Source organism: Curtobacterium oceanosedimentum (assembly GCF_020297365.1).
Classification (GTDB): Bacteria; Actinomycetota; Actinomycetes; order Actinomycetales; family Microbacteriaceae; genus Curtobacterium.
On the sequence record NZ_JAIXIG010000010.1, the window covers coordinates 1 to 55,583 of the forward strand.

Sequence of the window (55,583 nt, forward strand, 5' to 3'; positions counted from 1 at the left end):
TCACGACACGTCGCGGCTCGCCCGCCGATCGGTCAGGAACCGTCGGTCGGCGACGCCGCAGGCGACGACGTGTGACCGCTCGCTGCCGGCGGGCGGTGTGTCGCGACCGGTGCAACGGCCCCGGCCGGCGGGGCGTCGCGACCGCTGCGGGCCCTGGGCGCGCCACGCGACGGACGGGAGGCACGGGACACGCCGTCCCGCGCCTCCCGTCCGTCGTCCGGTCGCCCCGCGTCGCGTGGCCGCCCCGCGACGGCCGGCCACGACACGTCGCGGCTCGCCCGCCGACCGGTCACGGACCGTCGGCGAGCGGCGCCGCAGGCGACGACCTGTGACCGCTCGCCGACGGCGGGCGGGGCGTCGCGACCGGCGGGACGACCCGCGGACCCGGGCGGTACGATGGACGCCGTTCAGAACACGCAGTGTGTATCTACCGGCCGCCGGCACCCCGGCGGACAGCGGCGGCACCCGATGGGTCCGCCCCCGCCGAACCGGGCCGGGCCGAGAAGGCACACCCCCATGCTCCACGACCGTCCTACCCGCGACGCCTCGCTCCTGTCCCTCGCCGGACGCTGGTACTTCCCCGTTGCGTTCATCGCCCGGCTGCCGTTCGCCATGATGGTCGTCGGCGTCCTGACCCTCGTCGTCGCGGCCCGTGACTCCGTCGCCCTCGGTGGTGTCAACTCCGCCGCCGTCGGCATCGGCTCCGCGATCTTCGGCCCGATGGTCGGCGCCGCGGCGGACCGCTTCGGCCAGCGGGCGGTGCTCGTCCCCGTCGGCCTGGTGAACGCGGCGCTGCTCGGGTTCTTCCCGTTCGTCGTCAGCGGCACCGCGCCCGACCTCGCGGTCCTCGCGGTCGCCTTCTGCATCGGCGCCTCGGCCCCCCAGGTCGCCCCGATGTCCCGCACGCGGCTCGTCGCGATCATCCAGCAGCGCATGGCTCCGGCGCGGCGGGAGAAGACCCTCAGCGGCACCATGGCCTACGAGTCCGCCGCCGACGAGACCGTGTTCATCATCGGCCCGTTCCTGGTCGGCATCCTGGCCAGCGCGATCGCCCCGTGGGTGGCCGTCGCCGGCGCCTCGGTCCTGACGTTCGTGTTCGTCACGGCGTTCGCGCTGCACCCGACCGGCAAGCTCGTGGTCGGCCAGCACGCGGAGCTGACGCAGGCACCCGCCCGGCAGCTCCTGCGCCCGCGGCTCGTCGTCGTGGTGATCGGCATCCTCGGCATCGGCCTGTTCTTCGGCTCGACGCTCACCTCGCTGACCGCCTTCATGGAGACCCACGGCGAGGCGTCGCAGGCCGGCCTGCTCTACGGCCTGATGGGCATCGGCTCGGCCGGGCTCGCGCTCGGCTCGGCGGCGTTCCCGCGTTCCTTCGGCCTCGGCTGGCGCTGGCTGGTCTTCGGGGTCGTGCTGCTCGGCGGCGCGATCGCGTTCGCCCGTGCCGACTCCGTCGTCGCCGCGGGCATCGTCCTCGCGATCATGGGCATCGGGATCGGCCCCACCCTGGTCGCCCAGTACAGCCTCGGCTCGGACCGCTCACCCGTCGGCCGGTCCGCCACCACCATGACGATCCTCGGGTCCGCCGTCATCGTCGGCCAGTCGATCGCCTCCGCCGTCACGGGGGACGTCGCCGAGCACCACGGCACGGCAGCAGCGATGCTGCTGCCGGCGGTCTCCGCCGCCGTCGTCGTGATCGCCGCGGTGTGCAACCTGCTGCTGCCCCGCCGGGTCGCGACCGCCTGACCGCGAACGTGACCACCTGACGGACGGGAGGCCCGTGGCGGCGTCGCCACGGGCCTCCCGTCCGCACCGGGGTCGGGTCAGGACTCGGTGTCGTCGACCAGCAGGTCCTCGTGCCGGTAGTCACCGGCGCGCAGGCCGGCGCGGGCGATCATGTGCGTCGACACCGGCACCAGGAACAGCTGGAACACGAGGATGGGCAGGACGACCCACAGCGCCGTCCACGTCCAGACGGCCACGACGACGGCCGCCAGCGCCAGGGCGAGCCCGAGCACCTGCGGCTTCGCCATCGCGTGCAGGCGCACGAGCGGGTCGGGGAACCGGACGATGCCGACCCCGGCACCGAGGGACAGCAGCGAGCCGACGAGCAGCAGTCCGATCGCGATCCACGCGCGGACACCCGCCCCCTCGACGAAGGTCTCGATGATCTCGATCACGACTGCTCCTCCTCGTCGACCCGGTGTTCCGGGGTGGTCGCGGTCAGCCCCTCGTCGGACGGGTCCGACGACGGGGTGACGGCCCGCGCCACGGCGATGGTGGCGAACACGCTCGTCGCGGCGATGACCACGAGCACGGGGATGCCCGTCAGGTCGCGACGGAGCACCATGGCCGCGGCGATCACCACGAGCACGGTGGTCAGCACCATGTCGGAGCCGATCATCCGGTCCAGGATGGTCGGCCCGCGCACGATGCGGAACACCGCGAGGGCCAACGACGCCCCCAGGAGCGCCAGGACCAGCACGACGGCGATCCCCATGACGACGACCGCGGGGCTCACCGGGTCACCTCCGGCAGCGGTTCGGACAGCTCGGAGACGTCCTGCTCCGATCCGAGCGCCCGGATCACCATGGCCTCGATCGTCAGTGCCTCGCGCACGGCGGCGTCCACCTGCTCGGACCGCTCGGTGTCGAGCACGTGCAGCAGCAGGCGGCGTCGACGCAGGTCCACGTCGCCCACGTACGAGCCGGGCACCAGCGAGATCGCCAGGGTCGCCAGGGTGAAGGTCATCTCGGACGTGGTGTGCAGCTGCACGACCTTGATCGAGCTGCGCTGCACCCCCCTGGGTCGGAGGGCGACCCACGCGACCCGGAACGACGCCACCACGACGAGCCCGGACCACACGACCAGGAACCGCAGGGCGTGGAGCACCGAGAACCGCGTCGACAGCGGCACCGGCGGGAGCGGCAGCGCCTGGGTGACGAGGAGTGCGACGACCACGCCGCACAGCAGCGTGAGCGGGCTCCACGACCCCCAGAGCAGCGCCCACAGGACGGTGAGCCCGGCGGCGAGCGGCACGTCGTAGCGCCACGCCACGACGATGCGTCGGGCGTTCGAGATGCGGCGGACGTCGGTCATCGCTCACCTCCGAGCACGGCCTGCACGTAGCGGTCGGGGGACTCCAGGGACTCCGCTGCGCGGGTCGCGTAGCCGTAGAGCGGCCCGGCGACGACGGTCAGGGCGACGGAGCCGAGCACGGCGACCGTCGTCACGCCGACGAGCATGCGCGGCAGGCGCGCCCGCTCGGGAGCCTCGCCGACCGTCTCGGTCGCGCCCGTCGCCGGGCTGGAGGCACTGCTCGCGTGCGGTGCGTCGGTGACGGTGGTCGAGCCTCCCGGGTGGTACGCCTCGCCCGTCTCCTCGGAGACGGTGAGCGGCGCCGGTTCCGGCGACCGCAGGTGCGCGTGCGGCTCGGCGGTGGTCGCGTGCGGTGCGGCGGCCTCGGCCGCCGGCTTCGGCCGCCAGAAGGCGGCGTCCCACACCCGCATCAGCGCGTACAGCGTGAGCAGCGAGGTGACCACCCCGGCACCGATCGTGACGTAGGCCATCGGGGAGCCGTCCTCGGCGGCGGCGCGGAACAGGCCGAGCTTGCCGATGAAGCCGGAGAACGGCGGGATGCCACCGAGGTTGAACGCGGGGACCAGGTACAGCGCCGCCAGCAGTGGGGCGGCCTTCAGCAACCCGCCGAGCGACCGGGTCGACGTCGTCCCGCCCACGCGCTCCATCAGGCCGGACACCAGGAACAGCGTCGTCTGCACGACGATGTGGTGCACCGTGTAGAACACCGCGGCCGCCGTGCCCGCGACGGTGCCGAGGCCCACACCCATCACCATGAAGCCGATGTGGCTGATGAGCGTGAAGGACAGCAACCGCTTCACGTCGGTCTGCGACACCGCGCCGAGCACCCCGACCACCATCGTCAGGGCGGCGACGACGAGCAGGACCTCGTTGAGCTGCGGGCGGGGGAAGATCACCGTTTCGAGGCGGATGATCGCGTAGATGCCGACCTTCGTGAGCAGGCCCGCGAAGACCGCGGTGACCGGTGCGGGGGCCGTCGGGTACGAGTCCGGCAGCCAGAACGCCAGCGGGAACACGGCCGCCTTGATGCCGAACCCGATGAGCAGCATCGTGTGCAGGAGCAGCTGGACGTGCTCCGGCAGGTCGGCGACGCGCTCGCTGATCTGGGCGATGTTCACCGTGCCGGTCGCGCCGTACACCAGGCCGATCGCGGCGAGGAAGATCGCCGACGCGATCAGGCTCGTCACGATGTACGTCGTGCCGGCGCGCACGCGTTGCTCGCTGCCGCCCAGGGTGATGAGCACGTAGCTCGCCACGAGCAGCATCTCGAACGCGACGTACAGGTTGAACAGGTCGCCGGCGATGAACGAGTCGAGCACGCCCGCGGCGAGCACCAGGTAGGTCGGGTAGAAGATCGTGACCGGGGCGTCCTCGTCGTCGGCGGCCAGGTTCTGCCCGACCGAGAACAGCAGGACGAGCAGCAGCACGCTCGCGCTCACGGTCAGCAGCAGGGCGCTCAGCCGGTCGACCACGAGCGAGATGCCGTACGGGGCGTCCCAGCCGCCGACCTGCACCACGATCGTGCCGTGCCGGTCGACGAGCACCATGAGCGTCGCGGCGACGGCCAGGGCGACGACGAGCACCGCGATGGTGATCGCCCGCTGGAGCTTCTGGTGGCGGAGGAGTCCGAGCGCGACCGCGGCGCCGAGCAGCGGGACGAGGACGAGGAGCGGGGCGAGCCAGGTCATCGGGTCGCCTCCTGTTCTGCGTCGGTGGTGGTCTCCGGGTCCTCGTCGGCCGGCTCGTCGCGGTCACGGCCGATGGCGGCGTCGGCCTCGTCGACCTCGACCTCGTCGGCGCGGGACAGCTGCCACGACCGGTGGATCAGGGCGAGCAGGAACGCGCTGACGGCGAAGGTGATGACGATCGCGGTCAGGGCGAACGCCTGGGGGAGCGGGTCGGTGATGCCGTCCGCGCTCTTGCCGATGGGCGGGTCGCCCGCGGCGCCGGACATCACCAGCAGGAGCAGGTTGAGCGAGTTGCCGAGCAGCAGGAAGCCGAGCAGCATCCGGGTCAGGGAGCGTTCGAGCAGCAGGTAGACGCCGCACGAGAACAGGACGGCCATCGCGATCACGAGGACGAGGGTGACGGTCACGTCGCGCTCCCTTCCGGGATGGGGGCATCGAGGGTGTCGGGGACGGACCCCTCCGTGGTGTCACGGGACGGCGAGGCGTCCTCCAGGCGCTGCCGGTCGACCTCGGCGCCGAGGCTGCGCAGGACGTCGAGCACCAGGCCGACGACGACCAGGTACACGCCGATGTCGAAGAACGTCGCGGTGACGAACTCGACGTGCCCGAGGACCGGGACGGTGGCCTCGAAGAACTCGGAGTACAGGGCCTCGCGGCCGAAGAACAGCGGCACGATCGCCGTGATGGCGGCGGTGGCGACGCCGAGGCCGAGCAGGCGGCCGGCACGGACCGGGGCGGCGGCGCCGAGTTCCGCCGGGCCACCGGCCAGGTACCGCGCCGCGAGGGCGATGCCGGCGACCAGGCCGCCGGCGAACCCGCCACCGGCAGCGTTGTGTCCGGCGAACAGCAGGTACAGCGACAACACGATCAGGCCGTGGAACAGCAGCCGGACGACCACGTCGAGCAGGGCCGAGCGGCCGGTGGGGATCGCGGCGCTCGTCGGCAGCCAGGCGCGGGGTTCGCCGTCGGTGCGCTCGCCGTTCGCGGTCAGGGTCTCCGGCAGGTCACGCAGTCGGGGCAGGGTGTCCTCGCGCGAGTTCACGAAGATCAGGCTCGCGACGCCGGTGGCCGCGGCGACCACGACCGTCAGTTCGCCGAGCGTGTCCCAGCCGCGCAGGTCGACGAGCGCGACGTTCACGACGTTCAGGCCGTGCCCGAACGAGCTGGTGAGTGCCGGCAGGTCGGGCCAGAGCGGTCGCGCTGTGCGGGCGGACGCGGCCACGACGACGACGATCGCCAGCGTGAGTCCGGCCAGTCCGGCGAACAGCGCCCGCACCACCCGGAACCGCGACGGGTTCGTCGTGGCGATGCGCGGGGGCAGCCGACGGAGCACCAGGACGAACGCGATGAGGGTGACCGTCTCGACGACGAGCTGGGTCAGCGCGAGGTCGACGGCGCCGTGCAGGACGAACAGGACGGACAACCCGTACCCGGTGACGCCGACCAGGACCGCCGCGGCGAAGCGGGTCTTCGCGGTCAGCACGGCGATCGCGGCGATCGACATCACGATCATCACCGGGACCTGGCCCCACGAGTCGGCGAACCGGACGTGGAACTCCCACGGTCCACCGAGCACCAGGTTCGCGATCGCCCCGGCGACGAAGACCGACAGGATGACCGTCAGGTAGTAGGGGAGCGAGCCGCGCTGCAGGCTGGCGGTGAGCCAGGTGGCGGCCCGGTCGAGCCCCCGCATGCCGCGACGGTAGGTGCCGGCGGCGCTCGGTGACCCGGCGAGCCGGTGCTGCAGCGCCTCGACCGGACGGCGCAGGGCGAACAGCGTGACACCGCCCACCAGGGTGAGGGCGGAGAGTCCGAGCGCGGGCTCCAGGCCGTGCCAGAGCTCGAGGTGCGGGACCTCCTGGCCGGCGAGGGCGGCCGTCGCCGCCGCGGGCTCGATGCCGTGCGCGACCACGGGGGTCAGGAGTCCCAGCGCGAGCCCGGTCAGCGCGAGCACGGACGGCACGACACCCAGGCCGTGCAGGGCGTGCGGCTCGGTCGTCGCGACCCCGGGCTTCCGGGCGAAGGCGCCCCAGAAGAAGCGCAGCGAGTACGCCACGGTGAGTACGGAACCGATCGTCACGCCGATCAGCGCGAACCAGGCCCAGCCGGCGTCCGGACCGTGCAGCGACTCGGTGAAGCCGGTGAGCACGGCCTCCTTGGCGACGAACCCGACGGTCGGCGGGATGCCGGCCATCGACAGCAGGGCCAGCGCGGCGACGACCGCGAGCCACGGACGGGACCGGCCGAGTCCGCTGAGCCGGGCGAGGTCGCGGGTGCCGGTCACGTGGTCGATCGCGCCGACGACCAGGAAGAGCGTGGACTTGAAGGCCGCGTGCGCCACGAGCAGCGCGACGCCGCCGAGCGCGACGGCCGGGGCACCCCACCCGGCCGCGAGCACGAGGAACCCGAGCTGCGCCACCGTGCCGTACGCGAGCAGCAGCTTCAGGTCGGTCTGCCGCAGGGCGCGGTAGCCACCGACGAGCATGCCGAGCACACCGAGCACGGTGATGGTCTCGCGCCACCCCTCGAGCAACGCGAAGGCGGGTGCGAGCCGGGCCACCAGGTAGATGCCGGCCTTCACCATCGCGGCGGCGTGCAGGTAGGCGCTGACCGGCGTCGGGGCCGCCATCGCCGCCGGCAGCCAGAAGTGGAACGGCACGATGGCGGACTTCGTGAGCGCGCCGAGCAGGACCAGCACGACCGACACCGAGACCACGGTGCCGCTCGGCGGGTCGGCGACGATCCCGGACAACGAGGTCGTGCCCGCTGCGACGGAGAGCATGACGAGGCCGGCCAGCATCGCCAGGCCGCCCGCGGTGGTGACGACGAGTGCCTGCATCGCGGCGGCCCGGCTCGCCCGCTTGTCGGCGTCGTGCCCGATGAGCAGGTACGAGAAGACCGTCGTGGCCTCCCACAGCACGAACAGCACGATCACGTCGTCGGCGATCACGAGCCCGTACATCGACCCGGCGAACGCCGTCAGGACACCCGCGAACCGTCCCGTCCCCGGTTCGTCGCGACCGAAGTACGACGCGCAGTAGACGAGCACGAGCGCACCGACCACCGACACCACGAGGGCGAGCACCCACGACAGGGCGTCCATCCGCAGCGTGACGTCGAGGTCGAGCTGCGGGACCCACTGGTGCCGTTCGACCACGCTGCCGTGCAGGGCTCGGTCGGTCTGCGCGATCGTCAGCACGGCCGCCGCGGCGGGAGCGAGGGCGGCGACGTAGTACACACGGCGTCCGAGGACGGGCGTCAGGGCGGGGACGATCAGGGCGACGATCGCGAACGCGACGAGGACGAGGACCATCGGGCACCTCCTCGGGGTCGGGCTGCAGTCCGGCTCACTGGGCACTCACAGACTACGGATCGAGCCATGTGGAGAACCTGTGCGGGCGGACAGCCGACCGCTCAGGTCCGGCCGTGCGCGCGGGCGGGGATCTGGGTCGCGAGCTTGCCGCCGGAGACGTCGAGCAGGGTGCCGGTGATGTAGGCCGCGGCGTCGCTCGCGACGAAGACGAGCAGGTCGGCGACGTCGTCGGCCGTCTCCCACCGGCGCAGCGACAGCGTGTCGAGCAACCGGTCCTGCGCCTCGGCCGACATGGTCGCGAAGCCGTTCATCGCGGTCGGCACCATGCCGGGCGCGTAGGCGTTCACGGTGATGCCCCACGGCCCGAGCTCGGACGCGAGCACCCGGGTGAACGAGACGACGGCGGCCTTCGACGCCGCGTAGGCCGCGCTCCCGACGCTGGGCACGATCGCCGCGAACGAGGCCGCGTTGATGATCCGACCGCGTCCGGCCGCCTGCATCACGGGTGCGACGGCCTGGCTCATCAGGAAGGTGCCGCCCAGGTTGACGTCCATGCAGCGGCGCCAGGCGTCCCACTCCAGCTCGGCGACGGTGCCCTCGACGTTGATCCCGGCGTTGTTCACGAGCACGTCGATCCTGCCGTGTCGCTCGACGACGTCGTCCACGGCGTCGCGCACCGACCGCGGATCGGCGACGTTGCACACGACGTGGTCGAGCGGGAACCCCGGCTCGAAGGCCAGGTCGAGCGCGACGACGCGGCAGCCCTCGGCGGCGAACCGTTCGGCGAGCGTGCGACCGATGCCGCGCGCCGCTCCGGTGACGACCACCACGCGGTCGGTCAGGTCCAGGTGCATCGTCGCTCCCGTCGTCGGTGGTGGGACGCCGCCCTGGAGTCCCGCGGACGGCTGGCGGGCGCCGGTGCCTGCAATGGTCATACTATTCGAGCATGACGGCGAAGGTGCTCTGGATCACGGGTGGCGGCAGTGGCATGGGGGCGGCGACCGCGGTCGCCGCGGCCCGCGACGGATGGGCGGTGGTGCTGAGCGGTCGGCGCGCGGACCGGCTCGAGCAGGTCGCCGCCGCGGTCCGGGCGGAAGGCGGGACGGTGACGGTGGAGCCGCTCGACGTCACCGACGCCGCCGCGGTCGCCGACACCCGAGACCGTGTGCTCGAGCAGTACGGACGGATCGACGGCCTCGTCCTGGCCGCCGGCCTGAACACGCCGGCGCGACGGTGGGCCGACCAGTCGCTCGCCGACGTCCGTGCGGTGCTCGACACGAACACCACCGCCGTCGTGACGGTCGTCGACGCCGCCCTCCCGGCCCTCCGCGCCTCCGGTGGAGTGGTCGTCGTGGTGTCGTCCTACGCCGGCTGGTCCTTCCAACCGGCTGCGGGTGTCGCGTACTCGGCGAGCAAGACGGCGCTCGGGTCGATCGTCCGGACGCTCAACCAGCAGGAGGCCGAGCACGGCGTCCGCGCCACGCACCTGTGCCCGGGCGACGTCGCCACCGACTTCCTCGACCAGCGCCCGGAGGTCCCCGACGCGGCCGCGCGGCGCCGCATGCTCCAGCCGGAGGACGTCGCCGGGACGGTCGCCTTCGTGCTCGGCGCCCCGGCGCACGTGCGGGTCGACGAGCTCGTGCTCTCGCCGGTCGCCCAGCGGTGACGAGCGCCTTCGACCGCGTCCTCGACCAGATCGGCGCCGCGGTCGTCTCCGGCGCGTTCGCGGCCGGCAGCCGCCGGAGCACCGACGACCTGGTGGTCCGGACGGGGGCCAGTCGCAGCATCGTCCGCGAGGCCGTCCGCGTCCTCGTCGCCCTCGGCCTGCTCAGTGCGCGACCCCGCGTCGGCGTCACCGTCCTCGGGGTGCGCGACTGGGACGTCCTGGACCCGCGCGTGGTGCGGTGGCGCCTGCAGGGGCCTGACGGTGAGCAGGTGGCCGCCGAGCTCCGTGCGCTGCGCGCCGCCGTCGAACCCGCCGCAGCGGCCGCAGCGGCCCTGCGGGCGCGGCTCGACGAGTGCGCCGACCGACGGGAGGCACTGCGCACCACCGCGGACGAGCTCGCCGCCGCTGCGGCGCGCGACCACCGCCCCGACTTCGTGGCAGCGGACGTGCGGCTCCACCAGCTCGTGCTCGACCTGTCCGGCAACGCGCTGTACCGACGGCTGCACCGGGTCGTGGGTCAGGTCCTGCTGGAGCGCGGGAGCATCCGCCCCGACCGGCACGACGTCGGGCTCCACCGCGCGCTCGCACAGGCCGTCGTCGACGGTCGCGCGGACGACGCAGCCGAGGCGATGCGGGCGATCGTCGACCGGACGTGACCGGTGCGCCGCCGACCTGGGATGATGGGGGCGGTGCGTCGCCCGGACGCCCGTGGAGGGTGAGTCGTGGACGCAGCACAGGACCTCGTGGTCCAGCTCGTCGGCACCCCGTGGGCGTTCCTCGTCGTCGGTCTCGTGCTCGCCGTCGGCAGCGTCGCGGTGTTCCTGCCCAGCCAGGCGCTGGTCGTCGCGATCGGCACGCTGCTGGTGGGCGGTGACGGCGGGCTCCTGCCGGTGCTGCTCCTCGTCGTCGCGGCGACGGTCGGCATGGTCCTCGGCGACCTCGGGCTCTACCACCTCGCACGCTCGGTCGACCTCGGCTCCCGGTCGTGGTTCTCGCGTCCGAAGGTCCGTAAGGCCCGGGACGCCATCGACGGTCGCTACCGCGCCGCCCCCGGACGCATCGCGGTGCTCGGACGCTTCATCCCGATGGGCCGTCTGACCACGAACCTGGTCGGCGCGGACAGCGGACTCGACCTCCGGCGGTTCCTGGTCAGCTGTGCGCTCGCCGACGTCGTGTGGGCCGCGTACTGCGTCGGCATCGCCGCGGCGACCGGGCACTGGAGCCGCGAGCAGCCCTTCCTCGTGACGGCGCTCGCGGTGGTCGCGTCGATCCTGCTCGGCTTCGTGATCTCGGCGATCGAGAAGGCCGTGCGACGACGCGGCGAGGCGACGGCCGCCGCCTGACGTCGTAGCGTGGGCACCCCGTTCGAAGGAGAACCCGTGCAGCTGGACGACCTGGTGCCCGACGCCGACGCGCTCGAGCGCATCGCCACCGGCAGCACCTGGGCCGAGGGGCCCTGCTGGATCCCGTCGACCCGGACGCTCCGTTGGTCCGACATCCCGGGCGACCGGATCCTGCAGTGGCACGCCGGGTCCGGGGAGACCTCGGTGTACGCGGACGGTGTCGAGTTCACGAACGGCCGCACGCTCGACCGGGACGGCAGCGTCGTCCAGTGCTCGCACGGGACGCGCCGCGTCGAGCGGGACCGCGACGGGGTCGTCACGCCCATCGTCGACACGTGGAACGGCGTGCGGTTCAACTCGCCGAACGACGTCGTGGTCGCGCGGGACGGTGGTGTCTGGTTCACCGACCCCGCCTACGGCATCACGCAGCCGCGCGAGGGGCACCCGGGTGTCCGGGAGTACGGCGACCACTGGGTGTTCCGGTGCGGACCCGAGGGCGAGGACCTGCGTCCGGTGGCCACCGACCTGGACGAGCCGAACGGGTTGGCGTTCGACCCGGACGAACGGGTGCTGTACGTCGCGAGCTCCTCGGGCGACGAACCCGTCATCCGTGCCTACGACCGGCGGGGTGACCTGCTGAAGAACGGCCGGGTGTTCGCTCGTCTCGAGTCCGGTGAGGGGGCGCCGGACGGCATCCGGGTCGACGTGCACGGCAACGTGTGGTCGTCCTCGCACCGTGGTGTCGTCGTGTTCGCGCCCACGGGCGGACGGATCGGCACGGTCGCCGTCCCCGAGGTCGTGTCGAACCTGTGCTTCGGCGGTGACGACGGCACGACGCTCTTCCTCACCGCGACGACCTCGGTGTACCGCATCGCCACGACGACCCGGGACGCTGCCGTATCCTGACCCGGCCATGCAGTGCGACTACTTCGACCGCGGGGTGTGCCGGTCGTGCACGCTCATGGGTCAGCCCTACGCCGACCAGGTGCTCGACAAGGAGCTCCGGACGCGCGAGCTCCTGCACGACGCCGTCGAGGCAGCCGGTGGACCCGGGGCCGTGGCCTGGGAGCCGGCCGTCACGAGCCCCGAGTCCGGCTACCGCAACAAGGCGAAGATGGTCGTCGGCGGGTCCGTCCAGCACCCCACCGTCGGCATCCTCGACCACCGGCAGCGCGGGGTGGACCTGCGGCACTGCGGCATCTGCACGCCGGGGATCCGGCGGGCGCTCCCCGTCCTGGCCGACTTCGTGTCGTCCGCCGGGCTCATCCCGTACGACGTCGCCGCACGTCGTGGTGAGCTGAAGTTCGTCCTGGTCACCGAGTCGCCCGACGGCGAGCTGATGATCCGGTTCGTGCTGCGGTCCGAGGGGCAGCTGCCGCGGCTCCGACAGCACCTCGACGCCCTGCGCGCCGTGCTGCCCGACGCGGTGGTGGTCACGGCGAACCTGCTGCCCGAGCACAAGGCCGTCACCGAGGGCGACCGCGAGATCGTGCTCACCGAGCAGGAGACGCTGCCGATGCGGCTCGGCGGCATCACCATGCACCTGCGGCCGCAGAGCTTCTTCCAGACGAACACCGGCGTCGCCGCCGAGCTGTACGCGCAGGCGACGGCGTGGATCGATGAGCTGGACCCGGCGTCGATGTGGGACCTGTACTGCGGCGTCGGCGGCTTCGCGCTGCACGCGGCACGGCCCGGCCGAGCCGTGACGGGGATCGAGACGAGTGCCGAGGCGATCCGGTCGGCCAAGCAGTCCGCTCGTGAGGCCGGCCTCGAGGGGCTCCGGTTCGCGGCCGACGACGCCACCGAGCACGCGATCCGGGCACGCCCGGACGCGGTGCCGGAGCTCGTGCTGGTCAACCCGCCGCGACGGGGGATCGGAGTGACCCTGTCGACCTGGCTCGAGGAGTCCGACGTGCAGCACGTCGTGTACTCGAGCTGCAACCCGGTCACCCTGGCGAAGGACCTGGCGCGGATGCCGAGCTTCCGCCTGCGTCGCGCGCGGGTGCTCGACATGTTCCCGCAGACCGGTCACCTGGAGGCCGTGACGCTGCTCTCCAGGGTCTGATCTGGGCGGATCCATCAGCATTGCCAGGGAATTGCCAAGGTCCTGTACCCGGGTACGGCGGATGACCATGGGCATGGGGATCGGGACGTTCAGGTCGCAGGAGGGGTACATAGCACGAACGGGTAGAACCGACGGTCTCGGTTTGATAACGGTGACGAGACACCTATGGTTGCCGACCGAGGTGCCGCCGGCCCGATGACCACTGCCCCCGGTGGCGCACCCCACAACTGACCGCGATCGGTCGGGGTGGGCAGTGGATCCCGCAGCAGATGCGGCTCGTGACCCCGGTGGAGCAATCACATGAAGAAGCTTTCCCGTACCCGCACCATCGTCGGCGGGCTCGCGTTCGCCGGCATCGCCGCGACCGGTGTCGGCCTCGCGGCGTCCCCCGCGAACGCCGCGTCCGGTTCGACCTGGGACCAGCTCGCGCAGTGCGAGTCCGGCGGTAACTGGGCCATCAACACCGGTAACGGCTACTACGGCGGCCTGCAGTTCAACCTCGGCACCTGGCAGGCGAATGGTGGCACGGGCAACCCCGCCGCTGCCAGCCGCGAGGCACAGATCGCCGTCGCCGAGCGCGTCCTCGCCTCGCAGGGCTGGGGTGCCTGGCCCGCCTGCTCCGCCCAGCTCGGGCTGAGCGGCACGAGTGGTGCGGCCCCGGCCCCCGCTGCTCCCGCGCCGGCACCGGCTCCCGCGCCCGCCGAGCAGGCCGCACCGCAGCCCGCCGCCCCGGCTGCTCCCGCCCCCGCCGAGCAGGCGGCGCCGCAGCCGGCCGCGCCGAGCACCACCGAGTCGGCCCCGGCTGCGCCGAGCAAGCCCGCACCGGTGAAGACGAGCGGCCAGACGTACACGATCGCCTCGGGTGACACGCTCGACACGATCGCGACGAAGCTGCAGATCGAGGGCGGCTGGAAGCAGCTGTGGGCCGCGAACACGTCGACCATCGACGACGCGAACCTGATCTACGCCGGCCAGGAGCTCCAGCTCCCCGCCTGATCGCTCCGGAGATCGACCACGACGACGCCCCACGACCTCGAGTCGTGGGGCGTCGTCGTGCGTCCGAGCCGGGCGGGCCTACTGCGGGTGGTCGGCGAGCCAGGCGGCGACGTCGTCGGAGCGGAGCGCCTGGGACAGCGACGTGATCTCCAGGTCGTTCAGCGTGACGATCGACTGTCCGTCCGGCGAGGTGCCCGACCCCGCGGTGGGCACGGTGAAGGTGACGAGGTCGTCGGCCCGCACGTTCCGCAGCGACCAGCCCAGCTCGACGAGTCGTGCGAACGACAGACCGGCATCGACCGACAGGTACTCGCTCGTCGCCGCGACGAAGTCCTGGATGCGCCCGGGGTCCGTGGTCGTGCCGCGGGACAGCAGCCCGTCCACGACGCCGTGCATGAACGCCTGCTGGTTGCGCACGCGGGTGTGGTCAGCGTCGGCGAAGGCGTACCGCTCCCGCACGAACGCGAGCGCCGCGTCGCCGTCCAGCCGGTTGGCGCCGGCCGCGAACTCGTGGCCCCGGGCGGAGAACGCCTGCGACGAGTCGACGGTGACGCCGCCGAGGGCGTTCGTCATGTCGCGGAACCCCGCGAAGTCGATCTCGGCCACGTGGTCGACGCGCACGTCCAGCAGGCGTTCGACCGTCTGCACGGTCAGGGGGACGCCGCCCCACGAGTACGCGGCGTTGATCTTGGCGCGGCCGTGCCCGGGGACGTCGACCCAAGAATCTCGCATGATCGACATGAGGTAGACCGCCCGGTGGTCCGCGGGGACGTGCGCCAGCATCAGGGTGTCGGAGCGCCCGTCGGTCCTGGTCGGGCCGCCGTCGGGATCGCCCTGCGCGCGGGAGTCCGAGCCGATGAGCAGGATGTTCTCGCCGTCGGAGTCGACGGGACGGGTACCGGCGGGGAACGGCTCGCGGATGACCTGCCGCCCGGCGTCGAAGCTGCGGGCGAGGCCACCGACGAACACGCTCGCCACGACGGCGATGACGGTGGCGATGCCGACCAGGGAGCCGAGCGTCGCGACCAGGGCGACGAGGAACGGACGGCGTCGACGCAGCGGCGGGCGGGCGGCTCGTTCGGCCTGTTCGGCGGCGGCGCGTGCCGCCCGACGTTCGGACATGCGGGGCTCCAGCTGGTTCCGGGTCGGCGTACGTCCGACTCCACCAGCCTACCGCATGTGGTATTTCAGATCGAAACGGTCATGTACCAGGGGGTCCGGCCAGCACCGCGCGCAGGGCCGAGCGGAGCGCTGCGTCCTCGGGCAGGACCTCGCGCTCGATGTGCCGCGCGGTTTCCCAGGCCGCCCGCCCGGTCGCCGTCACGGTGACGATGCGGCGGCGTCGGTCGGCCGGGTGCGGTGATCGTTCGACCAGACCGTCCCGCTCCATCCGCTCCAGGGTGCGCGACATCGTCTGCGGTTGGACGCGCGCCGTCCGTGCCAGGGTGTCGGCGCCCGTCGGGCCCGTCCGGATCAGGATGTCCACCGCGACGACGGCGGCGTGGGACAACCCGACGGCTCGGAGTCGTTCGTCCCAGTCGCGTTCGACCGAGCGGGCCGCGGCCGCGAGCAGCCGACCGAGGGGCCACTGGTCGGTCGTGTCCTGCATGGTGCGATCCTACGGTCGCCACCTCGGCCGTCCCGTCAAGTAGTCAGCATGCTGACGACCGGTGTACGCTCGCCGACGTGTCCCGCTTCCTCCGCTCCGTCCTGCCGGCACTGGTCATCGTGGTCTGGCTCGCCGTCGCCGCCGTCGGCGGTCCGTTCTTCGGCAAGATCTCCGAGGTCTCCACGAACGACCAGACCTCGTTCCTGCCGGCCTCCGCCGACGCCACGAAGGTGCAGGAGCGGTCCGCCGAGTTCCGAGAGGAGTCCGGCGCCCCGGCGATCATCGTGGTCGAGCGCGACGGCGGGCTGACGTCGGCCAACCTCGGCGACGCGGAGGCGCTCGCCGCGACCCTGTCCGACCGCGCCGACGTCCAGGCAGTGAGCCCCGTGATCCCGAGCGAGGACGGCGACGCGGCAGAGATCGTCGCCACCCTCACGCAGGACGCCGAGACCGGGGACGCGGTCGAGGCCATCCGGGCGGACGTCGCCGATGCGCTCCCGTCGGGTGTGCGCGGCTTCGTCACCGGTCCCGCCGGGTTCACCGCGGACCTGACCGAGGCCTTCGCCGGCATCGACGGACTGCTGCTCGGGGTGGCGCTCGCCGCGGTGTTCGTGATCCTGATCGTCGTCTACCGGTCGCCACTCCTGCCGGTCCTGGTGCTCGGCACCGCCACCTTCGCCCTGTGCGCCTCGATCCTCGTGGTGTGGTGGCTCGCGAAGGCCGACGTCGTGACGGTCAACGGCCAGGTGCAGGGCATCCTGTCCATCCTCGTCATCGGCGCCGCGACCGACTACGCGCTCCTCTACACGTCCCGGTACCGCGAGGCGCTGCGCGACCACCGCACCGGATGGGACGCGACGAAGGCTGCGCTGCGGGGGAGTCTCGAGCCGGTCCTGGCCTCCGGCGGCACGGTCGTCGTCGGTGTCCTCTGCCTGCTGCTCTCCGACCTCAACTCGAACAAGGCCCTCGGCCCCGTGGCGGCGATCGGCATCGTGTTCAGTGTCCTCGCCGCGCTGACGCTCCTGCCCGCCCTGCTCCTGGCGTTCCGCCGTGCGGCGTTCTGGCCGTTGCGCCCCGCCTTCGGCAGCGCCCATCCCGTGCTCACCGGCCCGGACGCCCGCGGCACCTGGGCGCGCGTCGGTCGGCTCGTCGCGCGTCGCTCCCGGGTCGTGTGGATCGTCTGCACGGTCGGCCTGCTCGCGATGGGGGCCGGCCTGGTCGGGCTCGAGGCCGACGGCGTGCCGCAGAGCGACCTGGTCCTCGGGTCGTCGCAGGCCCGTGACGGACAGGAGGTGCTGGCCGACCACTTCCCGGGCGGCTCCGGCAGCCCGGCGCAGGTCATCGGCGCGGAGCGCGACCTCGACCAGCTCGTCGACGCGGTCACCGCGGTGGACGGCGTCGACGGTGTGGTCGCCGCAGCGAAGGACAGCCCCGCCGGGACCGTCCCGGTGACCGGGGATGCCGGTGGCAGTGGCGCGCCGACCGTCTCCCGCGGTGACGTCCTGCTCGAGGCGACGCTGTCCGACCCCGCCGACTCGGACGCCGCCGAGCAGACCGTGCGCGACCTCCGCACCGCCGTCGAGCGGGTCGACCCGGGAGCCATCGTCGGTGGGGTCACCGCGACGGCGGTCGACACGAACGACACCGGGATCCGGGACCGCACGCTCATCATCCCCGTGGTGCTCGTCGTCATCCTGCTGATCCTGATGCTCCTGCTGCGCAGCGTCGTCGCGCCGCTCGTGCTCATCGGGAGCGTGATCGTGTCGTTCGCGGCGGCCCTCGGCGTCGGCGCGCTCGTCTTCGACCACGTGTTCCACTTCCCCGGCGCCGACCCGAGCGTCCCGCTCTACTCGTTCGTGTTCCTGGTCGCACTCGGCGTCGACTACAACATCTTCCTCATGACCCGGGTGCGCGAGGAAGCGCTGCGGCACGGTCCGCGCGAGGGCGTCCTGCGCGGCCTCGGGGTGACCGGCGGAGTGATCACGTCGGCCGGGATCGTGCTCGCAGCGACCTTCGCGGCCCTCGGCGTGATCCCGATCCTGTTCCTGGCGCAGATCGCCTTCGTCGTCGCGTTCGGCGTGCTGCTCGACACGATCGTGGTGCGTTCGCTGCTCGTGCCGGCGCTCGTGTACGACCTCGACCGTCGGGCCTGGTGGCCGTCGCGCCTGTCGCGCTCGCGCCCTGACATGTGACACGCTGGCTCCATGCCAGTTCCCTCGACGCAGCCGGCCGCGGAGCGCAAGCTCCTCCGCGACACGGTGCAGGACAAGATCCGCGACGCCATCATGGACGGCACGCTCGAGCCGGGGGAGCGGCTGAACGACGACGACCTGATCGCGTGGCTCGGGGTCTCCCGCACGCCGATCCGCGAAGCCCTCGCCGAGCTGGCCCGGGCCGGCCTCATCGAGATGGCACCGAACCGCTACACCCGGGTCGCGTCCCCGACCAAGGACGAGCTCCTCGACGCCTACCGCACCTTGGGCGTCATCTACGGCGGTGTGGTGCGGCTCGCGGTGCCCCGGTTCACGGACGCGCAGCGCAAGAAGATCGTGAAGATGCTCGACGACGTCGTGGCGCGCATCGGTTCGGACGGCCAGGACCAGGTCGCCCGCGAAGGCTCCGACATCTACGCGCAGTGGGCCGACGCCTGCGGGAACCCCTCGCTCGTCCAGCTGTGCCGCTCCACCACCGACGGACTGTCCTTCAAGCTCCGGGTGCCCGAACTCGCCGAACTCGTGCCGGCGGACGTCGTCCTGCCCGAGCTCGCGAAGCTCAAGGACGCCGTCCTGGCGAAGGACCCCATCGCGGCTGAGCTCGCGATGGAGGCGATCCACCTGCTCCCGACGCGCGACTGACGCGACGAGCGCGACCCCGCGACGGACGGGAAGCCCGTGGCGGCGCCGCCACGGGCCTCCGGTCCGACCGGGTGACGGCGAGTACGGGGTGACCTTCCAGGCGCATCCCATGTCCGTTCCGCGCGTGCCGGTTATGGTTTCCCGGTGAGCAACGAACCCGAGCAGACGACCGAGCCCGCACACCGCGGCGCCGTGGCGCCGCGCCACGGTCGCCAGAAGCGTCGGGCAGGCGTCGTCTTCCCGGCACTGGCGGGCGTGCTCACCATGGCCCTGGTGCTGAGCGGCGGGTACGCGGTGTTCGCCGTCAACCGCCTGCAGAGCGGGGTGACCCGGATCGACGCGATCGCCGGGGGCAAGGACCAGAAGGACGACGTCGACGGCAAGGCGCAGAACATCCTGCTCGTCGGCGACGACCACCGCCCGGACAACGCCACCCCCGAGCAGCTCGCCGAGCTGAGCACCGAGGACGACGGCGGCGCGACGAACACCGACACGATGATCGTCCTGCACATCAACGCCGACGGCAGCCAGGCGACGATGATCTCGTTCCCCCGCGACTCGTACGTCGACATCCCGAACGTCGGCAAGGGCAAGCTCAACAGCGCCTTCTACTACGGCACGCTCAACGGCGGTGGCGACACCGGTGGTGCGAAGTTGCTCATCAAGACGATCGAGAACCTGAGCGGGTTGTCGATCGACCACTACGTCCGCGTCTCGCTGCTCGGCTTCTACCAGGTGGTCAAGGAGCTCGGGCCGGTGCAGGTCTGCCTGAAGCAGGCGACGAACGACCCGTTCTCCGGGCTCGACCTGCCCGCCGGCAAGTCCTCGCTCGACGCGAAGCAGGCGCTGTCCTTCGTGCGGCAGCGGCACGGTCTGCCGAACGGCGACCTCGACCGCAACGTGCGCCAGCAGTACTTCCTGTCGCAGGAGGCCAAGAAGGTCCTGTCGGCCGGCACGCTCCTGAACCCGGTGAAGATGAACAACATCCTCGGGGCGGTCGGCGACTCGATCCAGACCGACACCGACCTGCTGTCGCTCGCCGGTCAGATGCGGAACCTGCGGCCGGCCAACATCCAGTCCGCCACCATCCCGACCCTCGGCACCCCGACCATCTACGTGAACGGATCGGCGCTGTCCATCGTCGAGGTCGACACCGTCGGCCTGCCCGCCTTCGTGCAGGGTCTGGTCGGCCAGCCCGAGGCGTACGAGAAGGCCGGTCGGTCGCAGCCCGCGAACACCGCGGTCACCGTGCTGAACGGCAGCGGCGTCGAGGGCGCGGCCACGGCGGCGGGTCAGGTGCTGACCGCGCGCGGCTTCCAGGTCGCCCCTGCCGGGTCGTCGTCGGTCACGAAGACCACGCAGGTGCAGTACCCGGCCGGTCAGGAGTCGCAGGCCAAGGCCGTCGTGTCCGCTGTGCCCGGTGCGGTCGCGGTCCGCACGGGTGCGGTCACGGGCGTCACCCTCGTCCTCGGCACGGACGGCAAGACCGCGAAGGCGCCGGCCGCGCCGAGCGCGACGGCCTCCGAGCCGGCGGCCGGTGGCTCGGACTCGGGATCGAAGCCGTCGAAGCCGGCGAAGAAGCCCGCGAAGGAACCGTCGCCGAAGTCGACCGACGTGCACAACTACGGCACGGACAGCACCTGCATCTACTGATGCGAACGCCCCGGGGGCGTCGTCGGTAGGTTCGTGGGGTGACCAGCGCCGCACGCCCGATCGTCCTGATGACCTACAACATCAAGAACCCGGACCCCGCGCACGACTGGCCGGCTCGCCTGCCCGTGGTGCTCGACGTCATCCGCCGACACGACCCGGACGTGCTCTGCGTGCAGGAGGCGTTCGCCCACCAGATGGACGACCTGCGCGCTGGACTGCCGGACCACGCCGACGTGGGGCAGGGCCGCGAGGGCGGTGACGCCGGTGAGCACGCGGCCGTGTTCTACCGCCGCGACCGGTTCCGCCCGGCCGACGAGGGCTCGTTCTGGCTGTCGGACACCCCCGACGAGCCGGTGTCGAACACGTGGCGCAGCCTGTACCCCCGGATCGCCAACCACGTCCGGTTCCTGGACGCCGATGGGCCGGCGTTCACGCTGCTCACCACGCACCTGGACCACGAGCAGGGGCCGCACGGCGACGAGGTGCGCGGACGGAGCGCCGCGCTCATCGTCGAACGTCTGGCCGGCACCACCGGGCCGGTCGTCTTCGCCGGGGACTGCAACGAGCCGTCCGGCTCCGGTGCGGCGTCGCGGGTGTTCGCGGAGGCCGGGTTCACCGACGCCTGGACGGTCGCCGGCGACCCCGGGGACCGCACGGCCTCGTTCAACGGTTGGCAGCCGCCCGTCGACACGGGAGAGCGGATCGACTGGGTGCTGACGCGCGACGTCGAGGGGGTCGACCGGGTGGTCATCGACCACGACGGGCCGGAGACCTGGTTCGCGAGCGACCACTTCCCGGTCGTGGCGACCCTGCGCATCTGAGCAGAGCGGGTCCGGCGGTCCGGTCGGCGGCTGCAGGGTCCGGTCAGCAGGTGCGCTGTGCGTGCACGGGCATCGGCGACCCGATCACCGTGACCGTGGTGTCGTTCGTCAGCGCGGACACCCCGTTCGTGCCGTTCCCGTCGCCGTCGCCGTTCCTGTCGCCGTCATCGCCGTCATCGCCGTCGGCACCGTGGCGGTCCGCTGCGTCGGCGTCACGGCGCTCGTCCTGTTCACTGCGCGCGTCGCGGTCGTCCTCGGCGTGCGTGTCGCCCCACCCCTGGTCCAGCAGGAGCTGCCAGGCGCGGGAGTCGTCGGAACCGTACGACACCCGTTCGGAGCGGGGTGCGTCGGCGATCTCGTCCGCGATGTCGTCGCCCACCTGGATGCCGTGCGGACCGGTCAGCTCGATGTCGTCGCCGAGTCGGCTGCGCACCGAGTCGCGCAGCACCCGGACCTCGACCGCGTTGCCCGCCCGGGCATCGGTCAGCAGCGCCGCCACGCGCAGGGCGCCGCCCCACGTGGAGGTCGTGCCGGCCGGGAAGCACGCGCCCCCGTCGCCCTCCGCCGTGCGGGTGCGCGTCGGGGTGCCGAGCAGCCGGTCGAGCAGGGTCACCGTGAGGTCGGAGTCGCGCATCGACGACTCGACGACGGTCCGGCGGCCGTCACGGAGCACCAGCGCCTCGGCGTCGAGCTCGATCGAGTCCACGCGGCGCAGCTCCGACGCCGAGACGTGGACCGGTGCGGCATCGTGCACGGTCTCGGCGGCTGCGGCGGTGTCGGCGCCGGACCCGGTCGCACCACCGGTCGTCAGCGCGCTGGCCGAGCCGACCAGCACGGCGGCGCCGAGCGCCAGCAGGGTCCGAGGAGTCACCGTAGAACGGTACGACCGTCACGCGACCAGAACGACAGGTGTTACCGAATCGGAGCCGGGCCGTCACCGGACCGTGACATTCGCGGACACCGGGGGACAGCCTCCTGGACGGCCCGGGGCGACCCCCTGCGTACCGTCGGCGGCATGACGGACCAGCAGAACGACCAGACCGGGCCTGCCCAGGGTGCGCTCGACCAGTACTCCATGCAGGACCCCACGAAGCTGTACGCCGACAAGAAGCCCGACGAGCAGTACCTCGAGGGTGCCGGCACGGACGAGGAGATGGCGAAGAACGTCCCCGCCGACCACGGCGAGGACACCTACCGCGGCTCCGGGCGCCTGACCGGCCGCAAGGCCCTCGTCACCGGTGGCGACTCGGGCATCGGCGCCGCCGTCGCCATCGCCTACGCCCGTGAGGGCGCCGACGTGGCGATCTCGTACCTGCCCGAGGAGCAGGAGGACGCCGACCGCATCGTCGGGCTCATCGAGGCCGCCGGTCGCAAGGCCGTCGCGCTGCCCGGTGACATCACCTCGCTCGAGTTCTGCGAGCAGCTCGTCGCCGACGCGGTCGAGCAGCTCGGTGGTCTGGACATCCTGGTGAACAACGCCGGCAAGCAGCAGAACGTCGACGACATCACGAAGATCTCCGACGAGGAGTTCGACGAGACCTTCAAGACGAACGCCTACGCGACGTTCCGGATCACGAAGGCCGCCGTGCCGCACCTGCAGCCGGGCTCGACGATCATCAACACGACGTCGATCCAGGCGTACGCGCCGTCGCCGCACCTGGTGCACTACGCGGCCACCAAGGCGACCGTGAACAACATGGCGAAGGGCCTCGCCGCGCAGCTCGCGCCGAAGGGCATCCGCGTCAACGCCGTCGCCCCGGGTCCGATCTGGACGCCGCTGCAGCCCGCAGGCGGCCAGCCGCCGGAGGCGCTGCCCTCCGCCGGTGAGCAGACCTACCTGGGCCGCTGGGGTCAGCCGGCCGAGCTCGCGCCCGCCTTCGTCTTCCTGGCGAGCGGCGAGTCGTCGTACGTCGTCGGTGAGACCCTGCACGTGGACGGCGGGATGCCGACGCCGTAGGGCGCGTTCCACGAGCGAGCGAGCGATCACACGGGAGGCGCGGTGCCGGTGGGCACCGCGCCTCCCGTCGTGCTCCGGGTCGCGTCCCCAGCCTCGCCGGGATCAGCAGGTGACCGAGCGTGCCAGCCGTTCGAGCAGCTCGCGGGCGGAGAGTGCGGCGGCGAGCTCGACCTCGACCGGGTTGATCCCGATCGCGTGCTCGAGCGCCCGGCGTCGGGCCTGCTCGGCGATCGGCACCTCGGGGCGCTGCGGCAGCACGGCGATGGCCTGAGCCGCTGCCTCGAACGCACCGGCCGGGCGACCGAGCTGCTCCCACATCGTGCGGACGTCGTGCGCCACCTGGTCCGGATCGCCACCGAACTCGAACCCGGCCGAGGCCATGGTCGCCAGGCCCTGCGCGGTCGGATCGTTCGGCGTCATGTCCGACATCGTCACACGCGAGGCCGCGGACCCGCTGGGCACCGGGACGTCTGTCCCCCCTTGTGCCGACACCCGTACCGGGGATTCTGGTGTCCCCCGTTCTGCGTTTGGATGGACGTGCCCCGGACCCGGGGTGACACGGACAGGACGTCCGGGGACGACGGAGGGCACGATGCTCGAACACACCAGCGCCGACACGCACGCTGCGGCTGCCGCGGCGGCGACCCTGCACCTCCGGATCACCATCGTGGGTGCCACCGTCGACCTGCTCCGCGACGTTCCGTTCCACGAGGCACGGCCCGTGCAGGTCGCCGAGCGGATGGGCATCTCCGTCGCCGAGCTCGAGCAGCACTTCCCGTCGTGGGACGGCTTGGTGCTCGCCGCGGTGGACCGCTGGAGCGGTGCCCGGATGGACGAGGTCACCCACGAGGTGGCGGACGGCTCGACCGTCGACCTGCTCCGCGCGATCGTCGCCTCGAACGCCGAGGACCCCGCGCTGATGCGGCTGTTGGTCGCCCTGCTGTCGGTCGCGGGCAACCCGGCGCACCCGATGGCGCCCTACCTGCGGTCGCGCTACCAGCTGTTCTGGGCGCAGATCACGCGCGGACTCGAACGCGACATCGCGACGGGCCGCGCGCCGCACACGATGGACCCGCGGCGCGGCGCCGAGCAGCTCATCGCCCTGTACGAGGGGCTGCAGCTGCAGTCCCTGCTCCGTGCGGAGCTCGACCTCGTCCCGGCGTTCGACCGCGCCGTCGCCCGGCTCGAGCGCGGCTGGATGGAGCGGTACGAGCCGTCGGCCGCCCGTCGGCACGCGACCTGGGACGACGACGACTCGGGCAGCTGGCAGCTCTGAGGCAGTTCGTCCGCGGAACGCATCGCTCCGTCGGCTCGGAGCACCGACCGGGTACTCGGTTGATGTCGACGGAAGGAACCGACATGGCAGCACCGAACCCCATCCAGGTCCAGAAGTACCTGAGCGGCATCGACTACCCGGCATCGAAGGACGACGTCGTCTCGACGGCGGAGCAGGAGGGCGCGCCGGACGACGTGCTCGAGGCGCTCCGGGCGATCCCGGACGGCGAGTACGACGCCCCGACCGCGGTGTCGAGCGCCGTCTCCGACGCCGGCTGAGCGCGGACGCGCGGGCACGTGCTCGCGCGGGCTCGTGCTCGCGCGGGCTCGTGCACATCGAGTGAGCAGAAGACGTCGGGTGGCGCGATCGCACCCGGCGTCTTCTGCTCACTCAGCGGTGCCGGGGCCGCTCAGGGGGTCGGAGCGCGTCCCGCGCGGCACCGAGCCGTTGCCGGGGTCGTACCCGGAGTCCCGGATGACCCGGAGCGCGGTGGTGTCGCTGTGCACCGAGTGCACGACGACCCGGCGGGTGCGGCGGAGGGCGCGGCGGGCGCCCGGCGTGGCGAAGAGGCCGCCGAGCACCAGGCCCGCGCCGATCCCGAGCGCCACCGACACCGCCGCGACGAAGTCGAGCGCCGCGCTGGACGACCCCGACATGACGTTGAGCAGGGCGTTCGACACGGCGACACCCGGTAGCAGCGCCCCGCAGAACGCCGGCACCGCGATCGCCGCGACCGCCGTCCGCATCCGCACGGCGGCGTAGGTCGACAGGACGCCGAGCAGGACCGCGGCCAGGAACGTCGCCCCGAGCAGCGGGAGTCCGAGCTGGCGCAGTCCCCACAGCGCCGCACCGGCCGCCACCGAGAACACGACCGCGACGGGGATCACCCGGGCGCTGGCCTGCTGCACGAAGCAGTTCGCGGCGGCCGAGACCACGGTGAGCGACAGCGACGCCCAGAGCGGCAGGGTCCGCGTGACGATGCCGGTCGGGTCGACCTCGATCGACAGCCAGTGCGTCAGGGCGATCCCCGCGGGCACCCCCACCACGATGGCCGCGATGATCAGGCCGATGTAGAACGCCCGGGCGACGGCCATCGCTCGGAAGCCGGAGATCGCGTCCTGCGCCCACGTCACCAACGACGGGTGCGGCAGCAGGAGCACGACGAGGGCGGCGACCATGGTGGCCGCTCCACCCGGGTCGAGGACCCCGGCCCAGATGGCGAGGGTGCCGATCGCCGAGGCCACCGCGCCCTGCGCCCCGGACACGAAGAACTGCGGGTACCCGCGGCCGGTCAGCCAGCGTCCGGACACGATGATGCCGAGCATCAGCACGAACGCGCCCAGACCGGCACGCACGCCACCACCGGCCTGCATGGCGATGGAGATGCCGAGGACGGACAGTCCGACGTCGGAGAGCCACATCGGCCACCGCGGGGGCAGGCGCAGCACGGCGACCAGGGCGTTGACCGCCGAGGTCATGTCGCGGTCGTCGTGGATCAGGTCGTCGACGATCTGGTTCGCCCGCGCGAGCTTGTCGAGGTCGGACCCGTCGGAGCGCACGGTGCGGACCTTCACGAGCGGTGGGACGTCGGCGGGGGCGTACTGGATCGTCACCGAGCTGCCGGAGAAGTCGAGGTCGAGCGGCGCGAGGTTCCACTTGGTCGAGACGGCGACGACGGCGGTCTCGACGCTGCGGGTGTCCGCGCCCGAGGCGAGCATCACCTCGGCCAGGTCGAGGCAGAAGTCGACGATCTGCTGCGCCGTGTACTGGTCGCGCCCCTTGGCGTCGGGTTCGACGTGCTCGTAGATCGTGCCGCGCAGGCGGGCTCGGGCGTCGCGCAGGTCGTGCTGCGCCAGGTTGCGGCGGCGTGGCCGGGGCGGACGGCCCGGCTTGTGCGGGCCAGGGGGGTGCTGCTCGGCCATCAGGCCATCGTGCCAGCCGAGGCGGCCCGAGTCCGGACGTCCGCTGAGCGACGGACGGGAGGCCCGGTGCCAGCTGGCACCGGGCCTCCCGTCCGTCACGTGGTGACGCTGACCGCCGCGTCTACTGCTCGAGCGTCGCGTGCAGCGTGATCTCGACGCCGGTGAGCGCCTTGCTGACGGGGCAGGTCGCCTTGGCGTCCTCGGCGGCCTTCAGGAAGGTGGCCTCGTCGATGCCGGAGACCTCGCCGCTGACCGTCAGGGCGATGCCGGTGAGCTGGAAGCCGCCCGCCGGGTCCGGGCCGAGCGAGACGTCTGCCTTGACGTCGAGGGCCTCGACGGTGCCGCCGGCCTCGCCGAGGACGGCGGAGAACTGCATGGCGTAGCAGGCCGAGTGCGCGGCGGCGATGAGCTCCTCGGGGCTCGTGGTGCCACCGGCCTCGTCAGCGGCGCGCTTCGGGAACGAGACGTCGTACGTGCCGACCTTGGAGCTCGAGAGCTCGACCTGACCGGAACCGTCGTTGAGGCCGCCGTTCCAGGCGGTGCGTGCGGTGCGAGTGGGCATGCCCGCTCCTTTCGTGTGGGGTGCGGCCCCGAGCGGGACCGCCGCAGCCGAGTCAATCGGAGAACGACCGTTCTCGCAACCGGCTCACGGGGAAGACGCAGGTCTGCCCTACGATCGGGCGCATGGGGGACAGCGACATGACCGGCTTCCGCGCGTCCGTGCTCCGGCAGGGTCCGGTGGACGTGACGAACCCGGTGGTCGCCTGGCTCCGGTTCTGGACGCAGGGGTGGCGGTTCCACGGGCGGGCGAGCCGCTCGGAGTTCTGGTGGGTCATCGCGCTCGAGTTCGCCGTGACCACCGCACTCCTGGCCTGGCTGTCGGCCGACGGCGTCGGGCGCTGGCAGTTCTTCGCCGACCCCTTCGGCGTCGTCCCCTCGCCGCAGGTCGCCTTCCACCTGCTCGGTGATGACCACGGCTGGCGGTTCGGCTTCGGGACCGGGCGCGACGCCTGGGCCGATGTGCGTGACGTCGCGATCATGGTGGTGCTCCTCGTCACGGCGATCCCGCGGTGGTCGCTGCTCGTGCGGCGACTGCACGACCGCGACCACACCGGCCTGTGGATCCTGCTCCTCGTCTTCACCGGGCCGATCGGGTGGCTCGTGGTGACGATCATGGTGGCGCGGTCGTCGCGTCCTGGTGGTGCGCGGTTCGACCGCGGACTGTTCGCCGGGCGGCGAGGCTCGGAGGGGCCTGCGCAACAGGCGTTGCCCTCAACAACAGGTGTAGCGTGAAGGGCGATCAAAGGAGAACCCCATGCGCGCCGTCGTGTTCGAGCAGTACCAGACCTTCCCGTCCCTGACGGACGTCCCGAAGCCGACACCCGGGCCGGGTGAGGTCCTGCTGAAGGTCGCCGGAGCCGGAGCGTGCCACTCCGACGTCGCTGTGTACCGCGAGTTCCAGCAGGGGCAGCCGGGTGCACAGGCGCCCGCGTTCGTGCTCGGCCACGAGAACTCCGGGTGGGTCGAGGCCGTCGGCGACGGGGTCACCGGGTTCACCGTGGGGGACGCCTACCTGGTGTACGGCCCGGTGGGTTGCGGGCACTGCTCGTACTGCTCCAAGGGGCAGGACACCTACTGCGAGAACGCGGCGACGAACCCCTACATGGGCATCGGCCTCGGGCGCGACGGCGGCATGGCGGAGTACGTGACCGTGCCCGCGCGGAACCTGGTGCCGCTCGGCGACGCCGACCCGATCGCCGCCGCACCGCTCAGCGACGCCGCCCTCACGCCGTACCACGCCATCAAGAACTCCCTGCCGAACCTGGCCGGTGGTGGTCGCTTCGCGCTCGTCGTCGGGCTCGGCGGCCTCGGGCAGATCGCCGTGCAGATCCTCACCGCGCTCACCGGCGCGACGGTCATCGCCACGGACATGAAGCAGGACGCGATGGACCGCGCCGCCGCCCGCGGGGCGATCACCGTCCCCGGCGGACCGGACCAGGCGGAGCGCATCCGCGAGATCACCGGCGGGCGCGGCGTCGACGCGGCATTCGACTTCGTCGGTGCCACCCCCACCATCAAGGTGGCCCAGGCGTCGATGGCGGTCGGCGGCCGCTTCACCGTCGTCGGGATCGCCGGCGGCACCACCGAGTGGAACTTCTTCTCGACGCCGTACGAGTCGACGATCACGAACACGTACTGGGGCACCATCGAGGACCTGCACGAGGTCGTCGCGATGTACCGCGCGGGGCAGATCGTCCCCGACGTCGAGCGGTACGCGCTGTCCGACGCGCTCGAGGCGTACCGGAAGCTCGAGGCGGGCGAGCTCTCGGGCCGCGCGGTGGTCGTCCCGACGCTCTAGGCGTCGTCCCGCTGCGACCGGTCAGCGGCCGGCGGCGTAGCCCTGCGCACCGCGGGGGTTCGCCGCCGCGCCCAGCACTCCCGTGGACGGGTCGCGGGTGACGCAGGAGAGGCGACCCAGTGACCAGTCGCCGGCGCGCATGACGACGTGACCACGGGCCTCCAGACCGGCGACCACCGCGTCGCCGAGCCGGTCCTCGACCACGAGCCCCGCCGGCTCCCACGTGCGGGGCCAGAACGAACCGGGGAAGGACGTGGTGTGCAGGGCCGGGGCGTCGACGGCCTGCTGCGGGGAGTAGCCGCCCACGATCCAGCGCAGCAGGAACAGCAGCTGCCACTGGTCCTGCTGGTCGCCCCCGGGGGACCCGAGCGCGGCGACCGGCTGGCCGTCGCGGAGCACCAGGGTCGGGGTCAGCGTGGTGCGGGGGCGCTCGCCGGGGCGCAGGGTCGATGCCGTGCCCGGTTCGAGCCACGTCATCTGCAGGCGCGTGCCGAGGCAGAACCCGAGCTCGGGGATCGTCGGTGAGGACTGCAGCCAGCCGCCGGACGGTGTCGCGCTGACGATGTTGCCCCAGCGGTCGACGACGTCGATGTGGCACGTGTCCCCGCGGGTCTCCCCGTCCGGGGCCACGAACGGCTCGCCGCGGTCCTCGACCGGGGCGGCCGGCGGGACCTCGGTGTCGGCTCCGGCAGCACGGGTGACCTGCACGGTCGGCTCACCCACGCCCACCGACCCGGCGGCGTCGTACGCGGTGCGGACGGGCGGCATTGCGTGCTCGACCCCGGGGATCGTTCCGGGGCGGAGGTCCGCGGACGCCCGCTCGCCGATCAGCGTGCGGCGCTCGTCGGCGTAGGTGTCGGAGAGCAGCACGTCCATCGGGACCGCGCCGTCGCCGTAGAACGCCTCACGGTCGGCGAGGGCGAGCTTCTGCGCCTCGACGATCGTATGGGCCCCGAGTTCGGTCGACGGGTCGAGCAGGGCGTCGTCGAGCGGTTCGAGCAGCCGGAGGGTCTGCAGCAGTGCCGGCCCCTGTCCCCACGCGCCGGTCTTGGCGATCGTGCAACCGCGGAACTCGACGGTCGTGGCCGGCTCGTACGACGCACGGAACGCGGCCAGGTCCGACGCCCGGAGGACCCCCGCGTGGTCGGTCCCGGACGCGTGCCGGTGCGGTTCGCGGACGAACCGGTCGATCGCCTCGGCGACGAACCCCTCCGCCCACTCGGACCGGGCCGCGTCGATGCGGGCGGTCCGGCTGGCGGCACCGCCACCGGCCTCGACGAGCCGGTCCAGCACGGAGGCGAGCGCCTCGTTGCGCACCAGGTCCCCGGGGACCGGCACCGTGCCTCCCGGCAGCCACCGCGTGGCGGAGGTGGGCCAGTGCAGCCGGAACAGGTCCTGCACGGCGGTGATCGTCCGGACCACCGCGGGGGCGACCGGATGACCGTCGCGGGCGTACCCGACGGCGGGCGCGAGGACGTCGGCCAGCTCCCACGTGCCGTGGTCGCGGAGCAGGAGCAGCCAGGCGTCGACCGCTCCCGGGACGGTCGCGGCCAGCGCGCCGGATCCGGGGACGAGGTCGAGGCTCTCGGCGCGGTAGTGCTCGGGGGTCGCGCCGGCGGGGGCCGGACCCTGCCCGACCAGCACCGTCGGCGACGGGTTCGCGGCCGTCGCGAAGACCGCCGTCAGGTCGCCTCCCGGGCCGTTCAGGTGTGGCTCCACCACGTGCAGCACGAAGGCCCCGGCGACGGCCGCGTCGAACGCGTTGCCGCCGCGCTCGAGCACCGACTGCGCGGTCGCCGTGGCGATCCAGTGCGTGGACGCCGCCATGCCGAACGTCCCCTGCAGGTCGGGCCGCGAGGTGTGGCGTTCGGGCGGGACGAAGGCGGGGTTCGGCGTCGGCATGGCCCCATCCTGTCCCCGGGCGGCGTGCCGGCACCAGGCACCCCCCTGTCAAGGGGTTGTGCGCCCCGCGCAGAAAAGCGAACATCGTTCGGCGACTCGTACAGGGCGAGCGCCGAACGCCCGTGCGCTCGCACGGTCGGTTCCAGGGCAGGGGATCCATGACCACCACTCCGTCGACCGTCGCACGCGCGCGCCGACTCCCACGCATCGCCGGTGCCGTCACGGCACTGGCCCTGGCGGCGGGGGCGCTCGTCGCGACCGCAGAACCGGCCGCGGCCTCGGCCGTCTGGGTCGGTTCGGCCCCGGCCGGCACCAAGCTCGTCCCCGGCGACCAGGTGACGTCGCCGAACGGCCAGTTCAAGCTCATCATGCAGGGCGACGGCAACCTGGTGGAGTACGGCATCGGCAACCGCGTGCTGTGGGCGTCAAACACGGCCGGCAACTCCGGTGCGATCGCCGTGGTCGGCAAGAACCGTGCCCTCGACATCACCAAGAACGGCAAGCGCATCGCCCGCTGGGCCTCGGCAGGGTCGGTGAACTCGACCGCGCTGAAGGTCCGCGCCGACGGCACGATGGCGCTCCTGGCCGGCAAGACCGTCGTCGTGAGCTGGACCGGGTACCAGGACCGTGTCGCCTCGGGCAACACCATCCTGGGCGGGACCGTCCTGCGCTCGGACGAGGGCTCGTCGCGCACGCTGAACATGCGCACCGACGGCAACCTCGTGCAGAAGCAGAACGGCAAGGTCGTCTGGCAGTCGCGCACCGGTGGCCACCGCGGCGCCTGGGCGGAGTTGCAGACCAAGGGCAACTTCGTCATCTGGACGCGCGACGCCTCGCGCAAGAAGGTGGCGCTCTGGAGCTCGCGCACGAGCACGGCCGGTTCGGGCAACCTGCTCGTGCAGGTCGACGGCAACGTCGTGCTCTACGGTGCGAAGGACACCCGCGTGTGGTCGAGCCGTCCGGTCACCGGCCTGGCCTGGCCCGTCAACGGCACGAAGATCACCGGCCGCTACGGCGACGACCGCGGCGCCGGGCACGTCCCGCGCTACCACCAGGGTGCGGACGCGCCGGTGCCCGTCGGGACCCCGGTGTACGGGTCCGGCACGGGGACGGTGACCAGGACCGTCTCGAACGACGGCGCCTACGGCAACTACGTCGTCGTGACCTACGGGATGACGGCGGTGCTCATCGCGCACCTGAGCAAGATCCAGGTGAAGCAGGGGCAGATCGTGAAGCTCGGCACCGAGATCGCGAAGTCCGGCAACACCGGGCAGTCGACCGGGCCGCACATCCACGTGGAGACGCGGCGGAACGGCACGCTGGTCGACCCGCTGAAGAACATGCACTTCCGCTGACGCGGGACGGGGCGGGCGTTCTCGCCCCGTGCATCGAGTGAGCAGAAGACGACGGGTTGCCCCAAGGCACCCGACGTCTTCTGCTCACTCGTCTGGTGCCCCTCGCACCGGGCGAGAGCGCGGCATCCAGTTTCTGTCTATGGCACTTGCCTTGTTCCCCGGCGCGATCTCGCAGGTTCGTCGGCTCGACCTCGCTGCCGATGCGCAGCGTGAAGCGATCGCCTTCGTCGCGGAGGTCGATCAGGGCGACGTCACCGTGGTCATCCGTGCCGAGCTCGATCCGACCCTGGCGCGTTCGCTCGAAGAAGCCACTGCCCTGCGCGCCGAGGCCGAGGTCAAGGAAGCCCGCGCCCTCTCGCTCCGCAAGGCGATCGCTGTCTCGCTGAAGGACGACGGCCTCACCCTGCGGGACATCGCGGTGGTCCTGGGGGTCTCGTACCAGCGGGTGCACCAGCTCGTGCACGAGGGCGAGCCGGCGGCGCTCGCTGCGTCCTGATGCGTACTTCCGGCAGGTGGTCGGAAGTGCATCGCCAGGAACGCGGTTCGCCCTGTTCTCGTACGATTCCTTCGTGAAGAAGACCGGTCAGGTCGCGCTCAGCCTGGAAGCGGACAGGCAACTCGTCGCCTCGAGTGACCGATGAACTGCGTGCTGGCGAGGGTCCTGTCCGGGCTGTCCAGTGCCGGAAGCGGGGTCATCGTGTTCCTGGTGGTCGTCGCAGTCATCGTCCTCAGCCGCGGACGCTGGACCGCACCCCGAAGCGACGCAACTGTCCGGGAGGTCGCATGACGCGCCTCCACGCCGGAGGCGGCAACGCGCCCGACGCCGAAGCCGTCCTGGCCGCGTTCGCCCGCACCACCGGCGACGTCGCCGCGGCCCGCAGGGTCGCACGGCAGTTCTCCGACCTGGACGAGGGGGAGCGTTCGGCGCTGCTCTGGAGCGAGGACGACGGCGCGAAGCTCGTGGCCGTCCTGCTGCTCGTCCAGGCGATGCGGGCGCACCCCGACCCGGAGCTGACCGACGAGTACCTGTCGGCGGCGAAGGCCGAGCGCTTCGCGGACTCGGTGCTCGTCGACCTGGCTGCCGAGGAACTCGTCGGCGCCCCGCTCGTGGGCGGGTCGACCGGGCCGCTGTTCGCGCTCGTGAAGTCCGACGTGGCGATGGTCCGGCGGATCGCGATCGTGGCGACGCTGGCGTTCGCGAAGCAGGGCGACGCCGAGGTGCCGCTCGGCATCGCCGGCCGGCTGGTGCGGGAACGGGGCGAGACGGTGCAGTCGGCCCTCGGGTGGGTCCTGCGCGAGACCGGCAAGCGGGCGTCCGAGGGAGCACTCGTGGCGTTCCTCGAGAAGAGCGGTCGGTTCCTGAGCCCGGCGGCCCGACGGACGGCGACCGAGCACCTGCCCCCGGCGGAACGCGACCGCCTGCGCGGCTGACCCTCCGGCGCATCGGCGCATCGGCGCACCGGCACCGGTACCGCACCGCCACGCCGACACGCCCGCGCCGAGGTCGCAACCGCCACGTCGCGACCCTGCGCTGCGAACCGACTGTGCAGTCCGCCCAACCGACCACATGGTCGGTTACGGTCGGATCGTGACCCAGACCAGCACCACCCCGACCCACCGCGCCTCCGTCCGTGAGTGGGCATCCCTCGGCGTCCTCACCCTGGCCGTCGTGCTCCTGGCGATCGACGGCACCGTGCTGGCCCTGGCGGTGCCGTCGCTCACCGCCGACCTCGACCCGACCGCCACCCAGGTGCTCTGGATCGGTGACGTCTACTCCTTCGCGCTCGCCGGGCTGCTCGTCACGATGGGCAACGTCGCCGACCGGATCGGCCGCAAGCGGCTGCTGCTCATCGGCTCGGTCGCCTTCGGGTTGGCATCGGCCGCCGCGGCGTTCGCGTCGAGCCCCGAGCTGCTCATCGCCGCGCGGGCGCTCCTCGGCATCGCGGGCGCCACCCTGATGCCCTCGACACTGTCGCTGGTGCGGACCATCTTCCGCGACCCCCGGCAGCGCACCACCGCCATCGCGGTCTGGTCCGCCGGCGCGACCGGTGGGGCCGCCGCCGGACCGCTCGTCGGCGGGGCGCTGCTCGAACACTTCTGGTGGGGGTCGGTGTTCCTCATCAACATCCCGGTCATCGCCGTGATCGTCGTCGCCGGGGCGTTCCTGCTGCCCGAGTCGCGCGGCGGCGCCCGGACCCCGATCGACCTGCTCTCCGCCGTGCTCTCGGTGCTGGCGATCGTGCCGCTGGTGTACGCCGTCAAGCACCTCGCCGGGCACGGGTTCGACTGGACGGTGCCGGTCGCCGCGATGGTCGGCCTCGGTGCGGGCTGGTGGTTCGTCCGACGGCAGGCGCGCCTGACCACGCCGCTCATCGACCTGCAGCTGTTCCGGATCCCGGCGTTCTCGGGCGCGGTGATCGCGAACTCGCTGTCCGTCTTCGCGCTGAGCGGTCTGCTGTTCTTCTTCTCGCAGTACCTGCAGCTGGTGCGCGGGTTCACCCCGCTGCTGGCCGGTGCGGCGGAGCTCCCGGCGACCCTGGCGTCCATCGCGGTCATCGCCGTGATCGGCCTGCTCACCCGGTACGTCGGCCCGGGGCGGTCCATCGGCCTCGGGCTCGCGGTGGCCGCGGTCGGCATGGCCGGACTCGCGTTCGCCGAGGGCCTGCCGACGTACTGGGGGATCGCGATCGCGCTCGCCGTGGTGGGCATCGGTGTCGGGGTGTCGATGACGCTGGCGACCGACGCGGTCGTCGCTGCCGCGCCCCGCGAGCGGGCCGGTGCCGCGTCGGCGATCTCGGAGACCGGCTACGAGCTCGGCGTCGCGCTCGGCATCGCGGTGCTCGGGTCGCTGCAGACCGCGTTCTACCGGTCGTCCCTGGACCTGTCGGGCGAGGGCCTGGGCGCTGGGATCGCCGACCGGGTGCGGGAGTCGCTGGCATCGGCGACGCAGGCGCTGCAGCCCGGCTCGCCCGTGCTCGAGCACGCCCGCGAGGCGTTCACCGGCGGCATGCAGCTCGCCTCGGTCGGCGCTGCCGTGCTGCTCGCCGTCGCGGCCGTCGTCGCACTCCGGGTGATCCCGAACCGGCAGGATGGACCGCATGACCACTGACCGCCCCACGGGGACCACGAGCACGGGCCCCGTCCGCACGGGTACCGACGGTTCCCGTGACCGGGACCGCACCCGGCAGGCGGTGCTCGAGTCGGCGCACCGGCTGCTCGCCGAGCGGGGCACCCGCGTGAGCGTCGCCGAGATCGCGTCGGACGCCGGCGTCTCGAAGAGCGGGTTGCTGCACCACTTCCCGTCGAAGGACGAACTCCTGCTCGCGGTAGTCGAGCACGGACTGGCCGCGTTCACCGACGAGGTCCTGCACCACGTGGACCTGGCCGAGAACCGCCCGGGCAAGGTCCTGCGCGCCTACGTCCGGACGCTCTGCGGCGGCAGTGAACAGGCGATGGAGCTGTTCGCCCCCTCGTCGCACTGGACCGGGCTGATGAGCGTCCCCGGGATCGCCGCGGTCGTCGCCGAGGACGCCGAGCACTGGCGGACGCTGTTCGCCCGCGACGGCCTGCCCGAGGACCGCACGCTCGTGGTCCGACACGCGGCCGAGGGGCTCGCCGCCGCGGCCGGCATGCCGCCCTACCTGGACGAGCGGGAACTCGCGGTGGCGCGGGACGCGCTGCTCGCGCTGGCAGAACCCGCCTGACCCGACGGCCGGGAGGCCCGGTGCGCGTCCGACCCGCAACGCGCGCCCGGCAGGGGTGCCGTTCCGTCCCGGCGGGCGCGCGAATCCGCGCGCGAGGGGAGCCCGGGGCTGGGAGCGTCCACGGGACGGGCGCGTACCGAGGAGGGGAACGCGAGTCGTGCCTCCAGGCCGGCTCGAAGCGACCACGAGAGGAACGCGACGTGCGCGCACTGACCTGGCAGGGCACCGAGAAGGTGTCCGTCGAGACCGTCCCCGACCCGACCATCCAGGAGCCGACCGACGCGATCGTGCGGATCACCTCCACGGCGATCTGCGGCTCCGACCTGCACCTGTACCGGGTGCTCGGCCCGTACATCGACCGCGGTGACGTGCTCGGCCACGAGCCGATGGGCATCGTGGAAGAGGTCGGCTCCGCCGTCACGAACCTGAAGGTCGGCGACCGCGTCGTCGTGCCGTTCAACATCTCCTGCGGCCACTGCTGGATGTGCCAGCACGGCTTCCAGTCGCAGTGCGAGACCACCCAGGTGAAGGAGTACGGCACCGGTGCCTCGCTCTTCGGGTACACGAAGATGTACGGCCAGGTCCCCGGCGGCCAGGCCGAGTACCTCCGCGTGCCGCACGCCGACTACGGGCCCATCAAGGTGCCGGACACCGGCGCGGACGACCAGTGGCTGTTCATGAGCGACATCATCCCGACCGCGTGGCAGGCCGTGCAGTACGCCGAGGTGCCGGAGGGCGGCACGCTCGCGGTGCTCGGTCTCGGCCCGGTCGGGCAGTTCGCCGCCCGCATCGGCAAGCACCTCGGGTACCGGGTGCTCGCCGTCGACCCCGAGCAGGTCCGCCGTGACCTGGGCGCGAAGCACGGCATCGAGGTGTTCGACCTCGACGACGACATGGTGTCGAAGCTCGTCGACCTGACCGACGGCCGCGGACCCGACGGCGTCGTCGACGCGGTCGGCATGGAGGCGCACGGCAACGCCGTCGCCGGGTTCGCCCAGCGCGCTGCCGGGCTGCTGCCCGACAAGCTCGCGCAGAAGGCCATCGAGACCGCCGGCGTCGACCGCCTGGCCGCCGTGCACGCGGCGATCGACCTCGTGCGCCGTGGTGGCACCGTCTCGCTGAGCGGTGTCTACGGCGGCATGGCCGACCCGATGCCCATGATGACGCTGTTCGACAAGCAGATCACGATCCGCGAGGGACAGTGCAACGTCCGCCGCTGGGTCGACGACCTCATGCCGCTCGTGTCCGACCCCTCGGACCCGCTCGGCACGCTCGACCTGACCACGCACCGGGTCTCCCTGGAGGACGCCCCGCACATGTACTCCGTCTTCCAGAAGAAGGAGGACGGCTGCATCAAGGTCGTGCTCGACCCCGCGATGGCCTCGGCCTGATGCGCGTCGTCGTCGTCGGCGCGACCGGCAACGTGGGGACGGCGGTGCTCCGTCGGCTCGCGACCGCACGCGCCGGCGGCGACGGTGAGCACGTGGCGGACACGGCCGGCGGCGGAGCACAGGGGGCGGTTGCGGCTCACGGCGGCGGGGTCGAGATCGTCGGCGTCGCCCGTCGGCTGCCCGACCTGCGGGCCGAGCCGTACGCCGCCGCCCTGTGGCACGCCGTCGACATCGGTGCGCCCGACGCGGTCGGGCAGCTCGCCGCGGTGTTCCAGGGCGCGGACGCCGTGATCCACCTGGCGTGGGCACTGCAACCGACGCACGACATCCCCGCGCAGCACCGGACGAACGTCACGGGCACGGCGAACGTGCTCGACGCGGTGGCGCGGGCCGGCGTGCCCCAGGTCGTCATCGCGTCGTCCGTCGGTGCCTACCGCGGCGTGGACGTCGACGGCAAGCGGACCCCGGTCGACGAGAGCTGGCCGGCCGACGGCATCCCGACCGCCACCTACTCGATCCACAAGGCCGAGAACGAGGCCGCGCTCGACCGGTTCGAGGCCGAGCACCCAGACGTCGTCGTGACCCGCCTGCGCCCCGGGCTCATCTTCCAGCGCGAGGCCGCCGCCGAGATCCGCGGGCTGTTCCTCGGACACCTCGTCCCCATGTCGATCGTCCGGTGGGTGCGGTGGCTCGTGCTGCCCCTGCCCCTGCCGTTCGTGTTCCAGGCGGTGCACGCCGACGACGTCGCCGACGCCTTCTGGCGCACGGTCGACCGACGTGCCGGTGGTGCGTTCAACATCGCGGCGTCACCGGTGCTCAACCCGCCCCGGCTGGCCCGGGCGTTCGGCATGCTCGGTGCGGTCCGCATCCCGTTGCGGCTGCTGCGCGGGATCGTGACGCTGACGTGGCGGCTGCGCCTGCAGCCGACGGATGCCGGCTGGATCGACATCGCGGCGGGCGTCCCGATCATGCGCACGGACCGTGCCCGGTCCGTGCTCGGTTGGGAGGCCCGGCACACCTCCGAAGACGCCCTGCGTGCGCTGGTGGCCGGGTTCGCAGACGGTGCGAACGTGCCGGGATCGGGGCCGCTGCGCGGCTGACGCACGGCCGCAGCGGTCCCCCTCGCGCTACGCTCGGCTCGTCGGAGCGGGTTCGGCGGCGTGGATTCGTCGGAGCGGACCCGTCGGAGCGGGAAGGGGACTGCCGTGGTGCTCGGTGGACTGGCATTCGGTGAGATCGAGGGGCCGGAGGGGTCGGGGGCGTCCGACCTGTTCAGCGGGTGGTTCGGCGTGGCCTTCGGTGTCGTCGCCGCCCTGATGCTCCTGACCACCCTGACGATCGTCCTGGTGACGCTCTACCGGGGCAAGCGCATGGCCGACCGGGGGCAGAACCCGTTGACCGTGCAGGAGGACCTGGCGCACCGAGCGATGCAGAGCCGGACGCTCGCGCCGGACACGCCTCTGGAACAGCGGCTCGCCGAGCTCGACGACCTGCACGCCCGCGGGGTGATCTCCGACGAGGAGCACCGCAGGGCTCGGGCCGAGGCGTTGCGCGGACGATGACGGGACCGGGACCGGGCAGTGCGGGTCGTGGCGTGGGAGGCACGAGCATCCCGGACTTCGACGTCGAACCCGCCGTCGGACCGCGCTTCTTGCCGCGCGTCCTCGGCGTCGTCTCCGCCGTGACCGGTGTGCTCGCCGTCGTCGGCTGGCCGGTGCCCGTCGTCTCGCGGCACGCCCGGCGGGAGCACGCGTGGGAGCGGACCGTGCAGGGCGTCCAGGACTGGCTCGCGCACGACGGTTGGCGCGCCTCCGGTTCGTCCTGGCTGTACGGAGCGGCGTCGGTCGCGGCGCTGGCGGGCGCGATCACCCTGCTGCACCCCGGTTGGACGGATGCCCGGAAACTGGCCGTCGTCATTGGGCCGGCCGGCGTCCTGCTCGTGGTCGGCCTCGCGGTGCAGTGGGCGCTCGGTCTGCCGTGGTCGAACTACGGTCAGGCGTGATCGCGGTGCTGCCGACCGACCTGCTCGGAGCGTGGGACCTCCACCGCACGGTGCACGACCACCGTGCCGGGGCGTGGGGCGTCGTGACCGGGGCCACCACGCTGGCCGCCGTCACGGCCGACGAGGTGCGCTGGGACGAATCCGGCGTCATGACGTTCGACGGCCGCACGACGCCGGTGTCGCGGACCCTGCTGGTGCGGCGGTCGAGCGCGGGGTCCGACGGCTGGACCGTGCACTTCGCCGACGGTCGGGTCTTCCACGACTGGGTGTGGGGCACGAGTGTCGCCCACGCCTGCGCCCCCGACGACTACACCGGCGCCCTCGACGGCGACCAGCACCGCTGGACCGTGCGGTGGGAGGCGCTCGGGCCGGCGAAGGACTACCGACTGGACAGCGTCCTCACCCGACCCCGGGGATGACCAGCGCCGATGACCCGCGGGGCGCCCGGGTGCCGGTCCGTCGGGGGTCACGGCCAGACTGGGGGCATGGCACGCTCCTCGGGCACCGACGCCCCGCGCATCACCCTGACCGAACCCCCGGACCTGCAGGACTGGGTCCCCGCTCCCGGTGACGTCCTGACCGGCGACCGGATCGAGGGCAAGCGCATCGACGTCCTCGACCTGGCCGGTGGACGGCTGCCCGACCTGGAGATCGAGGAGTGCGTCATCGACACGCTCCGGGCCGACGACGCCGACCTGCGGGGCCTGCGGGTCCGTGACTCGCTCGTCGACGTGCTCGACGCCCCGATCCTCCGGGCCTCGAGCAGCTCGTGGCGCGAGGTCCGGGTCTCCGGCGGACGGGTCGGCTCGGCGGAGCTGTACGACGCCGGGCTGAACGGCGTCGAGTTCGTCGGCATGAAGTTCGGGTTCGTGAACCTGCGCGGGTCGACGATCACCGACGTGGTGTTCCGCGACTGCGTCATCGACGAGCTCGACATCGCCGACGCGAAGCTGCTGCGGGTGTCGTTCGACGGCAGCAGCATCCGCGCCGCCGAGGGGTCGAACACCCGCATCGACCACGTGGACCTGCGAGGAGCGGACCTGGACCGGGTCGAGCGGCTCGAGGGCTTCCGCGGGGCGACGATCGGCGCCGACCAGCTGTACACGCTCGCGCCGCTGCTGGCCGCGCAGGCCGGTTACCGCGTCGACTGACCGGCGCCGGGTCCCGCGCTCACCGACACTCCACGCCCGCCGGGGCCCGCGAACTGTCGCTCAACGCGAAACAGCGCCCGCGCCCGCGCCGGTGCCGACGCCAGCCCCGGCCAGTGCCGCTGCCAGGTCGGCCTGCACCAGGTCGCCGTGCACGGCCGCGCCCGTCTGGGTGCCGGCGGCCGCCGATGCGACCACCGTCGCCATCGGGTTCGTCACGTTGCCGGCCGCGTACACGCCGCGCACCGGCGTCTGCCCGACGGCGTCGACGGTCAGCGCCGTCGCGTACGAGAAGTCGCCCATGAACTGCTCGGTCGCCGTCAGACCCAGGCCGGACAGGAAGTCCACCCGTGCCTCGGGTCGGCTGGCCGTGGCGAGGGCGTCGAGCTCGACCGAGGAGCCGGAAGCGAGTGCGACCCCGGTCAGCCGGTCGCCCTCCGAGACCACCTCGGTGACGGGGTCGGTGACGACGGGGACTCCGCGTGCTGCCAGACCGGCGCGGTCGGTGTCGTCCAGCAGCGCCGGATCGGTCACGAACGCGGTCACCCGGTCGCTCAGCGCGCGGAACATCAGCACGTGGTGTGCCCCGTTCGGCGTGGTGACGAGCACCCCGATGCGCTGGTCGCGGATCTCCCACCCGTGGCAGAACGGGCAGTGCACGACGCCGCGCCCCCACTGCTCGGCCAGCCCCGGGACCTGCGGCAGGACGTCCACGGCGCCGGAGGCGACGACCAGTCGGCGGGCCGTCACGACCGCGCCGGAGTCCAGCGTGACCGAGAACCCGACCGGGTCGGCGGCGTCGCCGGTCGTGGCGGACGCGGCCACGACCCTCCCGGCCGTGACCCGGACGCCGTAGGCGGCGACCTCGTCGCGACCGATGCGGGTCAGCTCGGCCGGCGCGACGCCCTCGCGCCCGAGGTAGTTGTGGGCACCGGCCGCCGGTGCGTTGCGCGGTTCGCCGGAGTCGACGACCAGCACCGAACGGCGCGAGCGCCCGAGGATGAGGGCGGCGGACAGGCCGGCGGCCGAGCCGCCGATGACGATGACGTCGTGGTGATCAGACATGCGCCGATCATGCGGGCTCCCGTCGCCGACTGGCAACGAACGTTGCCGAGGTGGCAACATGGCGCCATGAGCAGCACATCGCACGATCGTGGCCGGGAGGAACGGCTCACCCCGCGCACGACGGCGCAGGTCGTCGACGGAGTCGGCCCCCGACTGCGCGCCCTGCGCGCCCGACGCGACGTCACGCTCGCCGCGCTGTCCGAGCAGACCGGCGTCTCGGTGAGCACCCTGTCGCGCCTGGAGTCCGGACAGCGCAAGCCGACGCTGGAGCTGCTGCTCCCGCTCGCCCGCGCGTACCAGGTGCCCCTCGACGACCTGGTCGGCGCACCGCGGACCGGGGATCCACGCGTGCACATGAAGCCGGAGGTGCTCGGTGGCCGCGTGGTCGTGCCGCTGACCGAACGGACCGGCGGCGTGCGGTCCTTCAAGCAGCTCTTCCCGCCGCACACGCCGGGTGGTGAACCGTCGCTCAAGACGCACGAGGGGTACGAGTGGATCTACGTGCTGTCCGGCCGGCTGCGGCTGCTGCTCGGTGAGCTCGACCTCGACCTCGGCCCGGGTGAGGTCGCCGAGTTCGACACCCACACGCCGCACTGGGTCGGCAACGTGACCGACGCCGTCACCGAGGTGCTGTGCCTGTTCGGGCCGCAGGGCGAGCGGGCGCACGTGCGCTCCCGCCCGACCCGTGAGCGCACGCCGACGTCCTAGAACACGTGCGTCATGACGTCCTCGAGCAACCCGGACGTCTCGATGTTCGACTGCTGGATGTGGATCCCGATGTCGCCCCGGGTGAAGTACGTGTCACCGTCGGTGACGGGGTACTGCGAGTTCTTCGAGACCTTCTGGCAGCGCAGGCCCTCGGCCTCGGTGTCGCATTCGTAGCCCCGCGCGGTGAGCTTCTCGAGCTCGTCGCTCGCCGTGGCCGAGTCGACGACGTCGACCGCGATCGACAGGTAGGAGATGTCGGCCTGCGGCTCACGCCACACGCAGTACAGCCGCTTGCCGTCCGGCTGCAGCACCGGCGTGAAGGAGCTCTTCGGGATGGCTATCGGGTCGCCGACGACGGACGGGTCGTTGAGGGGAGCGGACGCGAAGGCGTCGTCCCACTTGCCGGGGGTGATCAGGTCGGTGCAGCTGTCGGGCACGGTGCCGGCGTCGAAGTCCACCCCGGGGACCTGGGTGACGGTGGACGTCGGGCGCGGGCTGCTGCTCGCGGTGGGGCTCGGCGCGGACGCAGCCTCGGTCGACGGGCCCGGACCGACGCTCGCCGGGCCGGCCGGACCGGCCTGCGCACACCCGGTCAGGGCGAGCCCCGCCGCCAGCAGGGTCGTCAGCGTGATGGTGGTGCCGGTCCGCGTCGTGTGGCGCATGGTTCCCCCTCGTTCGGTCACGTCGGGTCGTGACCCGCTCGCACGAACGTACCGAACGACGGCGGCGCCGGTCCTGACCGTCACCGTCCCGTGGCCTGGCGCTGGCGCGGTCGCCGGTGCCCGGGTCGGCGCTCAGTGGGTGCGCCGCCACCGCCGGACCCGCGACTCCGCTCGCAGGCGTCGTGCCCACCGCCGGACCGGGTTCGCCCGCCGCCCGTTCACGTGGAAGGTGTGGAACGCGCGTCGCGTCCGGAGCCAGGCGGACCCGAGGCCCGAGAACGGTCGCGCGGACACCAGCACCGTGAGCGAGGGGGCGGCCAGGACCCGCCAGGCCGGGTCGAGCTGCATGCTCAGGTCGACGTCGTCGTGCACCTCGGGGTCGTCGCCGTGGGCTCGCCTGCGGACGGCGGCCCACGTCGACCGGCGCATCGCCATCGCGGAGCCGAACAGCGGTGGGCGTGCGAGCGCGCCCCGCATGAGCACGAAGTACGGCCCCATGTAGACCGCGTCCCACGTCCACCGCAGCAGGCGTCCGCCGTCGTACGGCCGTCCGGGTCCGGTCACCGCGACCACCTCGGGGTCGTCGAGCAGCCGGACGGCCTCGGCGATCCAGCCGGGTGGCGGGACGGAGTCGGCGTCGAGTCGCACGATGACGTCGCCGGACGCTCGGTCGTACCCGCGGGCGGAGGCCCGGGCGATGCCGCGGACGGGTTCGGACAGCACGACCGCGCCGGCCGACGTGGCGACGGCGGCACTGTCGTCGCTGCTGCCGTTGTCGACCACGACGACCTCGTCGGCGCGGACGGTCTGCACGGCCAGGGCGTCGAGGCACCGGCGCAGGTGCACGGCGTCGTCCCGCACGGGGACGACGACCGAGACACGCAGCACCCTCCGATCCAACCGGCTCGTCGCTGTGTGGACGATCGGACCGCGTTCTGCGACGTTCCTGTGTCCCGACCCAGAGGTCGGCGCGCACGTTCGGTCAGGACACGCCCCCGGTGCACGCCGGGGACGACGACAACCGGAAGGCCGACCATGACCACGAACCCACCCGGGAACGACTCCGGGACCCCCATCCACGACCGCACTGCGGCGACCGAGGGACACGAGGTCGCGCCGGGCGTGACCGTGCCGTCCTACGCGAGTGGCACCCCCGCCGCCCGCCCCTCGGACCCCGACGCGTCGCAGACCTACGACCCGTACGGCGACGCCGCAGGTGTGCCCTTCGACGCGCCCCTCGACGCCGTCCCCGCCGACGAGCAGCTGCCGGCAGCCCCGACCACGCCCCTGTCCGGCGGCGCGACCACGGGCGGCACGAGCGGGAGCGGTTCCGACTCCAGCGGTGGCTCCGGCAAGGCCGACGCGGCCAAGGGCGCCGCCCAGGACGTCGCCGGCGACGCCAAGGAGAAGGCCGCGAACGTCGCGGGCACCGCGAAGGAGCAGGCCTCGAACGTCGCCTCCGAGGCGACCGACCACGCCAAGCAGCTCTACGCGCAGGCGAGCAGCACGCTGAAGGACCAGGCTGCCGACCAGCAGCAGCGCGCCGCCGGTGGGCTCCGCAGCATCGGTGAGCAGCTCGGCCGCATGGCCGAGAACGACGACGAGCAGGGTGTGGCGTCGAAGGTCGTCCGTGACCTGTCCGGCCGCGCGACGTCGGCCGCCGGGTTCCTCGAGAACCGTGACCCGGGCTCGCTGCTCGACGAGGTGAAGTCCTTCGCCGCGAAGCGTCCGGGCACCTTCATCGCGATCGCCGCCGGTGCGGGTCTGCTCGCCGGCCGTCTCACCAAGGCGCTCGCGACCGAGATCAAGCACGAGAAGGAGGCCGGCGACGGCACCACCGGGACGGGGAGCGGCGTATGAGCCAGTCCGTCCCCGGCGCGGCACCCCTCGGTGAGCCGACGCCCGAGGAACGCGCCGCGACCACGCCGCTCGGCGAGCTGCTGTCCGACGTGTCCCGCGACCTGTCGACCCTGTTCCGGCAGGAGGTCGCGCTCGCCAAGGCCGAGCTGACCGACTCCGCGAAGAAGGCCGGCAAGGCGGGCGGCATGTTCGGCGGCGCCGGGCTCACCGCGCTGTTCGCCCTGCTGTTCCTGTCGATCGCCGCGTGGTGGGGCCTCGGCTACCTCATCGGCAACGCCTGGTCCGCCCTGATCATCGCGGTGGTCTACGCCGTCGTCGCCGCGATCCTCGCCGTCCGCGGACGCAAGGAGATCAAGGAGATCACGGGCGCCCCGCAGACGGTCGAGACCGCCAAGGAAGTCCCCGAGACACTGAAGCCCAACACCGGGAGGAAGCCATGAGCACCCCAGACGAGATCCGCGCCGACATCGAGCGCACCCGAGGCGAACTCGGCTCCGACGTCGACGCGCTCGCCGACAAGGTCAGCCCGTCGTCGATCGCCCACCGCCAGAGCGAGAAGGTGAAGAGCCGCTTCCAGGACGTCCGCGAGTCCGTCATGGGCGCAGCGCAGTCGGCTCGTTCGAGTGCCTCCGGTTCCGCCTCGGGCGCGACCGACCAGGCCAAGGACGCCGCGCACAAGGGTGTCGAGAAGGCCAAGGGCAACCCCCTCGCCGTCGGTCTCATCGCCTTCGGTGCCGGCTGGCTCGTGTCGTCGCTCATCCCGACGACCGACAAGGAAGAGGAGCTCGCCGGCGAGCTGAAGGACAAGGCCGCCCCGCTCGTCGACGACGTCAAGGAGCAGGCCAAGGACCTCGGTTCGCAGCTCGGCGACGCCGCCAAGGAGCACGCGCAGGACCTCAAGGGCACCGCGCAGGAGGCCGCGCAGACGGTCAAGGGCGAGGCGCAGGGCGCCGCGTCCGACGTGAAGGACACCGCGCAGGGCGCTGCGGACGACGTCCGCAACGGCTGACGCGAGCAGCTGAGCCGGCGCGCCGACCGCGTCGACGGACGGGAGGCCCGTGGCGACACCGCCACGGGCCTCCCGTCGTCCCGCGGCTGGGAGGCGATCCGGGCCTCCCGAGCAGCATGGACGGATGGCCGACACTCGCACGACAGCAGTCCTCTTCGACATCGACGGCACCCTGGTCGACTCGAACTACGCGCACATCGACGCGTGGTGGCGGGCGTTCCTGGCGGTCGGTGAGTCGGTCGACGCCTGGCGGATCCACCGCGCGATCGGGATGGACTCGGCGAAGCTGCTCGAGACGCTGCTGCCCGACGCCTCGGACGACACCCGTGCCACCGCGAAGCAGTTCCACACCGCGTACTACACCGAGCAGGTGCCGCGACTGCGATTGCTGCCGGGTGCACGGGAGCTGCTGCGGTCGGTCGCCGAGGCCGGGCACGCGGTGGTGCTCGCCACGAGCGCTCCCGAGCACGAACTCGCTCCGATGCGCGAGCTGCTCGACGCCGGCGGGTGGGTCGCCGCCGAGACCAGCTCCGAGGACGTCGAGCAAGCCAAGCCGGACCCGGGCATCATCCGGGTGGCGCTCGACCGGGCCGGGGTGTCCGCGGACGCCGCGGTGATGGTGGGCGACGCGATGTGGGACGTCGAGTCGGCAGGCCGGGTCGGGGTGACGAGCGTCGGGGTGATGACCGGCGGCATCGGCGGCGACGAGCTCCGCGGTGCCGGGGCGGCCGAGGTCCACGACGACGCCGCGGCGGTGCTCGCGGCGTTCCGTGCGGGCGAGGGGCCGATCGCCGCGCTGGGCACGCCCGCCTGAGCGCACCGGGTTTCCGGGGCGACGGTCGTCCGTGTCAGGATCGTCGATCGTGATCACGATCGAACGCGTTTCCTGGGACGACCCCCGCAGCGTGGAGCTCCGCGCGCGCATGGACGACGAGATGCACGAACGCTACGGGGCGTCGAACGCCGGCGAGGACCCCGCCGTCACGGCCGAACGGAGCCGTGCGCTCGCGGTCGACTCCGCGACCGTGGTGACGTCGCTGCTCGCCGTCGACGAGGCCGGTGCGCCGGTCGGGCACATCGCGATCCGCCGGCTCGGCGACGAGATCGAGCTGAAGCGGCTCATCGTGACCGCCGCGGCGCGGGGCAAGGGCGCGGCGACGGCCCTGCTCGAGGAGTGCGAGCGCGTCGGCCGTGAGCTCGGTGCCGCTCGGCTCATCCTGCAGACCGGGGACAAGCAGCCCGACGCGGTGGCGCTGTACCGGAAGACCGGCTGGCACCAGATCGACGTCTACGAGCCGTACGTCGCGACGATGCCCTGGTCGTTCTGCTTCGAGAAGGCCCTCTGAGCCGACCCACTCTGTTTGCACTATCAGCGCGGTAGTGCAATCCTCGTTCGGTGAGCACCACCGAACGCACCCGCGCGCTGCGCCGACGCATGATCGTCGAGGCACGCCGGGCGACCATCGCGCACGGGCTGCACGGCTTCACGATCGAGCAGCTCTGCGACACCGTCGGGGTGTCCCGGCGCACGTTCTTCAACCACTTCGCGTCGAAGGACGACGCCGTGCTCGGCATCGAGATCAACGCCGACGTCCAGGCGATCGACGCCTACGCCGCCGGCGGTGTCGTGCCGGCCGACCTCGAACCGCTCGACTCCATCGTGGCGCTGGCCATCGACCAGCTGCACCGGGTGGGGATAGACCGCGCCGACGAGGTGCTCGTCCGCGGCGTCTTCGAACGGGAACCGGCGCTCGTCGCCCGGTTCCTGTCGGCGACCGACGTGCAACTCGGTCGCATCACCCGGGCGGTCCAGCAGCGCTTCGGCTGGGACGACCCGGCGGACCGGCGTGCCCGCCTGGTGACCGAAGCGGCTGCCGCGCTGGCGAAGGTGACCGCGGAGACGTACTTCGACGACGCGTTCGACGAGGCGACCGGACCCGGGTTCGACGAGCTGCTCACCCAGAACCTCCGCCTGCTCAGGGCGGCCATCACGACCGGACAGGACCCCACCGCATGAGCGCCACCGCGTCGGGCACGACCAAGCGTGCCCGCCCAGGCTCCGACGGACCGCTGCTCCTCACGCAGCGCCGGATCTGGATCATCTTCTCCGCGCTGATCGCGGGGATGCTGCTCTCCAGCCTCGACCAGACCATCGTCTCGACGGCGATGCCCACCATCGTCGGTGAGCTCGGCGGTGTCGCGCACCAGGGCTGGATCACCACCGGGTACCTGCTCGCCTCGACCATCGTGATGCCGATCTACGGCAAGTTCGGCGACGTCATCGGACGCCGCAACCTGTTCCTCGTCGCGATCGCGCTGTTCACCCTGGCGTCCCTCGGGTGCGCCCTGTCGACCGACTTCTGGCAGTTCGTGGTGTTCCGCGCCCTGCAGGGCCTGGGCGGCGGTGGGCTGATGATCCTGTCGCAGGCGATCATCGCGGACATCGTGCCGGCGTCGGAGCGTGGCAAGTACCTCGGCCCGCTCGGCGCGATCTTCGGCCTGTCGGCGGTCGGCGGCCCGCTGCTCGGCGGCTTCTTCGTCGACCACATGACGTGGAACTGGGCGTTCTGGATCAACATCCCCGTCGGCATCGCCGCCTTCCTGGTCGCGTGGTTCGCCCTGACGCTGCCGAGCAAGAAGGCCTCGAAGCGGATCGACGTGCTCGGTGTCGCGCTCCTGTCGGCGACGACCGCCTGCCTGGTGTTCTTCACCGAGTTCGGCGGCAACCGCGCGCACGGCTGGGACGCCCCGGAGACCTGGGCGTGGGGTGCCGGCTTCCTGGTCGCCGCCGCGCTGTTCGTCTTCGTCGAGTCCCGCGCGCAGGACCCGATCATCCCGCTGTCGTTCTTCCGCAACCGCACCTTCGTGCTCGCGACGGGCATCGGCTTCGTGCTCGGCATCGGCATGTTCGCGGCGATCGCGTTCGTGCCGACGTTCCTGCAGATGGCGTCCGGCACCTCGGCCGCGGTCTCCGGGCTGCTGATGCTGCCGATGATGGCGGGCCTGATGGGCACCTCGATCACGTCGGGTGTGCTCATCAGCCGGACCGGCAAGTACCGGATGTACCCGGTCGCCGGCACCGTGGTGGTCGGACTGGCGATGCTCGGCATGACGACCCTGGCCGCGACGACGCCGATCTGGCTGATCTGCGTGTACCTGTTCGTGTTCGGCGCGGGCCTCGGGCTCATCATGCAGGTCGTGGTGCTCGTCGCGCAGAACGCGGTCCCCGCGCAGCAGGTCGGGACCGCCACCTCGACGAACAACTACTTCCGCGAGGTCGGGGCCAGCCTGGGCGTCGCCGTCTTCGGGGCGCTGTTCACGTCGCGGCTGACGGACTCGCTCAACGGGGTCTTCACCGACGCGGGCATCCCGGCGTCGCAGGCGGCCTCGAGCAGCGCGAGCATCGACCCGAACGCGCTGGCGAAGCTCCCCGAGGCCCTGCAGGACGGCATCGTGAACGCCTACGCCGACTCGCTGGCACCGGTGTTCTGGTACCTGCTGCCGTTCATCGCCGCCGCGCTCGTGCTCGCGCTGTTCCTGCCGCAGATGCAGCTGGCGGACGTCGCCGGCATGGTGGCCCGTGGTGAGGCCGTCGGTGGCGCCGAGGCCGACGAGCTCGACCGCGCCCAGCGTGCGGCCCGCGCGGAGCACACCCCGGCGGAGGTGTCCGCGGGAGGCGGTACGCCGGCGTCTCGCCGAGACGCCTCGGACTGACGGACAGGAGGCGCGGTGCCAGCTGGCACCGCGCCTCCCGTCCGTCAGCCGGTCGCGATCACTGCCGCGGCCGACGTTCCGTGCTGAGCGGCACCTCACGCGTGCCGGCGCGCGTGAGGTGACGCTCAGCGCGTGCGGTCGCGGCGGCCCCGCGCTACGCGCCGGTGCTCGCCCGGGGGACCAGGCGCGTCGGCAGGGCCGCGGGCTCGGCAGCCGTGCCGTCGAGCGTCGCGAGCAGGCGCAGCGCCGCGGTGCGCCCGAGGTCCGCGCCGGGCAGGGCCACGCTGGTCAGGGCCGGCGCGGTGACCGACGACGACGGCAGGTCGTCGAACCCCGCGACGGCCAGTTCGCCCGGGACGGCGATGCCGATCGCCCCGGCGGCCCGCAGCACCCCGTACGCGAGGGTGTCGGCGGCCGCGACGACGGCGGTGACGTCGTCGTCCTGCCAGGCCTCGATGACGTGCTCGGTGGCCGAGGCCGCGGCGTCCACGGTGAGGTCGGCGCGGGCGGTGACCTCGGACACGGTGATCCCGGCGTCGGCGCAGGCGCGTTCGAACAGCTCGCGGCGGACGCCGAACGTGGTGGCGCGCGAGGTGCCGTCGAGGTACCCCACGCGCCGGTGTCCCTGCGCGTGCAGGTGCGTCACGAGGTCGTGCACGCCGGTCGACAGGTCGTAGTTGACGGCCTCGGCGCCGCCCGGGGCGTCGAGCAGCACCACGGGCACGCTCGCGGCCATGGGCTCGCCGGCTGCGGGGGCGTCGACGAGGATCCCGGCGGGCCGCAGCCGCTCGAAGCGCCGGACGTCGGCCGCCACGGGCTGGGCGCCGCGCTCGGTGACCGACAGCACGAGTTGGAACCGGTCGCCCAGGGTGTCCCGGACACCGCGGATGACCTCGGCGAAGAACGGGTTCGACAGGTCTGGCGCGATGAACACGACCAGGTCGCCGCTGCCCCGCGCCAGCGAGCTCGCGGCGTGGTCGACGACGTAGCCGAGGTCGTCCACGGCGTCGCGCACCCGGGCGGCGATCGGCGCGGAGACCCGGCCGCGGTCCTTGCCGTTCACCACGAGGGAGACCGTGGCGATGCTCGTGCCCGCCCGCTCGGCCACCATCGCGGCGGTCACGCGACGGCTCGGGGCGGCGGGGGAGGGCACCCGTCGATGCTAGCGAGCACGGTCGGCGAACTTGACGTCAAACGCTTGACGTGTTTCGATGTCAAACGCTTGACGCGCCCCGGTGTCGACGTTCTGTCGGCGCTGCGGATCCCCACCACGTCGAGCACTCACCTCGATTCCCCGAAGAAGTGGAGCGCCCAGCGTGCCCGATGCGACCCAGACCGCCGCGACCCCGTCCGCTGCGACCGAGCCGGCGAAGATCATCCTGGACTGCGACCCCGGCCACGACGACGCCGTCGCGCTCCTGCTCGCCCACGGCAGCCCGGCGATCGACCTGCTCGCCGTCACCACGGTCGTCGGCAACCAGACCCTGCCGAAGGTCACCCGCAACGCCCTGGCCGTCGCTCGCATCGCCGGCATCACCGGGGTGCCCTTCGCCGCCGGTGCCGCCCGCCCGCTGCTCCGCCAGGTCGAGGTCGCCCCGGACATCCACGGCGAGAGCGGCCTCGACGGCCCGATGCTGCCCGAGCCCGCGTTCGACCTGGACGAGCGGCACGCGGTCGACCTGATCATCGACACCGTGATGGCGCACGAGCCCGGCACCGTCACCCTGGTGCCGACCGGTGGTCTGACGAACATCGCCCTCGCAGCCCGCAAGGAACCCCGCATCGTCGAGCGCGTCAAGCAGGTCGTGCTCATGGGCGGCGGCGTGCACGTCGGCAACTGGAGCCCGGTCGCCGAGTTCAACATCGTCATCGACCCCGAGGCCGCTGCCATCGTGTTCGAGGCCGGCTGGGACGTCGTGATGGTCGGCCTCGACCTGACGCACCAGGCCCTCGCCACCCCGGAGGTCGCCGAGCGCATCGCGGCCGTCGGCACCGCCCCCGCCGCCTTCGTCGGCGAGCTGCTCGACTTCTTCGGCCAGACCTACAAGGACGCGCAGGGCTTCGACGCCCCGCCGGTCCACGACCCCTGCGCCGTCGCGTACGTCATCGACCCCACGATCGTCCGCGCCGTGAAGGTCCCGATCCGCGTCGAGACCCAGGGCGCCCTGACCCTCGGCATGACCGTCGCCGACTTCCGCGCCCCCGCGCCCGAGGACTGCCGCACGAGCGCCGCGATGGAGCTCGACCACGGCCGCTTCTGGGACCTCGTCGTCGACGCCCTCGAGCGCATCGGCGAGACGGCCGACACCGGCTGGACCCCACGTGCCGCCGCCGACGCCGTCGAAGCCGGCATCACCACGACCCCGGAGATCTGAACCCCATGACCACCACATCGACGAAGAAGTCGATCGGCGCCCTCACCGCCGCGCTCCTCGCCGCCTGCGTCGCGTTCCAGCTGAACGCGAGCATGCTCAGCCCCGCCCTCGTCACGATGGCCCGCGAGCTCCGCACCGACGACGCCACGATCGGCCTGTCACAGACCCTGTACTTCACGCTCGCGGCACTGTTCTCGCTGTTCCTGCCGCGCCTGTCCGACATCGTCGGCCGCAAGCGCGTGCTGATCGGCATGCTCGCCGTGATGCTCGTCGGCAGCATCGTCGCCGCGCTCGCGGTGAACGTGCCGATGCTGTTCGCGGGTCGCATCATCCAGGGCGTCACCGGCCCGGTCGTCCCGATCTGCCTGCTCGTGCTCCGCAACGAGATCAGCGACCCCAAGCGCTACGGCGCCGCCCTCGGTCTGCTCACCGCCGTGAACGGAGGCATCGCCGGCGTCGACGCCCTGGCCGGCGGGTGGATCGCGACCAACTCCGGGTTCCGCGGCATCTTCTGGGTCATCGCGGTCGTCACCGTGGTCGCCCTGCTCCTGGTCGCCGTCTGGGGTGTCGAGTCGAAGCCCTCTGCCGGCACCCGGATGGACTGGGTCGGCGTCGTCCCGCTCGTCGTCAGCGTCGGGGCCCTGCTCACGGCGTTCAACGAGGCCGGCAAGCTCGGCGCGGCGAACCCGGTGCTCGTGGTCGGCGGCGTGGTCGTCGCGCTCGTCGCCTTCGCGGTGTTCTGGGCCGTCGAGTCGCGGGTGCGGGAGCCCCTGGTCGAGACCCGGTTCCTGAAGCGTCGTGCCACCTGGGCGCTGCTGGCGACGACGTTCCTGACCATGACCGGCGTCTTCGCCGTGGTCAACGGACTCGTCACGAGCCTCGCGCAGAACGGCGACGCCGGCTTCGGGATGGAGGCCGACCTCGCCTCGCTCGTGTTCCTCACCCCGTACGCGCTGGTCGGCTGGGTCGTCGGACCCTTCGCCGGGCGCCTCGCCCCGACGATCGGGTACCGCGCGGTCCTGCGCTTCGGCCTGGTCGGCAGCATCGTCTCGACCGTCCTGATGGCGCTCGTCGGCGTGCACTCGCTGCCCGTCCTGGTCACCGCGACCGTGCTGATCGGCATCACCTACGCCGGCATCGCGAACATCATCCTCAACGGCCTGGGCATCGTGCTGTCGCCGGAGTCGAACCCCGGCTTCCTGCCCGGTCTCAACGCCGGTGCGTTCAACCTCGGCGCCGGGGTCAGCTTCGCCGTCCTGCCCGCGCTGCAGATCGCGCTCGGGGTCGGCGGGTCCGCGGGCACCGCCGGGTACTCCGGTGGCATGCTGCTCGGGGCCGCGATCACGACCGTCGCACTCGCCATCTCGTTCCTCATCCCCCGTCCGGAGAGCGCCGAGACCACGTCCGTCGCACCGCAGAAGGAGACCGTCCGGTGACCGAGACCATCGTGATCGTCGGGTCGCTCAACGCGGACCTGGTGGTGCGCACGGAGCGCTTCCCCCAGCCCGGAGAGACCCTGCAGGGCTCCGACCTCGCGATCCTGCCCGGGGGCAAGTCCGCCAACCAGGCGGTTGCTGCCGGGAGGCTCGGGGGCGCGGTCCGCATGATCGGTGCGGTCGGCGACGACGGGAACGGTGCGCTGCTCCGCGACTCCGTCGCGGCCGCGGGTGTCGACACCACGCACGTCGCCGTCCGCGAGGGCGTCGCCACCGGTACCGCCGTCATCACGGTCGACGGGGCAGGGGAGAACACCATCGTGATCTCCGCCGGGGCGAACGGCACGCTGTCGCCGGAGGACGTGCCGGCCGACGTCTTCTCGGGAGCCGCGGTGCTCGGGCTCTGCCTCGAGGTCTCGATCGACGTCGTCCTCGCCGCCGCCCGGGCAGCGCACGCCGCCGGGGTGACGGTGCTGACGAACCTGTCGCCGTTCGGCGCCGTCCCGCAGGAGCTGCTCGACCTGACCGACGTCCTGCTCGTCAACGAGCACGAGGCCGCCGAGCTCGGCGACCACGGCGTCGCCCGGTCCGTCGTCACCCGCGGTGGCGCCGGCTGCGTGGTGCACGACGGTGCTGCCGAGCCGGTGTCGATCGAGGCCGTCCGCGTCGAACCCGTGGACACGACGGGCTGCGGCGACGCCTTCATGGGCGCGGTGGCGCTGCGCCTGGCGGCGGGGGACACCCTCGTCGACGCGGCGCGCGTCGCCGTGGGGGTCGGGGCGTACGCCGCGACCGGGGCGGGCGCGCAGGCCTCGTACCCGACCACCGCGCAGCTGGAGGCGTTCCTGCGGGCGTAGGACGGGCCTCCCGGGTCTCACCGCCCGCTAGCGTGGTGCCATGCGCGTGGGAGTCCTCGACATCGGGTCCAACACCGGCCACCTGCTCGTGGTGGACGCCCACGGCGGCGCCGCGCCGCTGCCGGCGTCCTCGTTCAAGCAGCCGCTGCGGCTGGCCGAGCACCTGGACGCCTCCGGCGCGGTGACACGGCAGGGGATCGACGCCCTGACCACGTTCGTGGCCGACGCGGTCCGCGTCGCCGAGGACCGCGGGTGCGAGGACATGCTCGCCTTCGCCACCTCGGCGGTCCGCGACGCCGGCAACTCCGACGCGGTCCTGGCCCACGTCGAGGCGTCCACGGGGGTCGAACTCGCCGTCCTGTCCGGCTCGGACGAGGCGCGCCTGACGTTCCTGGCCGTGCGCCGGTGGTTCGGCTGGTCCGCCGGGCGCCTGGCGGTCTTCGACATCGGCGGCGGCTCGCTCGAGATCGCCGGCGGCGCCGACGAGGCACCGGACGTCGCGTGGTCGATGCCGATCGGTGCAGCGCGGCTCGCGCGCTCCTACTTCGGCGCCGGCACCCCGACCGAGGACGACGTCCGCCGCATCCGCCACGAGATCCGCGTCGCGATCGCCCGCGACGCCGGCCTGCTGCTCCGTTCGGGCCGGCCGGACCGCGCCGTGGCGACGTCGAAGACCTTCCGCTCGATCGCCCGGATCTGCGGGGCGGCGCCGTCGGCAGCGGGTCCGCTCGTGCCGCGCTCCCTCGACGGAGCCGTCCTGCGCGAGCGCCTGCCCGAGCTGCTCACCATGTCGGTGGACGAGCTCGCCACGCTGCCGGGCGTCTCACCGAGCCGCGCCCACCAGGTGGTGCCGGGAGCGCTCGTCGCCGAGGCGTGCCTGGACATCTTCGACCTGCCGGCGCTCGAGATCTGCCCGTGGGCGCTCCGCGAGGGCGTCATCCTGGAGCGGCTCGACCAGCTGTCGGTGCTCGGGACGCCGTAGTCGGCCCAGGCGTCGGTCCGGCTACCGGCGCGGTTCCGGGCACTGACGGCGCTGCTTCGGCGGTGCCAGGAGCCACGGCCGGATCAGCGTCGTCACGAACGGCAGCACCCAGAACGTCATGATCGGCGTGAGCACGAGCGTCGTGATGAGCACCCGGGGCAGGATCGCGACGTGCCCGAACGCGGGGACGAGCCAGGCCATCAGGTACGTGAACGCCAGGTTCACCGGGAAGAACCCGAGCCAGATGCTCACCGCCTGCTTCCACCGCGGGGGAGCGCTCGACGCCGGGGCGTCCTGCGGCACGTCGAACCAGCCCTCGATGCCCGTGCGCTTCTCGACGCGGGACTCCACCACCAGGTCGCGACCGAGGTCGAGCCACCGCAGCCGGTCGTCGGAGTTCTCCCACGTGGCCAGGGAGTCGTGGTCGGCGAACCGGTAGAGCATGTGCCACTCGCGGGACTGCGCGCGCGAACGCACCCACCCCGAGCCGAGGAAGCCGGGGTAGCGGTTCGCCAGGTTCACGCCTGACTGCACCCAGGCGGTGGCGTCGGCGATGCGGTCGGGTTCGACCAAACGGGTGATGGAGACGGTGACGGGCGGGCCTGCGGTCACAGGTGGCGAGTGCAGGCTCCCTGGCTCTTGTGGAGTCATGCCACCAGTTTCCCCGATGGGTGTTTCCGGCTCGTGTCGCAGCTCGACGACCGCCGACGGACCGATGGGTAGGTTCGCGGTGTGAGCGAGACCGAGCGCGGTCGGCACGAGACGCCGACGGAACGATGGGACCGGAACTGGGC

Annotated in this window: 59 protein-coding genes (1 of these 59 running past the window's edge); 40 read left to right on the forward strand and 19 right to left on the reverse strand. The window is 72.6% G+C overall.

Annotated elements, in window-relative coordinates; translation table 11 throughout:
- The first annotated feature begins 516 nt into the window (after positions 1-516).
- Positions 517-1,743 carry an MFS transporter gene (locus LEL83_RS06155; RefSeq protein ID WP_225558151.1) on the forward strand — a complete coding sequence of 409 codons (1,227 nt, stop codon included), beginning with the start codon at positions 517-519 and terminating at the stop codon, positions 1,741-1,743.
- Between the two features lie 77 nt (positions 1,744-1,820).
- Here the strand turns inward: LEL83_RS06155 and mnhG are convergent, their stop codons facing one another.
- The 7 genes from mnhG to LEL83_RS06190 form a co-directional block, all read right to left on the reverse strand.
- The gene (mnhG, locus tag LEL83_RS06160) at positions 1,821-2,177 is read right to left on the reverse strand and encodes a monovalent cation/H(+) antiporter subunit G (protein WP_198657406.1); all 357 of its coding nucleotides are present in this window, start codon (positions 2,175-2,177) and stop codon (positions 1,821-1,823) included.
- Positions 2,174-2,518, reverse strand: a complete 345-nt coding sequence (locus LEL83_RS06165; protein WP_198657407.1) for an MrpF/PhaF family protein — start codon at positions 2,516-2,518, stop codon at positions 2,174-2,176. The genes mnhG and LEL83_RS06165 overlap by 4 nt, the downstream gene beginning before the upstream one ends.
- On the reverse strand, positions 2,515-3,096 hold the full coding sequence (locus tag LEL83_RS06170) for a Na+/H+ antiporter subunit E (RefSeq protein WP_198657408.1): 582 nt from the start codon (positions 3,094-3,096) through the stop codon (positions 2,515-2,517). Before LEL83_RS06170 ends, LEL83_RS06165 begins: the two co-directional genes overlap by 4 nt.
- Positions 3,093-4,784: a Na+/H+ antiporter subunit D gene (locus LEL83_RS06175; RefSeq protein ID WP_198657409.1), complete on the reverse strand. Its 1,692-nt coding sequence runs from the start codon at positions 4,782-4,784 to the stop codon at positions 3,093-3,095. Before LEL83_RS06175 ends, LEL83_RS06170 begins: the two co-directional genes overlap by 4 nt.
- On the reverse strand, positions 4,781-5,191 hold the full coding sequence (locus LEL83_RS06180) for a Na(+)/H(+) antiporter subunit C (RefSeq protein ID WP_308009873.1): 411 nt from the start codon (positions 5,189-5,191) through the stop codon (positions 4,781-4,783). Before LEL83_RS06180 ends, LEL83_RS06175 begins: the two co-directional genes overlap by 4 nt.
- Complete coding sequence (locus LEL83_RS06185; RefSeq protein ID WP_225558152.1) at positions 5,188-8,097, reverse strand: Na+/H+ antiporter subunit A; 2,910 nt, start codon at positions 8,095-8,097, stop codon at positions 5,188-5,190. The genes LEL83_RS06180 and LEL83_RS06185 overlap by 4 nt, the downstream gene beginning before the upstream one ends.
- Before the next feature lie 101 nt (positions 8,098-8,198).
- Positions 8,199-8,951: an SDR family NAD(P)-dependent oxidoreductase gene (locus tag LEL83_RS06190; protein ID WP_225558215.1), complete on the reverse strand. Its 753-nt coding sequence runs from the start codon at positions 8,949-8,951 to the stop codon at positions 8,199-8,201.
- 92 nt (positions 8,952-9,043) lie between these two features.
- Between LEL83_RS06190 and LEL83_RS06195 the strand changes: the two genes are divergently transcribed.
- The 6 genes from LEL83_RS06195 to LEL83_RS16175 all read left to right on the forward strand — a co-directional run bounded on the left by LEL83_RS06195 (position 9,044) and on the right by LEL83_RS16175 (position 14,167).
- On the forward strand, positions 9,044-9,763 hold the full coding sequence (locus LEL83_RS06195) for an SDR family oxidoreductase (protein ID WP_225558153.1): 720 nt from the start codon (positions 9,044-9,046) through the stop codon (positions 9,761-9,763).
- Positions 9,760-10,419, forward strand: a complete 660-nt coding sequence (locus LEL83_RS16170; RefSeq protein WP_225558154.1) for a FadR/GntR family transcriptional regulator — start codon at positions 9,760-9,762, stop codon at positions 10,417-10,419. Before LEL83_RS06195 ends, LEL83_RS16170 begins: the two co-directional genes overlap by 4 nt.
- A 66-nt stretch (positions 10,420-10,485) precedes the next feature.
- Complete coding sequence (locus LEL83_RS06205) at positions 10,486-11,106, forward strand: DedA family protein (RefSeq protein WP_198657415.1); 621 nt, start codon at positions 10,486-10,488, stop codon at positions 11,104-11,106.
- 42 nt (positions 11,107-11,148) lie between these two features.
- Complete coding sequence (locus LEL83_RS06210) at positions 11,149-12,012, forward strand: SMP-30/gluconolactonase/LRE family protein (RefSeq protein WP_225558216.1); 864 nt, start codon at positions 11,149-11,151, stop codon at positions 12,010-12,012.
- Between the two features lie 7 nt (positions 12,013-12,019).
- Entirely contained in the window at positions 12,020-13,171 is a 1,152-nt protein-coding gene (gene rlmC / locus LEL83_RS06215; RefSeq protein WP_225558155.1) for a 23S rRNA (uracil(747)-C(5))-methyltransferase RlmC, read from the forward strand.
- Positions 13,172-13,471: 300 nt separating this feature from the next.
- Positions 13,472-14,167 carry a transglycosylase family protein gene (locus LEL83_RS16175; RefSeq protein WP_308009874.1) on the forward strand — a complete coding sequence of 232 codons (696 nt, stop codon included), beginning with the start codon at positions 13,472-13,474 and terminating at the stop codon, positions 14,165-14,167.
- A 78-nt stretch (positions 14,168-14,245) separates the two neighbouring features.
- Here the strand turns inward: LEL83_RS16175 and LEL83_RS06230 are convergent, their stop codons facing one another.
- Together LEL83_RS06230 and LEL83_RS06235 are read right to left on the reverse strand one after the other, a co-directional pair.
- On the reverse strand, positions 14,246-15,289 hold the full coding sequence (locus LEL83_RS06230) for an LCP family protein (protein WP_225558156.1): 1,044 nt from the start codon (positions 15,287-15,289) through the stop codon (positions 14,246-14,248).
- Between the two features lie 79 nt (positions 15,290-15,368).
- Positions 15,369-15,776 (reverse strand): MarR family winged helix-turn-helix transcriptional regulator, encoded by a 408-nt coding sequence (locus tag LEL83_RS06235; RefSeq protein WP_198657419.1) that lies wholly within the window; start codon positions 15,774-15,776, stop codon positions 15,369-15,371.
- A gap of 77 nt (positions 15,777-15,853) precedes the next feature.
- Here LEL83_RS06235 and LEL83_RS06240 point away from each other — a divergent pair, with 77 nt between their 5' ends.
- The 4 genes from LEL83_RS06240 (at position 15,854) to LEL83_RS06255 (ending at position 21,105) form a co-directional block, all read left to right on the forward strand.
- On the forward strand, positions 15,854-17,968 hold the full coding sequence (locus LEL83_RS06240; RefSeq protein WP_225558157.1) for an MMPL family transporter: 2,115 nt from the start codon (positions 15,854-15,856) through the stop codon (positions 17,966-17,968).
- Positions 17,969-17,980: 12 nt separating this feature from the next.
- The gene (locus LEL83_RS06245) at positions 17,981-18,631 is read left to right on the forward strand and encodes a GntR family transcriptional regulator (RefSeq protein WP_225558158.1); all 651 of its coding nucleotides are present in this window, start codon (positions 17,981-17,983) and stop codon (positions 18,629-18,631) included.
- Between the two features lie 144 nt (positions 18,632-18,775).
- Complete coding sequence (locus tag LEL83_RS06250) at positions 18,776-20,284, forward strand: LCP family protein (RefSeq protein ID WP_225558159.1); 1,509 nt, start codon at positions 18,776-18,778, stop codon at positions 20,282-20,284.
- 38 nt (positions 20,285-20,322) lie between these two features.
- Complete coding sequence (locus tag LEL83_RS06255; RefSeq protein ID WP_225558160.1) at positions 20,323-21,105, forward strand: endonuclease/exonuclease/phosphatase family protein; 783 nt, start codon at positions 20,323-20,325, stop codon at positions 21,103-21,105.
- Positions 21,106-21,148: 43 nt separating this feature from the next.
- Here the strand turns inward: LEL83_RS06255 and LEL83_RS06260 are convergent, their stop codons facing one another.
- Entirely contained in the window at positions 21,149-21,976 is an 828-nt protein-coding gene (locus LEL83_RS06260) for a hypothetical protein (protein WP_225558161.1), read from the reverse strand.
- A gap of 144 nt (positions 21,977-22,120) precedes the next feature.
- Here LEL83_RS06260 and LEL83_RS06265 point away from each other — a divergent pair, with 144 nt between their 5' ends.
- Positions 22,121-23,062, forward strand: a complete 942-nt coding sequence (locus tag LEL83_RS06265; RefSeq protein WP_198657425.1) for an SDR family oxidoreductase — start codon at positions 22,121-22,123, stop codon at positions 23,060-23,062.
- A 102-nt stretch (positions 23,063-23,164) separates the two neighbouring features.
- On the opposite strand, the gene LEL83_RS06270 is transcribed toward LEL83_RS06265, so the two are convergent.
- Entirely contained in the window at positions 23,165-23,482 is a 318-nt protein-coding gene (locus LEL83_RS06270) for a hypothetical protein (protein WP_198657426.1), read from the reverse strand.
- Positions 23,483-23,654: 172 nt separating this feature from the next.
- Here LEL83_RS06270 and LEL83_RS06275 point away from each other — a divergent pair, with 172 nt between their 5' ends.
- Both LEL83_RS06275 and LEL83_RS06280 read left to right on the forward strand, forming a co-directional pair.
- A complete protein-coding gene (locus LEL83_RS06275; RefSeq protein WP_198657427.1) occupies positions 23,655-24,338 on the forward strand; it encodes a TetR/AcrR family transcriptional regulator in 684 nt (227 codons plus the stop codon).
- An 83-nt stretch (positions 24,339-24,421) separates the two neighbouring features.
- The gene (locus LEL83_RS06280; protein ID WP_027467172.1) at positions 24,422-24,616 is read left to right on the forward strand and encodes a DUF2795 domain-containing protein; all 195 of its coding nucleotides are present in this window, start codon (positions 24,422-24,424) and stop codon (positions 24,614-24,616) included.
- 108 nt (positions 24,617-24,724) lie between these two features.
- Here LEL83_RS06280 and LEL83_RS06285 read toward each other — a convergent pair whose 3' ends face one another.
- A complete protein-coding gene (locus LEL83_RS06285; RefSeq protein WP_225558162.1) occupies positions 24,725-26,260 on the reverse strand; it encodes a threonine/serine exporter family protein in 1,536 nt (511 codons plus the stop codon).
- Between the two features lie 121 nt (positions 26,261-26,381).
- Positions 26,382-26,822 (reverse strand): OsmC family protein, encoded by a 441-nt coding sequence (locus LEL83_RS06290; RefSeq protein WP_198657429.1) that lies wholly within the window; start codon positions 26,820-26,822, stop codon positions 26,382-26,384.
- A 122-nt stretch (positions 26,823-26,944) separates the two neighbouring features.
- Here LEL83_RS06290 and LEL83_RS06295 point away from each other — a divergent pair, with 122 nt between their 5' ends.
- On the forward strand, positions 26,945-27,553 hold the full coding sequence (locus LEL83_RS06295) for a DUF805 domain-containing protein (protein WP_225558163.1): 609 nt from the start codon (positions 26,945-26,947) through the stop codon (positions 27,551-27,553).
- 22 nt (positions 27,554-27,575) lie between these two features.
- Positions 27,576-28,619 carry an NAD(P)-dependent alcohol dehydrogenase gene (locus LEL83_RS06300; protein ID WP_198657431.1) on the forward strand — a complete coding sequence of 348 codons (1,044 nt, stop codon included), beginning with the start codon at positions 27,576-27,578 and terminating at the stop codon, positions 28,617-28,619.
- A 21-nt stretch (positions 28,620-28,640) separates the two neighbouring features.
- On the opposite strand, the gene LEL83_RS06305 is transcribed toward LEL83_RS06300, so the two are convergent.
- Positions 28,641-30,521, reverse strand: a complete 1,881-nt coding sequence (locus LEL83_RS06305) for a gamma-glutamyltransferase family protein (protein ID WP_372454442.1) — start codon at positions 30,519-30,521, stop codon at positions 28,641-28,643.
- A gap of 158 nt (positions 30,522-30,679) precedes the next feature.
- On the opposite strand from LEL83_RS06305, the gene LEL83_RS16180 reads away from it, so the two are divergent.
- The 11 genes from LEL83_RS16180 to LEL83_RS06360 all read left to right on the forward strand — a co-directional run bounded on the left by LEL83_RS16180 (position 30,680) and on the right by LEL83_RS06360 (position 40,124).
- Positions 30,680-31,876 carry a peptidoglycan DD-metalloendopeptidase family protein gene (locus tag LEL83_RS16180; RefSeq protein ID WP_198657433.1) on the forward strand — a complete coding sequence of 399 codons (1,197 nt, stop codon included), beginning with the start codon at positions 30,680-30,682 and terminating at the stop codon, positions 31,874-31,876.
- Between the two features lie 139 nt (positions 31,877-32,015).
- Positions 32,016-32,372, forward strand: a complete 357-nt coding sequence (locus LEL83_RS06315) for a hypothetical protein (RefSeq protein WP_225558164.1) — start codon at positions 32,016-32,018, stop codon at positions 32,370-32,372.
- 287 nt (positions 32,373-32,659) lie between these two features.
- Complete coding sequence (locus tag LEL83_RS06320; protein WP_225558165.1) at positions 32,660-33,307, forward strand: DNA alkylation repair protein; 648 nt, start codon at positions 32,660-32,662, stop codon at positions 33,305-33,307.
- 157 nt (positions 33,308-33,464) lie between these two features.
- Entirely contained in the window at positions 33,465-34,985 is a 1,521-nt protein-coding gene (locus LEL83_RS06325; protein ID WP_225558166.1) for an MFS transporter, read from the forward strand.
- Complete coding sequence (locus LEL83_RS06330) at positions 34,975-35,580, forward strand: TetR/AcrR family transcriptional regulator (RefSeq protein ID WP_225558167.1); 606 nt, start codon at positions 34,975-34,977, stop codon at positions 35,578-35,580. The genes LEL83_RS06325 and LEL83_RS06330 overlap by 11 nt, the downstream gene beginning before the upstream one ends.
- A gap of 200 nt (positions 35,581-35,780) precedes the next feature.
- Positions 35,781-36,971: a zinc-dependent alcohol dehydrogenase gene (locus tag LEL83_RS06335; protein WP_198657437.1), complete on the forward strand. Its 1,191-nt coding sequence runs from the start codon at positions 35,781-35,783 to the stop codon at positions 36,969-36,971.
- Complete coding sequence (locus LEL83_RS06340) at positions 36,971-38,071, forward strand: NAD-dependent epimerase/dehydratase family protein (protein ID WP_225558168.1); 1,101 nt, start codon at positions 36,971-36,973, stop codon at positions 38,069-38,071. Before LEL83_RS06335 ends, LEL83_RS06340 begins: the two co-directional genes overlap by 1 nt.
- A gap of 105 nt (positions 38,072-38,176) precedes the next feature.
- On the forward strand, positions 38,177-38,533 hold the full coding sequence (locus LEL83_RS16185) for an SHOCT domain-containing protein (protein WP_225558169.1): 357 nt from the start codon (positions 38,177-38,179) through the stop codon (positions 38,531-38,533).
- 32 nt (positions 38,534-38,565) lie between these two features.
- Complete coding sequence (locus LEL83_RS06350; RefSeq protein ID WP_225558170.1) at positions 38,566-38,973, forward strand: hypothetical protein; 408 nt, start codon at positions 38,566-38,568, stop codon at positions 38,971-38,973.
- Positions 38,970-39,392, forward strand: a complete 423-nt coding sequence (locus tag LEL83_RS06355) for a DUF6314 family protein (protein ID WP_225558171.1) — start codon at positions 38,970-38,972, stop codon at positions 39,390-39,392. Before LEL83_RS06350 ends, LEL83_RS06355 begins: the two co-directional genes overlap by 4 nt.
- Before the next feature lie 66 nt (positions 39,393-39,458).
- On the forward strand, positions 39,459-40,124 hold the full coding sequence (locus tag LEL83_RS06360) for a pentapeptide repeat-containing protein (RefSeq protein WP_198657442.1): 666 nt from the start codon (positions 39,459-39,461) through the stop codon (positions 40,122-40,124).
- A gap of 60 nt (positions 40,125-40,184) precedes the next feature.
- Here the strand turns inward: LEL83_RS06360 and LEL83_RS06365 are convergent, their stop codons facing one another.
- Entirely contained in the window at positions 40,185-41,186 is a 1,002-nt protein-coding gene (locus tag LEL83_RS06365) for an NAD(P)/FAD-dependent oxidoreductase (protein WP_225558172.1), read from the reverse strand.
- Positions 41,187-41,252: 66 nt separating this feature from the next.
- On the opposite strand from LEL83_RS06365, the gene LEL83_RS06370 reads away from it, so the two are divergent.
- Positions 41,253-41,894: a helix-turn-helix domain-containing protein gene (locus tag LEL83_RS06370; RefSeq protein WP_225558173.1), complete on the forward strand. Its 642-nt coding sequence runs from the start codon at positions 41,253-41,255 to the stop codon at positions 41,892-41,894.
- Here LEL83_RS06370 and LEL83_RS06375 read toward each other — a convergent pair.
- Together LEL83_RS06375 and LEL83_RS06380 are read right to left on the reverse strand one after the other, a co-directional pair.
- Positions 41,891-42,556: a hypothetical protein gene (locus LEL83_RS06375; protein WP_225558174.1), complete on the reverse strand. Its 666-nt coding sequence runs from the start codon at positions 42,554-42,556 to the stop codon at positions 41,891-41,893. The genes LEL83_RS06370 and LEL83_RS06375 overlap by 4 nt on opposite strands.
- A 132-nt stretch (positions 42,557-42,688) precedes the next feature.
- On the reverse strand, positions 42,689-43,444 hold the full coding sequence (locus tag LEL83_RS06380; protein ID WP_225558175.1) for a glycosyltransferase family 2 protein: 756 nt from the start codon (positions 43,442-43,444) through the stop codon (positions 42,689-42,691).
- 147 nt (positions 43,445-43,591) lie between these two features.
- Here LEL83_RS06380 and LEL83_RS06385 point away from each other — a divergent pair, with 147 nt between their 5' ends.
- From LEL83_RS06385 to LEL83_RS06415, 7 genes are all read left to right on the forward strand, one after another.
- Positions 43,592-44,416: a hypothetical protein gene (locus tag LEL83_RS06385; protein WP_198657447.1), complete on the forward strand. Its 825-nt coding sequence runs from the start codon at positions 43,592-43,594 to the stop codon at positions 44,414-44,416.
- Positions 44,413-44,856 carry a phage holin family protein gene (locus LEL83_RS06390; protein WP_198657448.1) on the forward strand — a complete coding sequence of 148 codons (444 nt, stop codon included), beginning with the start codon at positions 44,413-44,415 and terminating at the stop codon, positions 44,854-44,856. Before LEL83_RS06385 ends, LEL83_RS06390 begins: the two co-directional genes overlap by 4 nt.
- Complete coding sequence (locus LEL83_RS06395; RefSeq protein WP_225558176.1) at positions 44,853-45,425, forward strand: DUF3618 domain-containing protein; 573 nt, start codon at positions 44,853-44,855, stop codon at positions 45,423-45,425. The genes LEL83_RS06390 and LEL83_RS06395 overlap by 4 nt, the downstream gene beginning before the upstream one ends.
- Before the next feature lie 124 nt (positions 45,426-45,549).
- Entirely contained in the window at positions 45,550-46,239 is a 690-nt protein-coding gene (locus LEL83_RS06400; protein ID WP_225558177.1) for an HAD family hydrolase, read from the forward strand.
- 49 nt (positions 46,240-46,288) lie between these two features.
- Positions 46,289-46,771: a GNAT family N-acetyltransferase gene (locus LEL83_RS06405; protein ID WP_225558178.1), complete on the forward strand. Its 483-nt coding sequence runs from the start codon at positions 46,289-46,291 to the stop codon at positions 46,769-46,771.
- 50 nt (positions 46,772-46,821) lie between these two features.
- Positions 46,822-47,442 carry a TetR/AcrR family transcriptional regulator gene (locus LEL83_RS06410; RefSeq protein ID WP_198657451.1) on the forward strand — a complete coding sequence of 207 codons (621 nt, stop codon included), beginning with the start codon at positions 46,822-46,824 and terminating at the stop codon, positions 47,440-47,442.
- On the forward strand, positions 47,439-49,139 hold the full coding sequence (locus tag LEL83_RS06415) for an MDR family MFS transporter (protein WP_225558179.1): 1,701 nt from the start codon (positions 47,439-47,441) through the stop codon (positions 49,137-49,139). The genes LEL83_RS06410 and LEL83_RS06415 overlap by 4 nt, the downstream gene beginning before the upstream one ends.
- 154 nt (positions 49,140-49,293) lie before the next feature.
- Here the strand turns inward: LEL83_RS06415 and LEL83_RS06420 are convergent, their stop codons facing one another.
- Complete coding sequence (locus LEL83_RS06420; RefSeq protein ID WP_225558180.1) at positions 49,294-50,292, reverse strand: LacI family DNA-binding transcriptional regulator; 999 nt, start codon at positions 50,290-50,292, stop codon at positions 49,294-49,296.
- Between the two features lie 163 nt (positions 50,293-50,455).
- Here LEL83_RS06420 and uriH point away from each other — a divergent pair, with 163 nt between their 5' ends.
- From uriH to LEL83_RS06440, 4 genes are read left to right on the forward strand one after another with little or no spacing between them, the layout of a single operon-like run.
- A complete protein-coding gene (uriH, locus tag LEL83_RS06425; protein WP_225558181.1) occupies positions 50,456-51,514 on the forward strand; it encodes a uridine-preferring nucleoside hydrolase UriH in 1,059 nt (352 codons plus the stop codon).
- Positions 51,515-51,519: 5 nt separating this feature from the next.
- On the forward strand, positions 51,520-52,950 hold the full coding sequence (gene uriT / locus LEL83_RS06430) for a uridine transporter UriT (RefSeq protein WP_225558182.1): 1,431 nt from the start codon (positions 51,520-51,522) through the stop codon (positions 52,948-52,950).
- Positions 52,947-53,807: a ribokinase gene (locus LEL83_RS06435; RefSeq protein ID WP_225558183.1), complete on the forward strand. Its 861-nt coding sequence runs from the start codon at positions 52,947-52,949 to the stop codon at positions 53,805-53,807. The genes uriT and LEL83_RS06435 overlap by 4 nt, the downstream gene beginning before the upstream one ends.
- A 40-nt stretch (positions 53,808-53,847) precedes the next feature.
- The gene (locus tag LEL83_RS06440) at positions 53,848-54,789 is read left to right on the forward strand and encodes a Ppx/GppA family phosphatase (RefSeq protein WP_198657456.1); all 942 of its coding nucleotides are present in this window, start codon (positions 53,848-53,850) and stop codon (positions 54,787-54,789) included.
- Between the two features lie 21 nt (positions 54,790-54,810).
- Here the strand turns inward: LEL83_RS06440 and LEL83_RS06445 are convergent, their stop codons facing one another.
- A complete protein-coding gene (locus tag LEL83_RS06445; protein ID WP_225558184.1) occupies positions 54,811-55,440 on the reverse strand; it encodes an antibiotic biosynthesis monooxygenase in 630 nt (209 codons plus the stop codon).
- A gap of 81 nt (positions 55,441-55,521) precedes the next feature.
- Between LEL83_RS06445 and LEL83_RS06450 the strand changes: the two genes are divergently transcribed.
- Positions 55,522-55,583, forward strand: the 5' portion of a protein-coding gene (locus LEL83_RS06450) for a DUF6328 family protein (protein ID WP_225558185.1). It continues 448 nt past the right edge of the window; 62 of the gene's 510 nt are visible here — the first part of the coding sequence; its start codon is at positions 55,522-55,524; its stop codon lies beyond the right edge, outside the window.

Coding starts and splice junctions, on each gene's coding strand:
- LEL83_RS06155 (WP_225558151.1), top strand. CDS start 517: ATGCTCCACGACCGTCCTACCCGCGACGCCTCGCTCCTGTCCCTCGCC.
- LEL83_RS06170 (WP_198657408.1), bottom strand. CDS start 3,096: ATGACCGACGTCCGCCGCATCTCGAACGCCCGACGCATCGTCGTGGCG.
- LEL83_RS06175 (WP_198657409.1), bottom strand. CDS start 4,784: ATGACCTGGCTCGCCCCGCTCCTCGTCCTCGTCCCGCTGCTCGGCGCC.
- LEL83_RS06185 (WP_225558152.1), bottom strand. CDS start 8,097: ATGGTCCTCGTCCTCGTCGCGTTCGCGATCGTCGCCCTGATCGTCCCC.
- LEL83_RS06190 (WP_225558215.1), bottom strand. CDS start 8,951: ATGCACCTGGACCTGACCGACCGCGTGGTGGTCGTCACCGGAGCGGCG.
- LEL83_RS06195 (WP_225558153.1), top strand. CDS start 9,044: ATGACGGCGAAGGTGCTCTGGATCACGGGTGGCGGCAGTGGCATGGGG.
- rlmC (WP_225558155.1), top strand. CDS start 12,020: ATGCAGTGCGACTACTTCGACCGCGGGGTGTGCCGGTCGTGCACGCTC.
- LEL83_RS16175 (WP_308009874.1), top strand. CDS start 13,472: ATGAAGAAGCTTTCCCGTACCCGCACCATCGTCGGCGGGCTCGCGTTC.
- LEL83_RS06230 (WP_225558156.1), bottom strand. CDS start 15,289: ATGTCCGAACGTCGGGCGGCACGCGCCGCCGCCGAACAGGCCGAACGA.
- LEL83_RS06235 (WP_198657419.1), bottom strand. CDS start 15,776: ATGCAGGACACGACCGACCAGTGGCCCCTCGGTCGGCTGCTCGCGGCC.
- LEL83_RS06245 (WP_225558158.1), top strand. CDS start 17,981: ATGCCAGTTCCCTCGACGCAGCCGGCCGCGGAGCGCAAGCTCCTCCGC.
- LEL83_RS06265 (WP_198657425.1), top strand. CDS start 22,121: ATGACGGACCAGCAGAACGACCAGACCGGGCCTGCCCAGGGTGCGCTC.
- LEL83_RS06270 (WP_198657426.1), bottom strand. CDS start 23,482: ATGACGCCGAACGATCCGACCGCGCAGGGCCTGGCGACCATGGCCTCG.
- LEL83_RS06275 (WP_198657427.1), top strand. CDS start 23,655: ATGCTCGAACACACCAGCGCCGACACGCACGCTGCGGCTGCCGCGGCG.
- LEL83_RS06280 (WP_027467172.1), top strand. CDS start 24,422: ATGGCAGCACCGAACCCCATCCAGGTCCAGAAGTACCTGAGCGGCATC.
- LEL83_RS06285 (WP_225558162.1), bottom strand. CDS start 26,260: ATGGCCGAGCAGCACCCCCCTGGCCCGCACAAGCCGGGCCGTCCGCCC.
- LEL83_RS06290 (WP_198657429.1), bottom strand. CDS start 26,822: ATGCCCACTCGCACCGCACGCACCGCCTGGAACGGCGGCCTCAACGAC.
- LEL83_RS06295 (WP_225558163.1), top strand. CDS start 26,945: ATGGGGGACAGCGACATGACCGGCTTCCGCGCGTCCGTGCTCCGGCAG.
- LEL83_RS06300 (WP_198657431.1), top strand. CDS start 27,576: ATGCGCGCCGTCGTGTTCGAGCAGTACCAGACCTTCCCGTCCCTGACG.
- LEL83_RS06305 (WP_372454442.1), bottom strand. CDS start 30,521: ATGCCGACGCCGAACCCCGCCTTCGTCCCGCCCGAACGCCACACCTCG.
- LEL83_RS16180 (WP_198657433.1), top strand. CDS start 30,680: ATGACCACCACTCCGTCGACCGTCGCACGCGCGCGCCGACTCCCACGC.
- LEL83_RS06315 (WP_225558164.1), top strand. CDS start 32,016: ATGGCACTTGCCTTGTTCCCCGGCGCGATCTCGCAGGTTCGTCGGCTC.
- LEL83_RS06320 (WP_225558165.1), top strand. CDS start 32,660: ATGACGCGCCTCCACGCCGGAGGCGGCAACGCGCCCGACGCCGAAGCC.
- LEL83_RS06330 (WP_225558167.1), top strand. CDS start 34,975: ATGACCACTGACCGCCCCACGGGGACCACGAGCACGGGCCCCGTCCGC.
- LEL83_RS06340 (WP_225558168.1), top strand. CDS start 36,971: ATGCGCGTCGTCGTCGTCGGCGCGACCGGCAACGTGGGGACGGCGGTG.
- LEL83_RS06360 (WP_198657442.1), top strand. CDS start 39,459: ATGGCACGCTCCTCGGGCACCGACGCCCCGCGCATCACCCTGACCGAA.
- LEL83_RS06365 (WP_225558172.1), bottom strand. CDS start 41,186: ATGTCTGATCACCACGACGTCATCGTCATCGGCGGCTCGGCCGCCGGC.
- LEL83_RS06370 (WP_225558173.1), top strand. CDS start 41,253: ATGAGCAGCACATCGCACGATCGTGGCCGGGAGGAACGGCTCACCCCG.
- LEL83_RS06375 (WP_225558174.1), bottom strand. CDS start 42,556: ATGCGCCACACGACGCGGACCGGCACCACCATCACGCTGACGACCCTG.
- LEL83_RS06385 (WP_198657447.1), top strand. CDS start 43,592: ATGACCACGAACCCACCCGGGAACGACTCCGGGACCCCCATCCACGAC.
- LEL83_RS06390 (WP_198657448.1), top strand. CDS start 44,413: ATGAGCCAGTCCGTCCCCGGCGCGGCACCCCTCGGTGAGCCGACGCCC.
- LEL83_RS06395 (WP_225558176.1), top strand. CDS start 44,853: ATGAGCACCCCAGACGAGATCCGCGCCGACATCGAGCGCACCCGAGGC.
- LEL83_RS06400 (WP_225558177.1), top strand. CDS start 45,550: ATGGCCGACACTCGCACGACAGCAGTCCTCTTCGACATCGACGGCACC.
- LEL83_RS06415 (WP_225558179.1), top strand. CDS start 47,439: ATGAGCGCCACCGCGTCGGGCACGACCAAGCGTGCCCGCCCAGGCTCC.
- uriT (WP_225558182.1), top strand. CDS start 51,520: ATGACCACCACATCGACGAAGAAGTCGATCGGCGCCCTCACCGCCGCG.
- LEL83_RS06440 (WP_198657456.1), top strand. CDS start 53,848: ATGCGCGTGGGAGTCCTCGACATCGGGTCCAACACCGGCCACCTGCTC.
- LEL83_RS06445 (WP_225558184.1), bottom strand. CDS start 55,440: ATGACTCCACAAGAGCCAGGGAGCCTGCACTCGCCACCTGTGACCGCA.